The 57,671-nt window shown below is 50.2% G+C and carries 46 protein-coding genes and 1 pseudogene (2 of these 47 only partly in view); 28 read left to right on the forward strand and 19 right to left on the reverse strand.

From position 1 onward, the window contains the following. Together KDW_RS25930 and KDW_RS25935 are read left to right on the forward strand one after the other, a co-directional pair. On the forward strand, nucleotides 1-379 hold the final stretch of the coding sequence (locus KDW_RS25930) for a threonine aldolase family protein (RefSeq protein WP_151758825.1). Its footprint begins 722 nt before the window's first position; only the last 379 of its 1,101 coding nucleotides appear in the window; its start codon lies beyond the left edge, outside the window; its stop codon occupies nucleotides 377-379. 28 nt (nucleotides 380-407) lie between these two features. Further along, on the forward strand, nucleotides 408-635 hold the full coding sequence (locus KDW_RS25935) for a hypothetical protein (protein ID WP_151758826.1): 228 nt from the start codon (nucleotides 408-410) through the stop codon (nucleotides 633-635). An 82-nt stretch (nucleotides 636-717) separates the two neighbouring features. Here the strand turns inward: KDW_RS25935 and KDW_RS25940 are convergent, their stop codons facing one another. Beyond that, nucleotides 718-1,335, reverse strand: a complete 618-nt coding sequence (locus tag KDW_RS25940) for a TetR/AcrR family transcriptional regulator (RefSeq protein WP_151758827.1) — start codon at nucleotides 1,333-1,335, stop codon at nucleotides 718-720. A 155-nt stretch (nucleotides 1,336-1,490) separates the two neighbouring features. Here KDW_RS25940 and KDW_RS25945 point away from each other — a divergent pair, with 155 nt between their 5' ends. Next, nucleotides 1,491-2,384, forward strand: coding sequence for a TIGR03621 family F420-dependent LLM class oxidoreductase (locus KDW_RS25945; protein ID WP_233097913.1), 894 nt, complete (start codon nucleotides 1,491-1,493; stop codon nucleotides 2,382-2,384). 33 nt (nucleotides 2,385-2,417) lie between these two features. On the opposite strand, the gene KDW_RS25950 is transcribed toward KDW_RS25945, so the two are convergent. The 3 genes from KDW_RS25950 to KDW_RS25960 all read right to left on the reverse strand — a co-directional run bounded on the left by KDW_RS25950 (nucleotide 2,418) and on the right by KDW_RS25960 (nucleotide 5,413). Continuing rightward, nucleotides 2,418-3,665 carry a DUF790 family protein gene (locus KDW_RS25950; RefSeq protein ID WP_151758828.1) on the reverse strand — a complete coding sequence of 416 codons (1,248 nt, stop codon included), beginning with the start codon at nucleotides 3,663-3,665 and terminating at the stop codon, nucleotides 2,418-2,420. Then, nucleotides 3,665-5,029 (reverse strand): DEAD/DEAH box helicase, encoded by a 1,365-nt coding sequence (locus KDW_RS25955; protein WP_162005613.1) that lies wholly within the window; start codon nucleotides 5,027-5,029, stop codon nucleotides 3,665-3,667. Before KDW_RS25955 ends, KDW_RS25950 begins: the two co-directional genes overlap by 1 nt. Nucleotides 5,030-5,143: 114 nt before the next feature. Beyond that, complete coding sequence (locus tag KDW_RS25960) at nucleotides 5,144-5,413, reverse strand: transglycosylase (RefSeq protein WP_151758830.1); 270 nt, start codon at nucleotides 5,411-5,413, stop codon at nucleotides 5,144-5,146. A gap of 635 nt (nucleotides 5,414-6,048) precedes the next feature. Between KDW_RS25960 and KDW_RS25965 the strand changes: the two genes are divergently transcribed. The 4 genes from KDW_RS25965 (at nucleotide 6,049) to KDW_RS25980 (ending at nucleotide 16,072) form a co-directional block, all read left to right on the forward strand. Continuing rightward, nucleotides 6,049-6,741 carry a beta-ketoacyl synthase N-terminal-like domain-containing protein gene (locus KDW_RS25965; protein WP_151758831.1) on the forward strand — a complete coding sequence of 231 codons (693 nt, stop codon included), beginning with the start codon at nucleotides 6,049-6,051 and terminating at the stop codon, nucleotides 6,739-6,741. Then, complete coding sequence (locus tag KDW_RS25970) at nucleotides 6,716-12,679, forward strand: SDR family NAD(P)-dependent oxidoreductase (protein WP_162005614.1); 5,964 nt, start codon at nucleotides 6,716-6,718, stop codon at nucleotides 12,677-12,679. The genes KDW_RS25965 and KDW_RS25970 overlap by 26 nt, the downstream gene beginning before the upstream one ends. A gap of 422 nt (nucleotides 12,680-13,101) precedes the next feature. Continuing rightward, nucleotides 13,102-14,286 carry a S53 family peptidase gene (locus KDW_RS25975; RefSeq protein WP_162005615.1) on the forward strand — a complete coding sequence of 395 codons (1,185 nt, stop codon included), beginning with the start codon at nucleotides 13,102-13,104 and terminating at the stop codon, nucleotides 14,284-14,286. Nucleotides 14,287-14,647: 361 nt separating this feature from the next. After that, nucleotides 14,648-16,072, forward strand: a complete 1,425-nt coding sequence (locus KDW_RS25980; protein ID WP_151758834.1) for a spinster family MFS transporter — start codon at nucleotides 14,648-14,650, stop codon at nucleotides 16,070-16,072. A 415-nt stretch (nucleotides 16,073-16,487) separates the two neighbouring features. On the opposite strand, the gene KDW_RS25985 is transcribed toward KDW_RS25980, so the two are convergent. Together KDW_RS25985 and ilvA are read right to left on the reverse strand one after the other, a co-directional pair. Beyond that, nucleotides 16,488-17,081, reverse strand: a complete 594-nt coding sequence (locus KDW_RS25985) for a hypothetical protein (protein ID WP_151758835.1) — start codon at nucleotides 17,079-17,081, stop codon at nucleotides 16,488-16,490. Nucleotides 17,082-17,201: 120 nt separating this feature from the next. Continuing rightward, a complete protein-coding gene (ilvA, locus tag KDW_RS25990; RefSeq protein ID WP_151758836.1) occupies nucleotides 17,202-18,512 on the reverse strand; it encodes a threonine ammonia-lyase in 1,311 nt (436 codons plus the stop codon). Between the two features lie 166 nt (nucleotides 18,513-18,678). Here ilvA and KDW_RS34305 point away from each other — a divergent pair. The 5 genes and pseudogenes from KDW_RS34305 to KDW_RS26010 all read left to right on the forward strand — a co-directional run. Beyond that, nucleotides 18,679-19,329, forward strand: a pseudogene (locus tag KDW_RS34305) (thioesterase family protein); the annotation flags it as partial. A 131-nt stretch (nucleotides 19,330-19,460) separates the two neighbouring features. Next, a complete protein-coding gene (gene tnpA / locus KDW_RS26000) occupies nucleotides 19,461-19,871 on the forward strand; it encodes an IS200/IS605 family transposase (RefSeq protein ID WP_151755659.1) in 411 nt (136 codons plus the stop codon). A 26-nt stretch (nucleotides 19,872-19,897) separates the two neighbouring features. Next, nucleotides 19,898-21,412: a zinc ribbon domain-containing protein gene (locus tag KDW_RS26005; protein WP_233097914.1), complete on the forward strand. Its 1,515-nt coding sequence runs from the start codon at nucleotides 19,898-19,900 to the stop codon at nucleotides 21,410-21,412. Between the two features lie 36 nt (nucleotides 21,413-21,448). Continuing rightward, nucleotides 21,449-21,607, forward strand: a complete 159-nt coding sequence (locus tag KDW_RS32000; RefSeq protein WP_162005616.1) for a hypothetical protein — start codon at nucleotides 21,449-21,451, stop codon at nucleotides 21,605-21,607. 195 nt (nucleotides 21,608-21,802) lie between these two features. Next, nucleotides 21,803-23,473: an acetate--CoA ligase gene (locus KDW_RS26010; protein WP_151759080.1), complete on the forward strand. Its 1,671-nt coding sequence runs from the start codon at nucleotides 21,803-21,805 to the stop codon at nucleotides 23,471-23,473. A gap of 81 nt (nucleotides 23,474-23,554) precedes the next feature. On the opposite strand, the gene KDW_RS26015 is transcribed toward KDW_RS26010, so the two are convergent. The 3 genes from KDW_RS26015 to KDW_RS32005 all read right to left on the reverse strand — a co-directional run bounded on the left by KDW_RS26015 (nucleotide 23,555) and on the right by KDW_RS32005 (nucleotide 24,639). After that, nucleotides 23,555-23,920 carry a hypothetical protein gene (locus tag KDW_RS26015; protein WP_151758838.1) on the reverse strand — a complete coding sequence of 122 codons (366 nt, stop codon included), beginning with the start codon at nucleotides 23,918-23,920 and terminating at the stop codon, nucleotides 23,555-23,557. A 13-nt stretch (nucleotides 23,921-23,933) separates the two neighbouring features. Continuing rightward, entirely contained in the window at nucleotides 23,934-24,173 is a 240-nt protein-coding gene (locus KDW_RS26020; protein WP_151758839.1) for a hypothetical protein, read from the reverse strand. Between the two features lie 313 nt (nucleotides 24,174-24,486). Continuing rightward, nucleotides 24,487-24,639: a hypothetical protein gene (locus KDW_RS32005; RefSeq protein ID WP_162005617.1), complete on the reverse strand. Its 153-nt coding sequence runs from the start codon at nucleotides 24,637-24,639 to the stop codon at nucleotides 24,487-24,489. 394 nt (nucleotides 24,640-25,033) lie between these two features. Here KDW_RS32005 and KDW_RS26025 point away from each other — a divergent pair, with 394 nt between their 5' ends. The 4 genes from KDW_RS26025 (at nucleotide 25,034) to KDW_RS26040 (ending at nucleotide 31,866) form a co-directional block, all read left to right on the forward strand. Next, the gene (locus tag KDW_RS26025) at nucleotides 25,034-25,360 is read left to right on the forward strand and encodes a hypothetical protein (RefSeq protein ID WP_151758840.1); all 327 of its coding nucleotides are present in this window, start codon (nucleotides 25,034-25,036) and stop codon (nucleotides 25,358-25,360) included. Next, entirely contained in the window at nucleotides 25,357-25,737 is a 381-nt protein-coding gene (locus KDW_RS26030; protein WP_151758841.1) for a hypothetical protein, read from the forward strand. The genes KDW_RS26025 and KDW_RS26030 overlap by 4 nt, the downstream gene beginning before the upstream one ends. Before the next feature lie 51 nt (nucleotides 25,738-25,788). Continuing rightward, nucleotides 25,789-30,447: a cation-translocating P-type ATPase gene (locus KDW_RS26035; RefSeq protein ID WP_151758842.1), complete on the forward strand. Its 4,659-nt coding sequence runs from the start codon at nucleotides 25,789-25,791 to the stop codon at nucleotides 30,445-30,447. Nucleotides 30,448-30,903: 456 nt separating this feature from the next. Further along, nucleotides 30,904-31,866 (forward strand): S1C family serine protease, encoded by a 963-nt coding sequence (locus KDW_RS26040; protein ID WP_151758843.1) that lies wholly within the window; start codon nucleotides 30,904-30,906, stop codon nucleotides 31,864-31,866. Between the two features lie 60 nt (nucleotides 31,867-31,926). Here the strand turns inward: KDW_RS26040 and KDW_RS26045 are convergent, their stop codons facing one another. Continuing rightward, nucleotides 31,927-32,976 carry a quinone-dependent dihydroorotate dehydrogenase gene (locus KDW_RS26045; RefSeq protein ID WP_151758844.1) on the reverse strand — a complete coding sequence of 350 codons (1,050 nt, stop codon included), beginning with the start codon at nucleotides 32,974-32,976 and terminating at the stop codon, nucleotides 31,927-31,929. Nucleotides 32,977-33,150: 174 nt separating this feature from the next. On the opposite strand from KDW_RS26045, the gene KDW_RS26050 reads away from it, so the two are divergent. Both KDW_RS26050 and KDW_RS26055 read left to right on the forward strand, forming a co-directional pair. Next, the gene (locus tag KDW_RS26050) at nucleotides 33,151-33,366 is read left to right on the forward strand and encodes a hypothetical protein (protein ID WP_151758845.1); all 216 of its coding nucleotides are present in this window, start codon (nucleotides 33,151-33,153) and stop codon (nucleotides 33,364-33,366) included. Continuing rightward, entirely contained in the window at nucleotides 33,291-34,451 is a 1,161-nt protein-coding gene (locus tag KDW_RS26055) for a dihydroorotase (protein ID WP_162005618.1), read from the forward strand. The genes KDW_RS26050 and KDW_RS26055 overlap by 76 nt, the downstream gene beginning before the upstream one ends. A gap of 78 nt (nucleotides 34,452-34,529) precedes the next feature. Here KDW_RS26055 and KDW_RS26060 read toward each other — a convergent pair whose 3' ends face one another. Further along, complete coding sequence (locus tag KDW_RS26060; protein ID WP_151758847.1) at nucleotides 34,530-34,991, reverse strand: response regulator transcription factor; 462 nt, start codon at nucleotides 34,989-34,991, stop codon at nucleotides 34,530-34,532. After that, nucleotides 34,991-37,111: a PAS domain-containing sensor histidine kinase gene (locus KDW_RS26065; protein ID WP_151758848.1), complete on the reverse strand. Its 2,121-nt coding sequence runs from the start codon at nucleotides 37,109-37,111 to the stop codon at nucleotides 34,991-34,993. The genes KDW_RS26060 and KDW_RS26065 overlap by 1 nt, the downstream gene beginning before the upstream one ends. A gap of 494 nt (nucleotides 37,112-37,605) precedes the next feature. Here KDW_RS26065 and KDW_RS26070 point away from each other — a divergent pair, with 494 nt between their 5' ends. Both KDW_RS26070 and KDW_RS26075 read left to right on the forward strand, forming a co-directional pair. Next, on the forward strand, nucleotides 37,606-37,893 hold the full coding sequence (locus KDW_RS26070) for a hypothetical protein (protein WP_151758849.1): 288 nt from the start codon (nucleotides 37,606-37,608) through the stop codon (nucleotides 37,891-37,893). Then, complete coding sequence (locus tag KDW_RS26075; RefSeq protein WP_162005619.1) at nucleotides 37,890-38,786, forward strand: glycosyltransferase 87 family protein; 897 nt, start codon at nucleotides 37,890-37,892, stop codon at nucleotides 38,784-38,786. The genes KDW_RS26070 and KDW_RS26075 overlap by 4 nt, the downstream gene beginning before the upstream one ends. Before the next feature lie 190 nt (nucleotides 38,787-38,976). Here KDW_RS26075 and KDW_RS26080 read toward each other — a convergent pair whose 3' ends face one another. Continuing rightward, nucleotides 38,977-40,329, reverse strand: a complete 1,353-nt coding sequence (locus tag KDW_RS26080) for an MFS transporter (protein WP_198925557.1) — start codon at nucleotides 40,327-40,329, stop codon at nucleotides 38,977-38,979. 361 nt (nucleotides 40,330-40,690) lie between these two features. Here KDW_RS26080 and KDW_RS26085 point away from each other — a divergent pair, with 361 nt between their 5' ends. After that, on the forward strand, nucleotides 40,691-42,247 hold the full coding sequence (locus KDW_RS26085; protein ID WP_151758851.1) for an AMP-binding protein: 1,557 nt from the start codon (nucleotides 40,691-40,693) through the stop codon (nucleotides 42,245-42,247). Between the two features lie 70 nt (nucleotides 42,248-42,317). Here KDW_RS26085 and KDW_RS26090 read toward each other — a convergent pair whose 3' ends face one another. Together KDW_RS26090 and KDW_RS26095 are read right to left on the reverse strand one after the other, a co-directional pair. Continuing rightward, a complete protein-coding gene (locus tag KDW_RS26090) occupies nucleotides 42,318-43,112 on the reverse strand; it encodes a hypothetical protein (RefSeq protein ID WP_151758852.1) in 795 nt (264 codons plus the stop codon). A 229-nt stretch (nucleotides 43,113-43,341) separates the two neighbouring features. Continuing rightward, entirely contained in the window at nucleotides 43,342-43,683 is a 342-nt protein-coding gene (locus KDW_RS26095; RefSeq protein WP_162005620.1) for a DoxX family protein, read from the reverse strand. Between the two features lie 219 nt (nucleotides 43,684-43,902). Between KDW_RS26095 and KDW_RS26100 the strand changes: the two genes are divergently transcribed. The 5 genes from KDW_RS26100 (at nucleotide 43,903) to KDW_RS26120 (ending at nucleotide 51,206) form a co-directional block, all read left to right on the forward strand. Then, a complete protein-coding gene (locus tag KDW_RS26100; RefSeq protein WP_151758854.1) occupies nucleotides 43,903-46,071 on the forward strand; it encodes a WD40 repeat domain-containing serine/threonine protein kinase in 2,169 nt (722 codons plus the stop codon). A gap of 775 nt (nucleotides 46,072-46,846) precedes the next feature. Further along, nucleotides 46,847-48,151 carry an MFS transporter gene (locus tag KDW_RS26105; RefSeq protein WP_151758855.1) on the forward strand — a complete coding sequence of 435 codons (1,305 nt, stop codon included), beginning with the start codon at nucleotides 46,847-46,849 and terminating at the stop codon, nucleotides 48,149-48,151. Nucleotides 48,152-48,704: 553 nt separating this feature from the next. Beyond that, entirely contained in the window at nucleotides 48,705-49,460 is a 756-nt protein-coding gene (locus KDW_RS26110) for a CAP domain-containing protein (RefSeq protein WP_162005621.1), read from the forward strand. Nucleotides 49,461-49,758: 298 nt separating this feature from the next. After that, on the forward strand, nucleotides 49,759-50,754 hold the full coding sequence (gene add, locus KDW_RS26115; RefSeq protein WP_151758857.1) for an adenosine deaminase: 996 nt from the start codon (nucleotides 49,759-49,761) through the stop codon (nucleotides 50,752-50,754). A gap of 86 nt (nucleotides 50,755-50,840) precedes the next feature. Next, a complete protein-coding gene (locus KDW_RS26120) occupies nucleotides 50,841-51,206 on the forward strand; it encodes a cupin domain-containing protein (protein ID WP_198925559.1) in 366 nt (121 codons plus the stop codon). A gap of 62 nt (nucleotides 51,207-51,268) precedes the next feature. Here KDW_RS26120 and KDW_RS26125 read toward each other — a convergent pair whose 3' ends face one another. The 3 genes from KDW_RS26125 to KDW_RS26135 all read right to left on the reverse strand — a co-directional run bounded on the left by KDW_RS26125 (nucleotide 51,269) and on the right by KDW_RS26135 (nucleotide 54,290). Beyond that, on the reverse strand, nucleotides 51,269-51,568 hold the full coding sequence (locus tag KDW_RS26125; protein ID WP_151758858.1) for a GNAT family N-acetyltransferase: 300 nt from the start codon (nucleotides 51,566-51,568) through the stop codon (nucleotides 51,269-51,271). Nucleotides 51,569-51,854: 286 nt separating this feature from the next. After that, the gene (locus KDW_RS26130) at nucleotides 51,855-52,529 is read right to left on the reverse strand and encodes a metallophosphoesterase (protein ID WP_151758859.1); all 675 of its coding nucleotides are present in this window, start codon (nucleotides 52,527-52,529) and stop codon (nucleotides 51,855-51,857) included. Between the two features lie 54 nt (nucleotides 52,530-52,583). Next, the gene (locus KDW_RS26135; RefSeq protein ID WP_151758860.1) at nucleotides 52,584-54,290 is read right to left on the reverse strand and encodes a M3 family oligoendopeptidase; all 1,707 of its coding nucleotides are present in this window, start codon (nucleotides 54,288-54,290) and stop codon (nucleotides 52,584-52,586) included. A gap of 300 nt (nucleotides 54,291-54,590) precedes the next feature. Here KDW_RS26135 and KDW_RS26140 point away from each other — a divergent pair, with 300 nt between their 5' ends. Beyond that, the gene (locus tag KDW_RS26140) at nucleotides 54,591-55,046 is read left to right on the forward strand and encodes a PLD nuclease N-terminal domain-containing protein (protein ID WP_151758861.1); all 456 of its coding nucleotides are present in this window, start codon (nucleotides 54,591-54,593) and stop codon (nucleotides 55,044-55,046) included. A 13-nt stretch (nucleotides 55,047-55,059) separates the two neighbouring features. On the opposite strand, the gene KDW_RS26145 is transcribed toward KDW_RS26140, so the two are convergent. After that, on the reverse strand, nucleotides 55,060-55,353 hold the full coding sequence (locus KDW_RS26145) for a hypothetical protein (protein WP_151758862.1): 294 nt from the start codon (nucleotides 55,351-55,353) through the stop codon (nucleotides 55,060-55,062). Nucleotides 55,354-55,620: 267 nt separating this feature from the next. Between KDW_RS26145 and KDW_RS26150 the strand changes: the two genes are divergently transcribed. Beyond that, nucleotides 55,621-57,671, forward strand: the 5' portion of a protein-coding gene (locus KDW_RS26150) for an alpha-amylase family glycosyl hydrolase (RefSeq protein WP_198925561.1). Its footprint extends 19 nt past the window's final position; only the first 2,051 of its 2,070 coding nucleotides appear in the window; its start codon is at nucleotides 55,621-55,623; its stop codon lies off the right edge, out of view.

A 57,671-nucleotide genomic window follows, 5' to 3' on the forward strand; every position in this document is an offset into this window, starting at 1 on the left:
GTATCAACTGTATCCTTACGTATTAGCTGCCCGTAAAGGACTGGCCGAGCGCTTACCACGCATGCAGGCCTATCATGAAAAAGCCGTTGCCATCGCCGCTGCCTTATCTGTTTTCCCGCAGATTGAGATTCTGCCAGCCGTGCCCCAGACCCATATGATGCACGTATTTATGCGTGGCGACCGTGAGCAACTGGTCGAGTCCGCCCTCGATATTGCCGAAGAGACAGGAACCTGGTTGTTTGGCTCTCTCAGTCCTACGCAGTTGCCTGCCTATCAAAAGTTTGAGTTATCGGTTGGCGACGCCTCATTGGATATGAGCACTGACGAAATCGTCAGCCTGTTTGAAAAGGTATTTGCGCAAGTCGAAGCAGCACGCTAGAAGCGTTCCAGAGCGAAAGTGAAACATTATGTCAGACGAATCCGAGATGGAAGAACAATTTATTTCTCCTTTGCAAAAAGAAGGAGAGGATAACGAAGAGCGTATCGCGCGCCTGCTGCGTACAGGCAGTGTGCGCGACCTGATTACGGAGGCCCATTTCTGGTTGGGCTACTATCAATGGCATGAAGATGCCACTGAAGCCTTGCCCATCGCGATGTCGCTCTTAGAGTGCGCCTCCGAAAAATCGGTGGATTAACATCCAGTTATATCGATTTAGTCTTCACGAGCCATGGATATCTCAGATAGTTGCTGAGCACAATGCCAGGCATACTTTGAGTCTATCTGAGATGTTCGATGGCTGTTTGCGATAGCTGACAGATAAGCGGGGTAATCTCCTCCAGGCTACGCGTATTGCCTGCTATGCTATCAAAACTCTCGAAACTGATGAGTGTAAAGAGTATTGCGACAGCGTCCTCAATTTTTTCGGGTGCAGGACAGCCGTGCTGTGCCGCCATGCGTTCAATGAGCGTTCGTACTCCCTTGCGGCGGCGCTCATCTCGTGAGTGCAACACCTGTTCAAATTCTGGATCCAGGGCAGCCAGTGCCCGTAATCGTCGCGTCACCAGGCGATCCGCATCCCAGAAATGGCCAAAGGTGGTGATATAGGCGCTCAGCGCATCACGTGACTCTGGCTGCTGAAAGGCGCTCGCCAGTTGTTCCATTCCTCCACTGGCCGCCAGTGAATCACATAGAGCCTCCAGTAATCCTATTTTCGAGCCAAACTGATGATAGACTGTCATGCGGGCTACATCGGCCTGACGTGCGACCAGATCAATGGAAAATTGCGTAAAACCATGGCTGGTCATTAATAATTCACGGGTAGCATTGATGATACGACTTCTGGTCTGTTCCGTGTTTGCCTGTCGTTGACCGAGTCGATAGGGACGAGGACTCATGATAAAACTTGACGCCTCTCTGTATTTAATTGTATAGTCAGTATAGTTAATTTAATCGTGATTTGTATAGACTGTCTACCTAATAATAGAGCCGTCGTGCGAGCTTTGTAAAGAGCTTGCTTGTAGATGGATGGTTCAGCAAAAAGGAAAAAAGCATGATGCAACGACCATTTCGTTTTGGAGTTGTTGGTGGAAGCGCTCAGTCCCGTCAGGCCTGGGTGACATATGCTCAACGGTTGGAGGAGCTTGGTTATTCAACCCTCTTATTGCCAGATCGGATGCAGATGGGGCTGGCTCCTTTTGCCTCACTGAGTATTGCCGCGGCGGTTACGACCTCGCTACGCGTGGGTAGCTATGTTTTTTGTAATGATTATCGCCATCCCGCTATCCTGGCCAAAGAAATTGCCACGCTGGATATGCTGTCGGATGGCCGCTTTGAAATTGGTCTCGGAGCCGGTGTAGGTCCCATGGATTACACACAGATGGGCCTGCCATTTGAATCTGCTGGTATCCGTGTTGGTCGGGTGGAAGAAACGATCAGTATCATCAAGCAATTCTTTACTCTGGAACGCGTCAATTTTACTGGCAAATACTACACGATTACCGACCTGCCAGGACTTCCCCGTCCCGTTCAGCAACCCCATCCCCCCATTTTTATTGGCAGCGCGGGACGCCGTTTACTCTCTATCGCCGCGCAGCAGGCCAATAGTATTGCTCCTAACCTTAAATACGCGGCACGAGAAGTCGACCCAACCGATGCATCCATTGCCCAAAAAATCGACTGGATTCGTGAAGCTGCTGGAGAACGCTTTGATCAGCTAGAACTGTGCCAGTCAGATTTTAATCTGGTGCTTACAGATAGTTCTGTGGAGATTCCTCGCGTGCTTGCTGGTCCTCCGATGCCGATCAAAAATACGCCGATGAGCACCGAACAGGCTGTTGAGCATTTCCTGAAGCAGCGCGAAGAACTGGGCTTCTCCTATATCCAGGTCTCTGAAAGACAGATGGAAAACTTTGCTCCTGTGGTTGCTCGCCTGGCCGGGAAATAGCTTCTTTAGCTTGCCCGGGTTGATGGAAAGTATTCAGGCTGGGGCAGGACCATAGAGGCGTTGGGCCATCGCCTCAACGGTGGCCATAACATCTTTCATCACCGGTTTATTGGGAAAGAAGAGGACTTCACTGGAGACGCCCTGGAAGTCCTCTTCAGTGACATTGAGACCTTTGTAGACGAGCAAAAGGAGATGGGAGCAGTTGGCGGCATGTACTTTTTCAAGCTTGCGACGCAGGTAGTCGGGATGCCAGAAGCCAACTAATTCGATGAGGATACGCCGATGTTCGTCACGGCTATCGACCATCACAAAGTCAGGAATCATGACGGTATCGCCGAGGATGAGCAGTTCGCTTTCGCGTAGGAGCCTCCATTTGCCGCGCCGCTCGCCGATTTTGGCCGCAAATTCAGCCGCGAAATCAGCTTCCAGACGGCTATCAAACTCTCCCGAGCGCTTGAAATGGGATTGTAAGTTGCTGGTATGGTCCATTTTATAGTTCATCGCTCCGCGCCCCTGAGGTGGATAGACCGTGGCGTGCATCTTCCACTGCTCACAGAGAAAAAGCGCGGGCAGAAAGGCTGCCATCTGTCGTCCATAGCGCAAGGTTGCGCCGACAAAAGGCGAGATAGGTCCATCAAGCTCAATGCGATATCCTCCCGTAGAGAGGGAGTGCGCGATAAACATCAGTTTGAACAGTTTAATGAATTTCCAGATATCTTTATAGTTATCGGCGATCTCAATCGTAAGATGAGAGGCCCAGTAGAGTACGCCGCGTGCCAGTTCCAGATTATAGCGTGCCAGTAGCATGGCAGGCGTCCAGTCGGGTCCAGTATCTGTCAGGCGATAGGAAGCATGGCGATCCGCAAAGAGTAATGCTTCAACCTCCTCTGGCGACAACTGTAGATTCTGAGCCACTGAGGCCAGCGCGCCATCCCGTGAAACTGGATGCAGCATATCGCTGTTCGGAAAGACGGGTCCATAGGAAAACATGGTTTCGCGCACAACTGTAGGCGTTTGCGGAGCTGGTAGTGGTGTGAAGGTGGCATTATCAACTAAAACTTTAGCCAGCCCACGCACAAAAATATAATCGATCCGTGAACCAACATATGCCGTCAATGCCTGCTCCCAGGCTTCCTGCGTGCGGTCACGCTGGGATTGAAAGAGCTCAATCAGTTCGGCAGCAATCTGTCGGCGTTTAGGATCCTGTTGATCTACCATTGCAATCGAGACGCTTTTGCCGTGAAAACGTAGCTGGGGACGGATCAATTCACTTGTTAACATCAACAATCCTTTTTAGGCACGTGACGGCGTTGGACTTTACTTTCCTCAATCGTTTTGCGTGCCAGGATCTCAAATAATACTGCCTGCTTTAGTTCTTGTTTGCGCAAGATACGGCCGAGTCGCTGGATATACTCGCGTTTGCTGGAACTACCACCCAGTATGATAGCGATCTTGGCTTCAGGCAAATCCACCCCCTCATTGAGGACTTTAGCTGTCACCAGAGCGCGATAGCGGCCTGCTTGAAAGGACTCAAGGATATGTTTGCGCTCGGCCACACCGGTCTCATGGGTAATGGCAGGAATTAAATATTGCCGTGAAAGATTGTACGCCAGTGTGTTAGATTCCGTAAAGATCAAAATCCGTTCCTGCGCATACTCGCGCAAAAGCTGTTCCAGCATCGACAGCTTTTCCTGACAGCCCTCGATAATCTCCCAGATGCGCTGCCGGGCCAGCAAGGCCTGACGCGCCCGAGGATCATAGGCTGACAGGCGAAATAATTCCTGTAGCCAGTGTGGTCCATGGCTACTTCGCAAGCGCTGTTCACGGATGTAGGAAGTATAGATCGCATAGGTGGCATCATACTCTTCGCGCTCTTTTTCCGTCAGATTAATCCGAATGCGTTGTGTGCGATAGTCCGCCAGTTGCTGGCCCAGCAGCGACTCCATGCGCTTCGTATAGACAATAGGACCCAGCAGATCATCCAATCTCCAGCGCTCGCCAGTCTGTTCTGAATCCTCGGGATATGTCGCGGTCAACCCCAGTCGATAAGGTGCGGGTGTCATCAGGGCGGCTTCGCCCCAGGTTTTTGCGGGGAGGTGATGAACCTCATCACAGATCAGCAAGCGAAACTCATTGCCATGTTCCGCGATCATATCTCCGGCCGAATGATAGGTTGTTACCGTAATCGGCAAGACGCGCTTCTCCGCATGGTAGTAGACGCCGATCTCAGTCTGGAACATATTGGTCAGCACCACATACCATTGATACAGCAGGCTGACGGTTGGCACCAGCACAAGTGTCGAGGCATTGACATGCTTGATGGCATGTAAGGCAATAAACGTCTTGCCGGCTCCAGTTGGAATCACCACGCTCCCACGCTTATCTGCCTCTAACCAGGTGGCCAGCGCTTCCAATTGATAATCATGTGGTTCGCGTGGATCATGGAGTGACAACTTCAAACGTTGCCAGCGCGGCACCTGATTGCGGATCTTGTTTTCCTTGAGCCATGAAAGCAAGGCTGGATAATGATACGCCTCACAGCACCAGCGATTATGCACGAACTGAAATGGTGGAGGCGCTTCAAAGCTATCCGGAACGCCCTGTAACACCAGCGTACCGCCAAGGAAGAAGAGAGATGCTTTCATACGCATACCATAGCAGAGCGGGGACTGTTTTGTCTAGATATTATGGATAATTTATGGCAGCAAAAACCGGAGGTGATATACTTCCCCTCCGGTTTTTGTTTGCCATATGATGTCTTAACGACGATTGTATGAAAGACTACTCCAGACTATGACCAGCATAATAGCGGCAATAATCGTACTGACGATAGGCACACCTTCGATGCTTGGTTCACCTGCGATATGAAAATGAAAGAAGCCAACGATCAAGAAAATGGCGAAGAGGCCAATCATAATGCCGCCCAGGATACCAGCAGGCGCTCGGCGACCCGCAATAACTTCACCCAGGATACCGACCAGTGCGGCAATCACGATCCATACAATTAACTGTACAACTGTAACTTCCATGTTATACCTCCATGTAGGACACGAATAATTCCTGATAACTATCTTAAACACGATTCAAGGGGAATAGTAAACTCAACAATTATATTTCTGCGTAAATCAGGAGTGAAATTGGGAGTTTAATGTTGTGCATGTCAATAGAATTATTAGAGAAAAACTAAGCAACCATACATAAATATTGTTTTTTGCTTGCCTGTTTAATGAGATAAAAATCATTAAAAACCCATTAAATATTTTTTCGTGTAGTAAATATTTAATAATTGATAGCTCACATAAAATCTTATCCATTTAATACTTCTTGTATATTGTGTCGCAGTAAGGTGTAAGCAAGGATTAGCGGCTAAAACGTAGCTTGCCTGTCAGAAACTTTGTACTGCAAATGCTGTAAAAATGTTTTGCACTTAACTGTCAAAGTCATGTTAATGCATCTTTTGCATTACACATTGCATGTCTATAAACACATATCTTTGCAAAAACATGTGTTTATTTTGGGATGATACATTGTGACGCTCTGGTAATTACCTTGTATGATGGTTATAATTTTTACCATACGCATATTGTTGCAAGAAATGTAGCAAACTTGTTAAGTGTTTTACATTCTTTGCATAATTGATTCGGCCTTAAAAGGAGAAACTGACGTGTCAGTAAAAGAGCCTATCGCTATTGTAGGTATGGGATGTCGTTTTCCAGGAGCCAAAAATCTTAAAGCCTTCTGGCAACTCCTCCTTGAGGGCACTGATGCTATTAAGGAAATACCAGCTGAGCGCTTTGATGTAGATGCAGTGTATGATCCGACTCCTGGATCTGCTGGCAAACTGATTACACGGTGGGGAGGCTTTCTTGAGGATGTGGATCAGTTTGATCCTTATTTTTTTGGCATCTCTCCTCGTGAAGCAGCACGCATGGATCCGCAGCAGCGTTTGTTGTTAGAAGTAGCCTGGGAAGCGCTTGAGGATGCTGGTGTGCCCGCCGAGAAACTGATCGGGTCTAGTACAGGCGTCTTTATTGGTATGTCGACCAATGACTATGAAGATTTAGCATTTGAAGATCGCGAGAATGTTGATCTCTATATGATGACGGGCTGCTCACGCGCTGTGGCTTCAGGCCGCCTGTCTTATATCCTGGATCTCCAGGGACCAAGCATGACGATCGATACGGCCTGTTCCTCCTCACTGGTGGCTGTACACCTGGCCTGTCAGAGTATCTGGAATGGCGAGAGTTCCATGGCCGTGGCAGGAGGCACCAATCTGGTCCTGGAGCCGGAACAAGGACTCGGCTTTTCCAAGATGGGTCTGCTTTCTCCCGATGGTCACTGTAAGACCTTTGATTGATGCGCGTGCCGATGGCTTTGTGCGTAGCGACGGTGTAGGCACTGTGATCTTGAAACCTTTTTCTCAGGCGTTGGCTGATCGGGATCCTATTTATTGTGTGATTCGTGGTAGCGCGGTGAATAATGATGGACGTACCAGTGGACTGCTGGTGACGCCAGGATTGAAGTCGCAAGAGGATGTTCTGCGTAAAGCTTATCAGGATGCTGGCGTGGCTCCTGAACAGGTACAGTATATCGAAACACATGGAACTGGTACGATCGTTGGTGATCGGGTAGAGGTTACGGCGATCGGGCGCATCTGTGGGGAACAGCGTTCACCCGAGCATCCCTGTTTGATTGGTTCGGTGAAAACGAATATTGGACATAGTGAAGGGGCCGCTGGCATCGCTGGTCTGATCAAGGTTGCTCTGTCGCTCAAGCATGGTGTGATTCCACCTAACTTACATTTGCAGCAGCCACATCCTGATCTGCCGTTACAGGAACTCAACCTACGTGTTCCGCAACAGATTGAGCACTATCAGCAGCGCGATGGCCGTCCCGCCCTGGCTGGGGTGAGTAGCTTTGGCATTTCAGCGACCAATGCCCACATGGTATTGGAACAGGTGCCGCTATTAGCGCAGATGACGCAGCAGGAAAGCAGCGAAGAGCCTCAACTGTCGCAATTGTTTACGCTTTCCGCTAAGACCTCCGAGTCTCTGACTGAACTGGCGCATGCCTATCAGACAGAACTTATGGCAGCCAGCGGGACCACTCTTCCGACGCTGGCGGATATTTGTTATACCGCCAGTTGTCGTCGGAGCCATCATGATCAGCGTCTGGCCATATTCGCGCAGAGCAAAGACCATCTGGTAGAACAGTTGCAAGTCTTCAGCCAATCCGAAAATCAACAGGGCATCGTCAGTGGTGCGATTCCAGCACGCAAACCTAAAATTGTCTATGTCTTTCCCGGGCAGGGTTCACAGTGGTTAAAGATGGGACAGCGTTTGCTGGAACAGGAACCTGTTTTCCTGGAGACACTTCAGCAATGTGAGACGCTGATGCGTCCTTACGTGGATTGGTCTTTATTGGAGATCCTGACCACCAATGAAGATCCATTGATCCTGAACCGGATTGATATTGTGCAGCCTACCCTGATGGCGATCCAAATCGGACTGGCCGCTGTCTGGAAAGCCTGGGGAATTCAGCCGGATGCGGTGATTGGCCATAGTATGGGAGAACTGGCCGCAGCCGCTGTTTCGGGCGCATTGAGTATGCAAGACGCGCTTCAGATTATCTGTCAGCGCAGTCAACTCTTGAAGCGCGTATCCGGTAAAGGTTGTATGGCTGTCGTTGATCTGACCCTGGATGAAGCGCAGAAGTGGCTGGTTGGCTCTGAAAATCAGATCTCAATTGCCACCAGCAATGGACCAAAATCAACGGTCTTGTCTGGCGATGTGGCGGCGATTGAGCAGTTGATGCATAAGCTCCAGGAACAAAAAATTTATTGTAGCTTGATTAAGGTTGATGTCGCCTCTCACAGTCCGCAGATGGATCCATTGCTGACTGAATTACAGCAGTCGCTGGTGAATATACAATCACATGCAGCAGTGCTACCTTTCTACTCGACCGTCACAGGTGCTCCACTCACTGCGGACCAGTCGCTGGATGCTTTCTACTGGACCCAGAATCTGCGTCAGCCGGTGCTCTTCTTTCCGACCGTACAACGTTTACTTCAGGATGGCTATAGCATCTTCCTGGAGATCAGCCCACATCCCATTCTGATGACTGCTGTGCAAAAAGCCCTGGAAGTAGAAAAAGTGGATGGTGTTGCGCTTTGTTCCTTACGTCGTGATATGGATGAGCGCTCGATTATGCTCCAGTCGCTTGGAGAGCTCTATATTCGGGGCATTTCTGCCGACTGGTCCGCATTTTATGCTACGCGTGGTCAGTTTGTGACGCTACCCACTTATCAATGGTTGCGCGAACGCTACTGGCTGAGCGAGTATGAGACGGAGAGTGGACCGCAAAGTACATCGACACGGACCAGCCTGGCGCGGGCCAGAAAAACCAGCATGCATCTCCTTGGGGGTCCCTGCTTTACCTCAGCCGCTCGTCCAGGTGAGTATGTGTGGGAGTTTGATCTGAGCTGCGCGCTCTTCCCGTATCTGACCGACCATCGTATCCAGGGCAGAGCTGTCCTACCGGCGACAGCTTATCTTGAGTGTGTATTAGCCGCCGCCAAAGAGATTTTTGGCGAAGATTATTGTGCGCTCGAGGATATTGTCTTCAAGAAGGCGCTGTTCCTGCCCGATGATGGCAGTCAGCATGTCCAGCTTATCATCGCGCCAGCCATGCCCGGACTGGCATCTTTCCAGTTTTTTAGTCTGCAAGGTGAAAGTTCTGCTACCCATAGTCAATGGGAACTGCACGTTAAAGGTACGCTACTCCTGAGTCGACAGGCTCAAATATCGACAAATATTGATGTGGTAAGTCTGGAGCGTATCCAGAAAGAATGCTCTGATCTTTATGTCGGAGAACAACATTATCGTAGCATGGAACGTCAGGGACTTGAATATGGCCCCGGTTTCCAGGGTATCGAGCAGGTCTGGCAAGGAGAGGACGAAGCGCTCTGCCAGATCCAAATTCCGTCGGTTCTTCGCGCCAGTATTGATAAATATCAATTTCATCCCGCATTGTTTGATGCCTGTCTGCAAGCTGTCCTGGAGGCATTGCCACAGCATGTATTGAACAATGATGAGACAAGCGCTCCGATTGTGCCGATTGGCATTGAGCACCTTCAGGTCTATCAGCAGGTACGCTCGGACGTGTGGAGTCATGCTCGAGTAGAACTGGAACAGACAGATAATGCCAATCAGTTCAAGTTGTCCTGGCAAGTTCTGGATGAAGCAGGACAACTGATCCTGGAGGCGAGTGGTGTCTGTCTGCAACAGCTGACTGGTGATACCTCTACCGAAGATGCAACTGAGATCACTGATTGGTTGTATGAGATTCAATGGCAGGACACCATGGAAAAGCCGGAGGAGCAAACAAGCGAGCGTGTGGTCGCCCATGATAAAGGTAGCTGGTTGATCTTTGCTGATCGTATTGGTGTGGCACAGCAGATTGCTGAGTTTTTAGAGATGTCGGGAGATGATGTGGTGCTTGTTTATCCTGGTGAGGATTATCAGGAACTGGCGCCACTGGCACACTATCGACTCCATCCTGCACGGCCAGAAGAATTTCAACGCTTCTTTGCAGCGATACACGCGTCCGACCTGCCTCCATGTCATGGTATCCTGCACTTTTGGAGCCTGGAAGCAGTTCCATCCCTTCACACATCGTCGACACAGTTGAAAGACGCAGAAATCCTGGGCTGCGCCAGTACTTTACATATCATCCAGGCCATAGAGCCGCTTCACTGGCCACAGGTACCGCGCCTCTGGTTAATTACCAACGGTGTGCAAGCTATTGGCTCGTCAGACCAGACTATTGCCGTGGCCCAGGCACCCCTATGGGGACTTGGAAGAACCATCGTCTATGAACATCCCGAATTGCGCTGTGCCCGAGTTGATTTGAGTACAAAGATTCGTCTGACCGAGATCCAGGCCTTATTCCAGAGCATCTACTCTAACGATCCCGAGGATCAAATAGCGCTGCGTGGAAAGCAGCGTTATGTCGCCCGTCTCGGCAAAGTTGAGCCTGCCAGTCTGCATACGCGTCCATCGTCGTATGCTTTTACTGCCGATAATCCTTTGCTGTATGAGGAAAAGCCCTGTCGTATTGACGTGCCTGCTCCTGGGAGCCTGGATAATCTGCGCCTCGGCGTTGCCTCTCGACCCCAACCTGCTAAAGGAGAGATCGAGATCCAGGTCAAAGCTGCTGGACTGAACTTTAAAGATGTACTGTTTGCGCTTGGAATGCTGGATTATCAAAATGGGGCGGTCCACTTTGGTCATGAGTGTGCTGGCCGGATTACGGCTCTGGGTGAGGGAGTGGAAGGTTTCCAGATCGGCGATGAGGTAATTGCGGTCGGCGCACCGGCGTGCTTCAGTCGTTTTGTGATCAAGTCCGCTGAGTTTGTACTGCCTAAACCACGCCAACTCAACTTCGCGGAAGCCGCCACCACGCCGATTGTGTTTTTGACTGCCTACTATGCTCTTGAGCATGTGGGACGCCTGATGAAGGGCGAGCGTATCCTGATCCATGCCGCCAGTGGAGGCGTGGGCCTGGCCGCTGTGCAGATCGCCCAACGGATCGGGGCCGAAATTTTCGCTACGGCCGGTAGTCCAGAGAAGCGGCAATTTTTACGTGACCTGGGCATTGAGCATGTGCTGGATTCGCGCTCCCTTAGTTTCGCCGATGAAATTATGGCCATCACAGATGGCGCGGGCGTTGATGTTGTCCTGAACTCTCTGGCTGGAGAAGCCCTGACCAGAAGCTTTGCCTTGCTGGCCAACCATGGTCGCTTCCTGGAACTTGGTAAAAAAGATATCCAGCTCAATAATCAATTGAGTCTCTCCCCGTTTGAACGGAACCTGTCTTTCTCGGCTATCGATATCTCGTTGCTCTTGCGCGAGCGGCCTCAACGTATGTTGCCCTTGCTGCACGAGATCCTGCATAAATTTGAGACACATACTTTTGTACCATTGCCAACGCGCGAATTTCCGCTGGTCGAGACGGTGGAAGCCTTCCGCTTCCTTGCTCAGGCCAAACACATTGGAAAAATCGCCATTTCATTTGACGCAGTTCCTGCTGAAGCCTCTGACCATACGGATCTGGATACTGCTCTGTTCAACGCCTATAGCAGCTACCTGATTACTGGTGGTCTGGGTGGACTTGGCCTTACCATCGTTCAATGGATGGTGGAGCAGGGGGCACGGCACTTTGTCCTGGTTGGTCGCAGTGCTCCTTCTACGGATGCCAGACAGTTGCTGGCAGCTCTTAAGGAGCAGGATATTGATATCCTGGTAGCGCGGGCTGATATGACGCAGGCTTCCCAGGTAGCCGAGGTCCTGAGCCAGATCAAAGCCTCGATGCCACCATTGCGTGGTATCTTGCATGCGGCCGCCATCCTCAGGGATGGTATTCTCTTGCAAACTGATGTAGAGCGTTTGCAATCGGTAATGGCCCCCAAGATTCAAGGAGCCTGGAACCTGCATCAGCTAACGAGAGAACTCCCATTAGATTTCTTTGTCCTCTTCTCCTCGACTGCGTCCTTGATTGGTCTACCAGGTCAGGGGAATTACTCGGCGGCCAATGCCTTCCTGGATGCTCTGGCTCATCATCGCAAAGCCCTGGGATTGCTCGCCCTGAGTATCAACTGGGGAGCCTGGTCGGAAGTTGGCCTGGCGGCGGCGCAAGCCAATCGGGGTGGCCGTCTGGCACAGCGCGGCATCATGAGTATTCCGCCACACCAGGGTCTGGAGGCGCTGGCTTTGTTGCTGCGCAGTCAGAAAGAGCAGGTCGGCGCGATGCCCTTTGACGTTGTACAGTGGCAGCAATTTTATCCATCGGTCAGCACTTCCGCCATGTTTGCGCACCTGCTGGAAAGTGAGGCAGGCCATGCTGGAACGACTGAAACAGGACAGGAGCAGAAGAAGCTGGCGGTAGAATTGTTACTGGCAGCGACAGAGGCCGAACGAGCGGAACTACTACAGACCTATCTGAGCGAGCATACGGCGCGTATCTTACGCATCCCGGCGGCCAAACTCGATGTTCAACGTCCATTGCATACCCTGGGCATTGATTCATTGATGGCCGTGGAACTGAAAAACCAGATCGAGTCCGATACCGCGATTACTGTTCCTGTGGTGCTCTTATTGCAAGGTATCACCATTCAACAACTAACCGCATTCTTATCAGGCGAACTAACAAGCAAGACCGCCACTGACAAACCGCAGCTTGCCAGTGAGCGTGATGAGGATGCAGCAGAACCGCATGTACAGGCCATGAAGCGCTAAGCAACTCGTTGCCATAAAGGCTGAAGGATATTGGCACGTACCTGAGAGAGTTTATATTCCTCAGGTACGTGCCAATATTTACAGGTTGGCCATGTCATTTATAGCCTATTATGGCTACGTTTATTTGTGTTTCAATATGTTTCAATTGATTTCATGCTATGCTTTTCCCAACAATAAGCAAGCTTTCATAAAGAGGTGATGGGGCTGGTAGGGAATGAATGTATTATGCGCAATGTACTGTTTAGCTGAGAGTCTATACAAGCGTTTTACCTTTCATATTGATGCCAGGCAGAAGGTTGCTGCTCGATATAGCGCTGGAAACTCGCCAATACTGACAAGAGGTTGCCATGTTGATTCTACGTAAGAACAAATATAGCGATGACAGAAGCACTTCATCGACGAGGTTTAATCAACGAATATCTATGTATAAACTTAAAAAGAGCAATATTCGCATTGCGAATGTATTGTTGATTGTATTGATATTGCTACTCGTACCTGTTGCTGTTTTACGTATGATTAATCGTCCTGAACTGCCATGGTTTGGTGTTGGTAAATATAGCAGGCCACGTACCCACACGACTCTGAATCTCGCCACATTAAAGCATATGAAAATGACTGCCTCTTCTTCTTTTGGCCTGACTCCGCAAGATCTGTGGAAGCTGTATAATTTGCCCGGCAAGGATGGTGGTCAAGGCCAGTTAATTGCAGAAGTGATTGATGGCTCTATTCCAACCATGGAGACCGACCTGAATGGTTACAGCAAACGTTTTGGTCTGCCCCAATGTACAGTTGCCAGCGGCTGTCTGACAATCCAGAATCAAGGCAACAGCTATATCCCTAAGGGCGATGATCCTGCTGAAGGTATTCTGGATGTGGAAATTATGCATGCCGTTGCACCCAGAGCAAAAATTCTGTTGTATATCATGAGAACCGATAATACCTCTATTGCCAGTGGTCCAAATAATATTATTAAAAAGCCTGGATTGAGATCAATCAATATGAGTTATGGTTTTGAGGGGAATGGTAAACGCTTTGAAGCTCTGTACGATGATAATCCCAATCATGTAGCCATGTTTGCTGCTTCTGGGGATGAGGGCTATGGTAATATCACACCACCATCTGTCTATCCAGGCGTAATCGCCGTGGGTGGTACAGTTGTCAATGGTACGAATGAGACCGCCTGGGCCGGTTCTGGTGGTGGACTCAGCAAACTTTATCCAGAACCGGATTATCAGCAAAGCTATGGTATTCCTCAGGCCAAAGGCGATCGTGGCAATCCTGATGTCGCGGCTGTTGGCGGCACGCCAATGAGCATTTATGAAATGGGACGCTGGCAGGGGGAGACAGGGACCAGTGTCTCATCTCCTATCTGGACCGGCATTGCTGCTCTGGTTGATAAACCCATCACGAACGAACTGCTTTATGGTCTGGCGAAAGTTGAGCCCAATTCATTCAAAGACATTACCTCTGGCACCAATGGCAAGTGTGGTTTTTACTGTACCGCGCGTCCTGGCTACGATTATGTCACTGGTCTTGGCACCCCCAGGAACTTTGTCGCCAATGTCAACGCCATGAGCAAAGCCCGGGCAATATCCCTCAAACCATAAAAACTGTCCCCCTGTTGCATGTGTCTGCTTCTGCTTTCCATGTATCCTTTCTAGAGGGTGCGCCTGCGACGTTCAAAAATATTTATGTGTGATGAAAAATACTGCGCGAGGCGCAGTGTTTTTCATCACACATTACTAGAATAATGGGTACTTTAGTGCCCGCGTGTGACTGAAGGTACGAAAACATATAGACACAGATCATGAAAAGCAGATACTACCCTGACTGATAGCTCAGTGAAGAAGCTAAAAATTCTTAGAATGTGGATTGCATATATACAATCTATCTATAAGTATGTTATGGTAGAGGTGGTGCCCCTTGCTGATTGTATCTACTTGAAATAATCCTACCCGGAGGTAGACTATGAAGGAGCTCTCATCTACTCCAGAGCTAGCTACTAAACAGGCAACTTCACGTTCACGCTATCCCCGCTATGTATTTATCCTCTTTTGTATAATCAATTTGCTCAATTATGTGGATCGCAATATTTTTACTGGAGCCTCAAATGCTATTGCTAAAGATTTGCATTTGTCACTGGATCAGGTAGGTTATATTGCTTCGGCCTTTTTAATTGTCTATGCCGTGGCCACGATTCCATTGGGCTTATGGGCGGATCAGGCGCCGCGTAAAAATGTTGCGGCCTTCTGCGTTGCTGTGTGGAGTATTGCTACCGCCTGGACCTCACTGGCCTCAAGTTTTGTGCTGATCTTTCTATCGCGTATGATTCTTGGTATTGGTGAAGCCGGATATTATCCGGCTGGAACCGCCTTACTCAGCGATTATTTTCGTCGTGATCAGCGTGCCCGCGTGATGAGTGTCTGGGGAGTGGCGCAATACACCGGTATTTTTATTGGCTTCGCGGTAGGTGGTGTGCTGGGTGCCAGGGGACTCTGGCGGCAGGCATTTCTGGTTGCGGCCTTGCCCGGTCTGCTGGCGGCATTTCTGGTCTGGCGTATGCGTGAGCCACGGCGCAATCAGGCTGATGAAGAGGCAATGCTGCTGGCAGAACAGGGTACCTTGCCTACCCTGGAAAAAGAGATTCTCCCTTTACCGGCGCGTCCAACCGCCAGTCTATCTGCTATCCTCAAACAATGCTGGCAGTTGTTACATATCAAGACCCTGCTCGTACTGATTGTGGTGCAGACCTTTGCCTTCTTTGTACTTAGTGCCAACGTCACCTATCTGCCACTGTTTCTACAGCAAGGAGACACCTTTCACCTGAGCCAGGCATTTACTGGTATTTACTCAGGTGGTGTGATCATTCTGGCTGGTATCCTTGGCAATCTATCAGGCGGATTTTTCGCGGATCGGCTGGAACGGCATTTTGCAGGTGCACGCGTCCTGGTCAGTGGACTCAGCTTTCTGGTGGGTGCCCCAGCCTTTGTAGTGGCAGTGCTGGCACAAGACTTCACCGTCTTCACTATTTTCTTATTTCTCACTGTGTTTCTGCTGGCCATCTACGGTGGTCCCTGTACCGCCGCCACGCAAGATGTAGTTCCCTCATGGTTGCGCTCATCCTCCATCGCTGTCTCCGTACTATTCGCGCACATGCTCGGCGATGCCTTTGCGCCAGCCCTGATTGGTGTCATGGCGACCAACTTTGATCCTACCCACGGCCAGCATTTTCTGCATAACGTAGCGGGTCGCGAGTTAGGCCAGGCGCTATTGATCACCTGTACACCAGCACTTGTTATTGCTGGACTTGTAGGAATTTTTGGAGCGCGTTGGATGAAAAAAGACGTAGATGCAGCCCTGGAAGCCGAAAAAGCTGGCGAGCAACCCCTGTAGCGGCAGCCGTAAAGGCTAATACTTTTCACGTAAGCCTTTTTCTGGACGAGATTGACGAAAGCATCTAAGCCGATCAGAGGCCCAGTGACTTCAAAGGATCAAGAAAAGCGAACAGGTAGGTTTGACCCTTTGGGTCGATTCGTGCCTGCATGATATCCTTGCTTGACCATGAGCAAGCCTCTTCACGCCTTGCTTCACCGCTTTTTCACTTGCGTGATCCTGCGGAGGTGAGGGTAGCGTGGAGGCAACCGAATCGACCCAAAGGGTCGAACCTACACGTTTTACCCCTCTTGATCCTTTGAGAAGGTGTTCCTTCACCGTCATGCTATCATTTCAGCCATTCAATCCTTAAGTGAAACGTATTAGCCGTAAAGGCTGCCGGTACGACTGGTCGCAGCCTTAAAGGTTGCCGCTACTATATGTCTTCATCTCCGGTGGCCTCGCCTGCGATCAAGTTGCGAGCCAGGGCTTCAGCACTCATGGTGGGCAGTTTTCGTAGCTCGCGTGGGATAAAATAGCTGACCAGGCTGATTAAAAAGATGCTGACCAGGAGATAAATCCAGCCGTCCCAGGCACCTGGACCGAAATTGAAAAATACGAGAATGGCTCCACTAAAAAATACTAGACCAACCAGCACGATCAGCACGCGGATGATGAGATGACTCCACCAGGGCAGAGAGCGACCGTTGGCTTGCAAAAATAAGCGTTGTCGTTCTCTCCGTCGATAGCGCTGGATCTCAGTATTGTCAGGCGCTTTATAGGCACGTATAATCAGCACAATTCCAGCAATAGTCAGTGCCAGAAAAGTCAGCAAGAGCGCGTCATGGAGTAATCCTGTGGATTGCGTAGGCTGCAGTGAGCCTGGATTATCCAGGAAGCTAGAGATCAATCCCAGCAGGCCTAAGCCGCCAGTAATCAAGAGTAGGAGTCCATAAATAGGATAATACCGTTTCCGATGCAGTAGTCTGCGGCGATATTGTTCAAAATCGGGATTTGATGGTGCTGACAAGGTGTTCCTTCTCTCCTTGCTAGAAACAGGTTTTCAAGTATAGAAAGAATGCGAGCGCCCATTTCAGGGCGCAAGCATGGTTTGATAGTGGTATATATCTCATTATAGTGTGTTCGCGCTTTAGTGGATTGCCTGCGCCTCCTCAACTTTATAGCCTGCGGTGCGTAGACTGAGGAGCAGTTCGTCACACTGGGTTCGATGGCGGGTCTCTACCGTGATGACCGCCTCATGTTGCATGAATGGTATCTGGCTGGAGACACGCTGATAATGGACATCAATAATATTGACTCGCATGGCAGCAATGATATTGAGCATATTGGCCAGTTCACCAGGACGATCGGCCAGGCTGGCATGAATGGCGAAATAGCGGCTTGCGCTGACCAGACCATGTTCCGTGAAGCGTCCCAGTAGATTAATATCAATGTTCCCACCGGTAATAGGTGTCAGCACACGTCGATTCTTCAGGTCGATCGTACCATTCAGCAGCGCAGCCACGCCGGCGGCTCCCGCTCCCTCGACCAGAATCTTGTGGCGCTCCATCAAGAGCAGGGCTGCATGAATAATCTCTTCATCCTTGACCAGTACGACATCATCAACCAGTTGCTGAATAATTGGAAAGGTGATTTTACCTGGCCGTTTAATCGCGATGCCATCGGCAATCGTGGCAATTGCAGGTAAGGTTTGTAGTTTTCCTGCATTCAGGGAAGCGCGCATACTGGCCGCGCCAGCAGCCTCTACCCCGATAATTCGAATTGATGGCTTAAGTGCACGGGCCGCCAGGGCAATACCAGAGATCAAGCCCCCTCCACCAATGGGTACCACAATCGTATCCGCTTCTGGTAACTCATTGAGCATTTCCAGACCGAGGGTGGCCTGACCAGTAACGATATCAATATCGTCAAAGGCTGGAATATAGATGGCTCCCGATGCTTTTTGTAGCTCCAGGGCATGCTGCACCGCATCATCATAGGTCGCGCCAGACAGGATGACCTGTGCGCCAAAGCTTTGTGTCGCTGTTACCTTGGTCAGGGGTGCATTTTCAGGGACGACAATGGTGCAGGGTACCTGTAATTGGGATGCTGCGATTGCCACGCCCTGAGCATGGTTACCGGCAGAAGCCGTAATCACACCCGCCTTACGTTGTTCTTCGGTCAGGCGAGAAAGCTTATAGGTCGCGCCACGCACCTTAAAGGAGCCACCAAGCTGCATTTGCTCAAATTTAAGATGAATAGTAGCCTGTGTCAGATCACTGAGCACGCGTGAATGTACCAATGGGGTATGCTCAATCAACAGCCTTAAAAATTGATTGGCCTGCCAGATATCTGCGAATGCCACAGGAGGATGAACGTGCATATCCTCATGCTGGTTAGCCACCTCAGTGTGGAGATTATCTGTAGCTTTGATAGTCGTATTTGTCTTATCCTGTGCCATATAAATACAAGTCCTCTCAAATGAGTCGCGTCTTCTGTAATAAAATAGGAGGCAAGCGACAGCGCTTTAGCCAGTTTTATTTTATCAGATCGCAAGGCTCTTTGCCTGCGGCTGCTATTGTGGCTTATAATCAAAGCAATGAAAAGAAGGGACTATCAAATTTCTAATGAGACGCCAATATAATCATACTTATACTGCTCGTTATGATGAAGGCGATTGCTATGGACACCTGACGCCAACCGCCTTTCTCCGTTATACGCAAGATATTGCTGCGCTGGACGCTGAAGATATACAACTGCCTGGGGATGGCTATTGGATTATTAAGCGAACCGTCATCAATTTTGCTGCTCCTGTCCAGATGCATACACGCCTGGAAATGCAGACCTATGGGATGAGTTTTAGTCGTATTACTGCTCAACGTGGTTATGAAGCCAGAATTGCTGGTGCCGGCCAGGATGAGCCGGTGATTACCGCCCGATCACTCTGGGTCTATGTGGATAAGCGTGGCCGTCCGTCGCGCATGCCCGCAGGAACAGCCGAGATCTGGTTGCCCGATGGTCCGGTTGCGCCCCAGCCTGAGCCCGCTTTTCCAGCCTTTCCCGAAAGCGATCCTGAGATTGCTGAAGTCGTTGTGCGCTTCTCCGACGTCGATCTGATGCGGCATATGAATAATGCAGCATATGTTGAGGTATTAGATAACGCCGCCTGGGAAAGCTATACCAGAGCAGGTATTACCTCTGATAATGCTGTGCTCAATGCCTTACAATATGATATCGAATATCTCGAAAGTGCTCTCCTGGGCGAGAAGTTAACCATCAAAACCTGGTTTGACATAAGCGTAACCCGCCGCAAGCCGCTGTGGTTTGAACCCAGGCGGATAGGCGGGTTTCTCGTGGGCTTTAGCCCTCGCTTGTTGCAATATCGTCTTTTCTCCTGTATACTGCAACAATGGAAAAGACGAGTACATTGCAGTATCAGCGTGACGAGCACCGCGTCCATCTTATTGTGTATCATCTCATCTGGTGTCCTCGTCGTCGCAAAGCCATTCTTACGGGTCCCATCAAAGAACGGTGTCAACAGATACTCGAAGAGAAATGTCTGGAAAAAGGGTGGAGTATTCTCACCCTGGCGATTCAACCTGACCATATTCATCTTTTTATCCGCGTCTGGCCTTCTGAAAGTGCCGCTGATGTGGTGAAAGAACTTAAGGGCATCACGTCCTTTCATTTACGAAGGGAGTTCGCCCCTATCATGAAGAAAATGCCTTCGACCTGGACCCGTTCCTATTTTGCCAGCACGGCTGGTGCAGTGAGTGCTGAGACCATTCAACACTATATCAATGCGCAAAAAGGAATCTAGCGGGGAGGAAGGGAGGGAGTCATCGCATGGCAAAGGCAACGAAAACCATCACACAAGCAATGCAGTATCCATCCCGGTATGCTGCCTGGTTTACGACCACCCAGGCATTGTTCAACACAGTGGCTTCCTTCTACTTTGAGGTCATTACAGCTCACGAGCAGGTGCTGTTGCTTTCCTCACACAGAGCCTTGCATGCCCTTGAGACATTGACCCATGCGACGGAAGAGAACCCCGATCCGGTGATGCCGCTCGATGCCATTGCTCCTCAGGTTCCTGCCCTCTTTCGCCGTGCCGCTATTCACGCGGCTCTTGGCTCCGCCCACGCCTTTGAGACGAGCTTGCAGAAGTGGCGTGCGCGCAAAGAGAAAGCGGCCCTCAAAAAGAAGCGTTTCACCGAGCACCCACCGGTTCCCCCGCGGACCTGGAATCGGTCGCCGACGTTCTACAAGGGCCAGTGGAAAAGGCGCACTGCGTCCTCCATTCTTCTCAAGCTCTGGACAGGGGCGAGGTGGATCTGGGTCAACGTTCGGCTCTTGAGCCGTGACCTGCCCGATGGCTATGAGCCCGGGAGTCCGTCGCTGGTTCGCCATGGCTCACATTGGCGGTTGCATACCCCGGTCGAAAAGACCTTCACCAGTCCGGGGAAGGTGGCTGTGCAACTGGCTCATGCCCAGACACGCATCTGTGCCATTGATCTCAATCTCGACCATCATCTGGCGGTCTGTACCATCCAAACAGCCGACGGCTCGACCGTTGCCACCACCTTTCTCAGTGGCGGCAAACGCGTAAATGGCCGTAGGAAGTGGCTGCTTGGTCGTATCGCCCGCAACCGTCGTAAGACGGGTATCCTGGCCGAAAACGAACCCGATAATGTGGCATTATGGAAGAAAATCCGTCATGTGGACGAGCAGGTCGCGCACCTGATCAGTGCGCGCATTGTCCACTTTGCTCGTCAGCATCAGGCGAGTGTGCTGGTATTTGAACATCTGGGCAAGCTGAAGCCGCAAAAAGGCCGCTACAGTCGCCGAGGGAACAGCAAACGAGCCTTCTGGATGAAGGGGCGTATATTCACCAATGCCAAATATAAAGCGTGGAACGAGGGCATGATCACGAGTCGGGTGAACCCGCGCAACACGAGCCGCGAATGCGCCCGTTGTCATGGCCTGATTGTGCGCTACCATGCCAAGCAGGGGCCCGAGCCAGCAGGCTACACCCCTGGGGCACCATTGGCCTGGTGTCCTGCGTGTGGCATGAAGGGTCATGCCGATCGCAATGCGAGCCTGGTCATTGGTCAGCGCTTGCGTACACGTGCTCACCATCAGGAAAAGCCTCGCGCTCCTCTCCTGGGTCCAGGAGAGAGGGATGAGAAATCATCAGGTGTTGTCCGTTCCCAAGACGCCAACAGCAAAGGTGGCCCATCGCGCCGCCGAGCACGGAGGCACGGAACGGGCAAGGGGCATGGCACCGCCCATGAGGATCACGCCAGGATGGTGGCGCCCTCAGCTATTCCTCGCCCATTACCTCTGTTCAGTGAGTTGTAGCAACGCTATCTATCTCGAACAGTGGCGTACGCAGGAGTGGAAGAAGCCGCCGCCCCTTCAGGGCGTGCGGAGTGTCACTCCACTCCTGTCCCCGGAGAAACTTTTGTGCGCTATCAGCAGATTTTGCGTGGTAATGTTGTTTTAGCTCGTGCCTGGTCGCGCTGGCTCTGGCAGGCAGGTGCCCAACAAGCCTGATTTTAGCTGTGAATTTCGTGGTATGCTAGTAGAAAGCAATCGTGTACATTCGTGATGAAAAATACTGGCAGCTACGCGATGCGTTCCTTCCTATGTCCAGCCCATTGCAACGCACTTTATACATGATAGACATTTCAAACGCTGTTGTTTGTATTGTTTGAATAGGAAGCCGAGTAAGGAGCTTGTACTATGGCTATGGCGAACAATCCACATATGCTCGACTATGAAGTCGAAAGGCGTCAGTTTCAATTGAACGTGCCGGATCACTTTAATTTTGCGGTGGACGTGATTGGCAAATGGGCGCAGGATGTTGAGAAACGGGCAATGCTCTGGGTTGGACCTCTGGGAGAAGAACGATCGATTACCTTTCATGAGTTCGCGGACCGTTCCAGTCGGGCCGCGCACCTCTTTCTACAACTGGGCATTCAAAAAGGCGATCGTGTCCTGGTGATGCTTCCGCGTTTGCCTGAATGGTGGGAATGTATCCTGGGCTTAATGAAAATTGGTGCCATCGCTATCCCCTGCACGACCCTCCTGACGCCTCAGGACATTCAATATCGGGCAGACATTGCCGAGGTACACGGCATTATCACCGATAGCGAAGGTATGCAAAAAGTGGATCAGGTGCGCACACAGTGTGCTACGCTTCAGCATACTATTCTGGTTAATGATCAAAATACCGCTCCAGTCCAGTCATATTGGACCGATTATAGATCTGAGCTTACCAGTGCCACGCCCGAGTATCATGCACCTGAACTCAGCAGTGATGATCCATGCCTGATTTATTTTACCTCTGGTACCGTGGGATATCCTAAAATGGTGCTGCATACCCACACCAGTTATCCGCTTGGCCATACTATTACCGGCAAATACTGGTTGGACCTGCATGAGGACGATCTACATTGGAATGTGAGCGAGCTTGGCTGGGCCAAGGCGGCCTGGAGCAACCTATTTGGTCCCTGGCTTATGGGGGCGGCCATGTTTATTCAGGATAGCCGTGGCAAATTCAATCCGCTTGAAACGATTGATATGCTGCATACATATCCGATCTCAACCCTCTGTGCTCCTCCCACTATTTATCGGATGCTGGTATTAGACGAACCCATGCAATATTTAAAGGCACACGCACCGCAAGCATTGCGTCACTGTGTTGGTGCTGGTGAACCCTTGAATCCAGAAGTGATTCGTACCTGGGAACAGCATACCGGCCTGACCATTCGGGATGGGTATGGGCAGACGGAGACCGTGCTCCTGTGTGCGAACTTTCCTTCGTTGACGATTAAACCGGGCTCGATGGGGAAGCCATCACCTGGTTTCGAGGTCAGTGTCATTGATGACAACGCACAGGAACTGCCCGTAAATACAGAGGGCGATATCGCTGTGCGTATCAAGCCTGAGCGACCCAAATGGATGTTCAAAGAGTACTGGCGTAGTCCCGAAGCCACCGCTGCCAGTATTCGTGGCGATTGGTATATTACCGGTGATCGGGCCTACAAGGATGAGGATGGGTATCTCTGGTTTGTGGGTCGGGCCGATGATGTTATTATTTCCGCTGGCTACCGGATCGGACCTTTTGAGGTTGAGAGCGCTTTAAAAGAGCATCCTGCTGTGGCGGAATCAGCCGTGGTGGCCAGTCCAGATGAGTTGCGTGGTGAGGTTGTGAAGGCCTACGTGATCCTGGCACCAGGATATAATGCCACACCCGAACTGGCCAGCGAATTACAAGAACATGTCAAGCGTGTCACCGCCCCATACAAATATCCCCGCGAGATCGAGTTTGTGGATGCTGTACCTAAAACGATCTCCGGAAAGATTCGGCGTATCGAGTTACGGGAGCGGGAGCGCCAGAAGAAATCCCGGCAATAGCTTCTGGCTAAAGGAATAGCAGGAATGAGTCCTTGAAGCCAGCCCTGCATATCCGTTCAGCAGATAGGGCAATCCATTGCCCTATCTGCGTTTTGTATCACGTATCTGACGTGCTTCTGCCAGCATATCCTCGGTTGCTTCGCGGACCCGTGCCGCAGCGCGACGAGATTGTAGGTCGACGACAGAGGCGATAAGCGCAATCCGCTGCTGCATGGTATCAATTACGGCTTCGGCTTTTTCCAATGGCAACGTTTGTGCTTCCCCAGACGTTACCCGAGCCCCTTCCCGCGTTTTATTCATGTGCGGGCCTCCCCTGGGGCGAATATGGATATTGAGGCGTTGAACGCGCTGACCAGAGCGAGCGGCAAAAGTACCGATGCTCTCTCCCATACGATTGAGGAGATGCCCATCACTGGTCGTCTCCGATGGTCCAGGTACATAGCCCATCAGCGGTGTCCTCCTAATCAGTGGTCGTCACTGGTTCAGATATGGATTGGTTCTCAGCGGTAGCGCCAGACTGTTGGAAACCCTGGCTTACACTGCTCGTAAAAGATGTAAGTTTATCCTTTGCTATTAAAACTCCAGCTGTGCCATAGACGAGCCCTTTGCGTATGACTTTGCGGGCACGTGGTGAGAAGATGGCAGCAGCTATTGCAGCCGTCACGGCAATTTCAGGTTCTAGATAATCCTCAAATTCCATGGTATGCCTTTTCCTTTCATTGGAATGAACAATGAGTTTACTATTCCAATCGACAAACCGGTACAAATCTCCTGATTGTTTTAGCGTTGCCATATCCAAAAATGGAATTCTCTTTGGATGATCAAACTGATAATGCCCATACGAACATCTGGCAGCAAAAGATACACCGTTGAAGGCGTGATAGAGGATATTTATAGCCGCGAGCCTGGGTGACTGTTAGCACGTAGCAACTGAGGATGGCTCCGGGACCCTGAAAGCAGCCAGGGCCCCTTTTATTCAGAATAGAACCTGATGATGAGCTATCTGTAGTAGTTTAATAAGCGAGGTCGAGCTGAGAGGAGCGAATTTGCATTGAAAGCGTATTGGAAATAGCAGAGAATGCCGCCATTGCCAGTTTCACAAATACACCTACCAGCAGATCAATAAGAATATTTATAAGTATTTCTGAAATGATACTCCAAATCATTTATCAGCTCCTTTTGTATAATCAAGCGATGTGTCTAATACATTATCTATGAACGTCTTTTCCGATATACATCTCTCCGGTTACTCGCGAGTTTATCCTCCAATTGTTAAGTCAGTTTTAAGTAGATGTTATTTTGCATGCGAAAAATATTTTCAGTCATAGCTCTGGATGCACATTCTGAAGGTGCATCATAATCGCAGGTGGGATTTTTTAATGCCTTTTTCAGGGGCCGGGATATGAGATGGCGAGTGGGATGGATATTTGTAGTTACTGGTAGACTGGTTCTATAAGACACGTTACTGGCCCTTTCGAGCACTGAAACACCGGCAAGCCAGTCCGTATCCTTTAAAAAACAGCAGCGAATACCACATGATTGAAAGAAAAGAGTAATGATATGGAATTTGAAGATTTTGTAGAACCTGAAATTGCCGTGACGGCTGCGGTGACCGCCGCACTTTGCTCGCCGCGCGCCCGCAAAGTTATGCGCAAGGGGCTTGTCTATGGTGTGGCTGGCATCCTTACCGCCGGTAACGTGGCCACCGCCTTTGCTAACAGCATTCGTCAGGGGGTTAAGCAAGCCGAGGGAGCAGCTGTACATGCTGATGAAGAAACTCCTTATTCAGCGCAAAGGAAGGAAGCAGGTATGAAGCCTGAAATGGTGACTACTTCAGCGCAGAAAACCACTACAAAAACGGAGAAAGCAGGAGGGAAGCCTGCATGACACAGATCCGAGAAGGAAATCCATTAACCACCGAGCGAGCCGAGCAGATGCTGATACAGGCAGGTGGACAGCTAGGGAACTGGCTGGGTCTGGCCAGGCTGTATTGTCAGCAAACGGCCCAAACGTTTCGCCAGGAAGCTGTTCGCATGGATCTGCCAGCGTCGGTCTCGACCAGTCAGACAAAGCGCATGCCAACGGAGCGACCTGCCCTGGAAAAGGCCGAAGAAGTGGTCGAACAGTTAGAGCAGTGGGCAGTGATAGGTAGCCTGCAAATGAAGAAGACCATTGCCTGCCTGCGGGAAGATGCGGAAGATATATACGTAGAAGCTCAGGATATGAGTGCCAGGTGGAAAGCTGAACGTGAGCCAGCAGAATAGCCTGTTTGAGCAGCCTGGACTGATGGATAAGAGAAGGGTGGAGGGATTTCCATGAGTGTAGCAGGAATGGTTACTACTGAGCCGCATGTGTTGCATGCCATTACCGGGCGTATTCGCGTCCATATACCGGGATGGTTGGGGCGCGGGAAACGTTATCTAGAGACGCAACTGCATCGGCTTCAAGGCATACATCGTATCCGAGCCAATCCGGTCACAGGCAATGTGCTTGTTTTCTTTGATCCCACGGCTCTCAGCGAACAGGCTATCCTTTACGCGATACAAACGCTTGATCTGGAGCAGATCAATAGTCAGCCCGTCGAACCCAACTTGCCACCAGCGATCCGTGAGAAACAGGGTAGCACGGTACGTGCGCGTATCCCGGTGCGCGGCCTGGATCGTGATCCTCATCTGGCAAAGCTCGTAGTGGAGCATCTGGAAAAACAACCCGGTGTCAGTGCGCATGCTAATCCTTTAACCGGGCGTGTGCTGGTAGAATTCTCAGAACACGAAGCAACATTGGATGATTTAATTGCTGAGATTGCTGGCCTGGAGTTACCCGAGCTAGTGGGTGAAGATCGCCCCGCCTATCCACTGGATATCAGTCCACTGATCCAGAGCGCCACGCGTATGCTGGGAACGGCCCTGGGGTTGAGTTTTCTGGCGACACGGCGGCTCATCGGCCAGGAAGAGACTTTGCCTGGCGCTGGAACAGCCGCGTATGCCGCCGGTGCCATTGGTCTTTTCCAGGGATTTCCACCTGTGCGTACTGGATTGCGGCGCTTATTCGGACGTTCGGTTGCTGATCTCATCTTTACGATTCCAAGCATTATTTTACTGACTCTTTCCAGTAGTCCACTTGGTCTGGCCGTGGCGGGAGCGGAATCGCTACGCCTGTTTACAGAAGTGCAAACGCGGCGTACGGCCTGGCGTATGCATGAAAAGCGCGTGGAGCAGGCGCCTTTCATTCAATCAGACGCGGTGATTCATCTGGAGGGCGGCGACCGGGTACCTCTAAGCGCATACATTCGTGAAGGCGTAGGCACGGCCAGCGGCTTCGATGGCATGCCAGTACCTGCCTATCCAGGCGCATTGATCCCACCAGGTGCTTGCTTATATGGTGGTCCCTTTGTCTTACAACTAAGTGCAGGAGCCTCGTTTGAAGGCTTTACACCACAGCCGCGTTCCGTGCCCGTTGCGCCAACGCTCTATGATCACTATCAACGCATCCAGGCTCCCCTCTCATTGATCTACGCTGGACTTACTGGCCTGTTTACCAGATCATTCGGGCAAGCATTCACCGCATTATTGCTTGTTAATCCCCGCACTGCTTCAATCGGTATAGATAGCGCGGATCTGCATGCCAATGCACGTGTACTACGGGCCGGCGTGACGATTGTAGGTACTCGGATCGGCAGGAGCATCCGTCGTCCCAATCTTTTGCTCCTCGACAGCGCCCGTTTGCTTAGCGAAAAGCTTGAGCTTACCAATGCCTTACCTTTAAGTAAAGATATGGATGCAGCTGAAATACTCATGCGTGCCGCAGGCATTTCAGCTGCCGCAGGCTCACCCTGGGGCAATATCTTTGCGACCAATACGATTACTCAGGCCACCAGCGGCAATTTTGATGGCAAGACCGCCACGGCTTTCGCTGATGGCGTACGCTATACGCTTGGACCCATTGATGAGGGGGAAAGCTTGCCTGAGGCTGCGTATCTGCGCCAGCGGGGCAACTATGTTCTGGTCCTGCGGCGGGAGCGTGAGGAAAGGCCACTGGCAATTTTCGCTCTGCGCCCGCGCCTGACACCCGAGGTCTCCATCCTGGTGAATGTCTGTCAGCGTGCTGGTGTTGATCTGGCGCTGCTTCCCAATGGTGATGAACTGGTCTTACGGGGAATGGCGCACCGGGCGCATATCTCGCTGATCGAGAATAAGGCTGTGCTAGAAGTTATTGCTGCACGGCAGAAAAGAGGCGAGCTGGTCGCATTTGTGTCAGATAATGTGAGTGCGATGGCCGGTTTTGCCGCCTGTGACCTGGCAATTGGTCTGACCGATGACCGCAGCCGTTTTCCTGCCCGCGCCGACCTGCTGGCCCCTGATCTGGCCGCAGTTGCAGCGATCATTGAGGCGGGGGTAAGGCGTGATAGTGTGGTGCGTGATTCTGTTGTCCTCTCGATTGTTTCTGCACTCGCCGGTATTGGCTGGGGATTTCAGGGAATGCCAGCGGTCAGGATTGCCTCACGGATTGTCTATGTTACTTCCTTAGCGGCACTGGCGGATGGCTGGTATCGACTACGTGGTGGCAAACGTCCTCGTGCCACGATTACCCGCCTGGTTGATCCCCAGCCAGAGCGTTGGGGAAGGCAAAGCGTGGATGATGTATTCCGTCTGATGAATACGAGCTTCCAGGGTTTGACCACCAGACAGGCACAGGAACGTCAACGTAAAACCCCAACCATTGAGCGGCACAATGCTCTGCTCACAGCGGTACAGGAACAATTTCGTTCACCTCTGACGGGCATCCTCGCGGTGGGGGCAACGCTCTCACTTCTGTTTGGTTCAGTCGGGGATGTTATCATCATCGGTGCAACGATTGCTGCTAATACTATTATTGGCGTCTGGCAGGAACACAAGGGTAATCAGGTGGCCGAGACATTACGACAAATAGGTGTAGCGCAGGCGCGTGTTTTACGCGATGAGCAAGAAAAAATAGTCTCTTCTACTGAAGTTGTCCCTGGCGATATCCTGTTGCTGGCTGCCGGTGATCGCATCGTGGCGGACGCACGGATCATTGATGTGCAGGGTCTGGAGGTAGATGAAGCCATGCTTACCGGAGAATCATTACCGGTCAGTAAACAGGTGGTGGATGGCAGCGATAGCGAGCATATTGTGCTGGACGGAAGTAATGTGACCACAGGAACCGCGCGTGCCGTGGTCGTGGCGGTTGGTGTGCATACACGTATGGGTGCTACCAGGCTCGCGCTGACAGCAGAAGACGAGCAGTCTAATCCGTTGGGAATACGCCTGAGCCGTATTCTGAGCGTCTTCCTGCCAATCTCCGCGGCCGGTGGCGCGCTGGTCGTGGCGGCCGGCTTGCTCTGGAAACAGCCCTTCACAACTATTCTGTCCATTGGCGCGACTGTTGCTCTTGCAGGCGTACCAGAAGGTCTACCATTACTCTCAAGAGTAGGTGAAACTGGTGTGGCGCGTCGGCTGGCCAGGCATAATGCTATTGTGCGGCGTTTGGCCTCAGTGGAGGCCCTTGGTCGCGTAGATGTGATCTGCACAGATAAGACAGGAACAATGACGGAAGGGCACCTGCGACTGAGTATTGTGGCTGACATACAGCAGGAATCTACACTGATCAATTCATTGCCGACATCTCTGTCCAACGTGTTACTTACCGCAGCCCTGGCCAGCCCCCATCCTGAGTCCCAGGGAGCCCAGGCGCATGCTACCGATGTGGCAGTTGTCCAGGGGGCTATTGCAGCCGGTCTGGGCGAGCAAATCTTACTTACGCATCAAGCAGAACTTTCCTTTGATCCAGTGCGCTCTTTTTACGTGAGTATTGCCCGGGAGAAACTCTGCATCAAGGGTGCACCTGAAACTCTGCTTTCTCGCTGTAGCACTCTACTGCAAGATGGAGTGTCAATGCCCCTGGACGAGGCCGGGCGGGCCAGGCTCTTGACGCGTGCAAGACACCTGGCAGCCCGAGGATTACGGGTATTGATGGTGGCTGAAGGGGCGCAAGACATACCTCTTGACGATCCTCAGCATCTCACCGCTCTTGGCTTTGTAGGCATCAGTGATCCTCTGCGCCCTACCGTGGGGGAGGCGGTAAAACATTGTCAGCAGGCAGGTGTGCGCGTGGTCATGATTACTGGCGATCATCCGGTTACTGCACGTGCGATTGCGCAGGAGGCTGGCCTGCTCCAGGGAGACGCAGAAGTACTGAACGCTGCCGCTATCGCGGATTTGCAGAATGGTGATCTCGATCTACTGCTCAAAAACGCGGCCGTGATTGCGCGCGCCACGCCCCTTGATAAATTACGAATTATTGAAAGTTTGCACCGCCAGGGACATACAGTTGCGATGACCGGCGATGGTGTCAATGATGCCCCGGCCTTACGGTTGGCGGATATCGGTATCGCTATGGGCAAGAGCGGGACGGAAGTCGCGCGGCAGACAGCGGACGTGGTTCTGGCTGATGATGATTTTGCTTCTCTTGTTCAGGGATGCGTTGAAGGTCGTAGCTTCTGGCGTAACATGCGTCGTTCACTGGGACTATTATTGGGCGGCAATATGGGAGAACTGGGACTGGTCGTGGGTGCTAGCCTGCTGGGAGCGAATACGCCGTTGACAGTGGGCCAGATTCTGGCGGTGAATGCGATTACAGATATCTTCCCAGCCCTGGCCGTCATCTTACAGCGACCAGAGCATCATGAGCTGTCGCAACTGCGGCGCGAGGGTATAGCGGCGCTGGATACATCATTACGCAACGAAGTTTTGCGCCGTGGGCTGGCAACCACACTGCCATCACTGGCTGCTTATCTCCTCACGCTTGGCGCAGGCTCGCTTCCTCGGGCCCGTTCAGTTGCTTTCGCCAGCATTGTTTCCACCCAACTTGCGCAGACATTGATGGCTGGTCGCTCGGAAGGACACCTCACGCGCCCGGTGCTTGGCGCGGTCGGTGGATCGCTGGGGTATTATTAGCGGCATTTACTATTCCCTCCTTGCGCCGCATTCTCAACCTGGTTATCCTGCCACCATCGTCCTGGCTATTGATCTCAGGCGCTGCGCTGGCAGCTATTCTCCTTAATAGCGTGCTACGCAGTATGACTTACAAGATGCAGGCAGCCCCTATTGCTGTCCCCGCGATATCATAGCTGACGAGGACGGCATTTCTTGACATCTATGCAGATAATGTTTGAGAGACCATGGCCAGCTACCTTTTATGATCTCTTGAACATTGCTGCTTCTCCTGTAAAAAATGAATCCTTACATTGATTTTACATTTGTGAGGATTTTTTTTGATGATTTTGGACTATCTTATGAAGAGAGAAACAAAAAGCAAGTTATTAAAAGCATCATCCGCTGAGAGCTAGTAGAAATTTTGTATAGAAAAATCGAAATACGCAATTTGATACGATAAGGCAAAGGGGAATGATTATGTATTATCGAGATCCTGATGAATACCATTTAACGCATTCTTATCCAGTCACCCCCAGGGGATACATTGCTCCTGAGGCAGTGCTTGACCATTCTACAGCACATACCTTTATGTCAGAAGGAACACTTGTTGGTGAGAACCGTTTTCCCGCGCCTCAGACTCCCAGGAAGACGCACAGGGTGCGTACTGGTGCATTGATTGTCTTTACGCTGGCATTGCTCTCGATTTTTTCGGTTGGCCTGTATGCTGGCTGGCAGTTTGCTGGAAGTAACACATCAACTCCAACAGCGAATATAACCACGGCAACGACCGCCGCCACGAAATCGACGCTTGATTCGACCGCTGTCCAGACCCAGAGAGAAGTGGCGATCGATAAAATCAAGCCATCCGTCGTTGAGCTGCAGGTAACAACAAATCAGGGACAGGCTATCGGTTCGGGTGTGATTGTGGATAACAATGGTGATATCGTTACCAATAATCATGTGGTCAATGGTGGCCAGACCATCCAGGCGGTATTTAATGATGGGAAGGTCAGGACTGCCCAGCTGGTAGGAACCGTGGCGGCGGATGATCTGGCGATTGTGCGTGTGCAGCCATTTACGAATATGCAAGTTGCCGCGATTGGTGACTCCTCGCAGCTTAAGGTTGGTCAGGCAGTACTGGCGGTTGGTAATCCATTGGGGATCACCGAGACTGTCACCAGCGGTATTGTCAGCGCACTCAATCGAAGCGTGAGCGAATCGAATACTGTCACGATTGAAAACGCGATCCAGACCGATGCAGCTATTAATCCAGGCAATAGTGGTGGCGCATTGATCAACGAGCAAGGACAACTGGTGGGTATTCCTACACTGACCGCCATTAATACCGAGACCAATACGCCTGCTAATGGTGTTGGTTTTGCCATTCCTTCCAACGTGGTCAAAACAGCTCTGGCTCAGGCTCTGCAACAAGCTAAATAGACTGAGTACAAAGACGCGAGGCACTCTTGCTTATAGGGTAAGTGCCTCGCGTCTTTGTATTTATGCGTGGCTGAGGTGCTGGTTGATTTTTTTGATGATACCAGGACCTTCATAGATAAAGCCGCTATAGAGCTGGATCAGGCTGGCACCGGCATCTAAGGTGCACCTGGCATCATCGGGTCCAAAGATGCCGCCGACGCCGATGATAGGAATGCGACCATCCAGTTGTTTGGAGAGATAACGGATGACTTCTAATGAACGTGCATGTAATGGTCGGCCGCTGAGTCCACCGGTTTCCGCACTTTGTTGCTGGAGTCCTGTACGAGACAGGGTTGTGTTGGTGGCGATAATACCCCGCACATCGCGCTGCAGACAGACCTCGACCACATCGCTTATCTGCTCCTCCGTCAGGTCTGGCGCGATCTTAACCAGTACCGATTTTGCGCTCCTGCGTCCGGTTTGTTGCGCGAGTTGTTTGGTCTCCTGCACAATTGCATGCAGCAACTGATCCAATGGCTCTTTATCCTGTAATTTGCGCAGGCCAGGTGTATTGGGTGAGCTGACATTGACGGTAAAAAAGTCTGAATAGGCATCCAACTTCCGTAAGGAATACAGATAATCCTCAATGGCTTCTTCCTGGGGTGTTACCTTGGATTTGCCGATACTCCAGCCGATCGGGATTCCGGGTTGAGGAAGCCGGGCCAGGCGCGCCTGGATGGCATCTGCGCCATCATTAGGAAAGCCCATGCGATTGATCATGGCTTGATCAGCTGTCAGGCGAAAGATACGTGGGCGAGGATTGCCCGGTTGTGCATAGCGCGTAACCGTTCCTGCTTCAATAAAGCCAAAGCCAAGCGCTGCCAGTGCCGGCAGCGCGATACCGTTCTTATCAAAGCCACCGGCCAGTCCCACAGGATTAGGAAAATGAACGCCAAAAACATCTCGTTCCAATACAGGCGATTTATAGGCACTGGTTGCCTCGATGATTTTGAGGATGGTCTGGTGATGAGAAATACGCGCCATCTGATCCATTAAAAAGTGGTGGGCAATCTCGGGATCATTGGCGGAGGTCCGGAACATGGCGGGACGAATAATGGCTTTAAACAGCATTGACTTCCTATCTTTCAACCTTGTTAAGCAATAAAATACCGTTTCAAGTATAATGGTAATCCGTGAATTTGGGAATAGTCTCACGCGAGTATGCTGGATAATGGTGCCGTGGCTATGGTTACATCGTAAGGCACCTGTATTTCAGGCGTGACATATATAGAAGGAGTCGCAGGCATGTTGATTCGTAATGGAGTGGCGGTCCTGGCGAGTGGTCCGGCTCGGCTGGATATTCGCACGCGCGGTGAGATCCTGATCGAGCTGGCTGAACACCTGACCCTGAACCTGACGAGCAGGTTATTGAGGCAGATGGGTTATTGGTCCTGCCGGGATTTATTGATTCACATGTGCATTTTCGTGATCCAGGTGGTGCCCATAAAGAAGATTTCCTGAGTGGTACCCGGGCCGCCCTGGCCGGAGGGGTTACAACTGTACTGGATATGCCTAACACGCAACCACCTACGGATACGCGAGAGCATCTTTTAGAAAAAATGTCTCTGGTGGCAGGTAAGGCGGTGGTGGATTATGGCTTATACTTTGGGGCGACCGATAACAATATTGAAGAAGCGGCCACTCTGGCTAAAGACGTTGCTGCCATGAAGCTCTATATGGGATCCTCAACCGGCTCGCTGCTGGTGACAGAATTTTCTCCTATCTACCGGCACTTTCAAACCTTTCCTTTACATAAACCGCTGGTTGTGCATGCTGAAGACGAGCAATCCTTGAAATATTTCGGTGCGCTGGGTTCACAGGATCATAATCAGTCCCGCCCACCGGTCAGTGCCCAGATTGCTTTGAGCCGTGCGCTGGCTATTGCGGAGAAGACCGGTCGTGTCTTGCACGTTGCGCATACTACCACGCAAAGAGAAATTGAATTGATTCTGGAAGCAAGGCAGAAAGGCGTACATGTGACTTTTGAAGTCACCCCACTTCACCTTTTCTTGAATGAAGAGGATCAGCATCGACTGGGCAATTTCGGTAAGGTGAATCCACCCCTGCGCAGTGCCAGTGATCAAGCCGCTCTCTGGCGCTATTTTGATGCTATCGATACGATTGGCACCGATCATGCACCGCATACACGGGCAGAAAAAGAGCAGCCATATGACAAAGCTCCATCAGGTATTCCAGGCGTCCAGACGCTGTTGCCACTTCTGTTCAATGCTGCCAGTGCGGGAAGAGTCAAACTGGAAGATGTCATTCAGCGCTGCGTGGTTAATCCGGCGCGTATCTTTGGCTTAAAAACGAAGGGGGCCCTGGAAGTAGGCAAGGATGCAGACATAGTGTTGATCGATCCAAAGCAAGTATACGAGATTACCAATCAGCAGATGCTCTCAAAGTGTGGCTGGACTCCATTTGCAGGCACAAAAGTTACTGGCAAGATCCAGCAAGTGTATGTGCGTGGTAGCCTGGCCTATGAGCAGGATACCTGTCTGGCTCAAGGGGGTAGCGGTAAACAAGTGCAATATGCAGCCCGGTAAATTTCCGGGTAGATATATTTCCAATGTCGAAAGGGATGTAGCTACAGCATATCCCTTTCGGCCGCATCAGGCTTAAGATTATGAGGAAGGCATACTCGCTTTGCCTCTTCGTGATGAAAGCGTCTGGCGCACTGCCGTGAGGAAGGCCTCAATCTCAAACGGCTTCCCGATTCCCATGACCGCTTTGAGACGGTGTGCTTTCTCTTTGACGTGTGCATCAACTGTCATCAGCATCACCGGAATCGTCATGCCATAGCGTGCCCGTAGTTCTCTGGCCACCGTCTCTCCATCGAGCAGTGGCAAGCCTATATCCAGAACGATCATCGCAGGACGCTGGCGTGCTACCTGTTCCAGTGCCTCTTTTCCATCCAGGGCAGTTTCCACTACAAAGCCCTCTTCTTCCAGCACTACCTGGATAGCCTGGCACAAGTTGTCGTCGTCATCGACGACCAGAATATAGGTATCGATTTGAGGTACCATTTGGGGCTCGATTGCATTTTGTTGTAGCTGCATACGTACACTTTCTTCATCTGTTCTCATCAGCCCTGCTCCTCTAAAAGTAGTGGAAGGAGGATGGTGAACTGGCTCCCCTGGCCCTCCTGGCTTGTTACCATAATCGTTCCCTGATGTTGTTCAATCACCTGAGCGACACTTGCCAATCCAATGCCTGTGCCTTGAATATGGTCCGTAACATTGCTAGCCCGTTGAAAAGGGGTAAAGATATGAGAAAGATCGGCCGCAGGAATCCCGATGCCTTGATCGGCCAGGACGATCCGTGCCCATGTTTGTTCGTCGTGTTGTTCGCGTGTCACCTCAATGCTGATATCTCCACCATCGGGACTATACTTGATGGCATTACCCAATAGATTGGTTACCATGCGGTCCAGCCGTGTGGCATTGCCAGAGATAGGAAGAGACTTGCTATCTATCGTAAGCAGTAGATTATGCCGCCGGGTTGTCGCTTGCTGCTCGGTGACCACTGCCTGAAGCAATGGCACGAGATCAAGGGGCATGAAACCGTCGACTACAGGTTGAGATGCGCGCAGTTGTGAGAGCGCCAGCAGATCATCAATCATGCCTGTCATTTTGGTGAGTGCTCGTTCCATGGCCCCGAGTCGCTCAGTGATCCAATTGCTATTCTCGGATGGCTCCCGCCGCATGCGCCTTTGTACCAGTTGTAGATTGGCTTTGATCGCAGCGAGAGGTGTTTTCAGATCATGCGACACACTCGAAAGAAAGGTATTACGAACCGCGATAGTGACTTCTGCCTCGTTATGTTTTTGTTGCTCTAGCTCTAAGAGGCGCTCGCGTTCACGCTCAATCTCTTTACGCTCATTGATATCATGATAGTAAACCGAGAGACCTTCAGACGAAGGATAGGCGCGGACCTCAAACCAGCAGTTCAAGGGTGCGAAGAACTCCTCAAAACTTACACTCACCTGCTGATTCACTGCCAGATGGTATTGTTCATAAAATAGCGACCCGATGGCCTGAGGAAATTCATCCCAGATACTTTTGCCAAGCAAGTCTGACTGCTGGCGTTGTAAGAGGATCTCCGATTGTGCATTCAGATAGGTAAAATTCCAGTGCAGATCCAGAGCAAAAAATGCATCACCGATACTTTCCAGAATAGTCGTGACGCGTTGTTGCGCGTGCTCGGCTGCCTGGCGGGCTTGCTGTTCCATCTGCAACAGGTGAAGACGCGCCTGTTCTCCCTGGTGGCGATCAATGCCAACAGCAATGCTATTGGCAACGGTGGCCATTGCTTCAAGCGTAGAAGGAGAGAGAGGATGACGGGCAAATAAAGCCATTACACCAATGAGGCGATCTGCAATGAGCAATGGATAGCCAGCAAAGGCGACCATCCCTTCACGGGCTGCCCATTCTTTTTCGTGAATGTGTTCATCTTCCAGGACGTTATTTGTCAAAATAGGTTCTCGTTGTTGGGCAATGCGACCAATCTTAAAGGCGCCCATTGGTATCCTTGCATGCCCTCCATCCAGATGGGTATAAAGGCCAGAGCTGGCCTGGAGTTCCAGTATATCTTGCTCTTCATTCAGGATCCAGATGCGGGCGAAGGCGGCGTCTAGATGCTTAAACAGCGCTTGTGTACAGCCATTGAGCATAGCGTGTAAGGTTGTGCCCTGAGTCAGAGCAGTACTAATTGCCAGACTGAGCCTCCCCAGACGAGCTTGTTCTGCCAGCGCGATCTGAGAACGTTTCCGTTCGGTAATGTCGCGCGAAATCGAGAGCAGATGGCTTAACCGGTCCTGGGCATCCAGAACTGGAGTAACCGTTACCTCCCACCACTTTGGTGTGCCTTTGGCCGTGAGTGCCTCACCCTCAAAGGTGGCGGTTCCTCCGTTGCGTGCCGTGGCAAGTGCGTTGCTGGCGAGCTTGAGGTTTGCGCCGGACCAGAATGAAAGCCAGTCTGCAGAGTAGCAGGTGGAAAAATCATCAATTTCCATCACCTGCTGGCCGCCACGATTCATGTATAGCAAATGCCCATTGAGATCTAAAAGCTTGATACAGTCAGATGACTGTTCAATTATCTGTCGGCGCAGCTCAGGTTGTAATGTTCTTGGTGGAAGAGCCAGGAGCTCTTGCTCATCTGAGATGTGCTGGGCAGAAGCGCTCTTCTCGTATGGAGATAAAGACATTCAGTCTCCTAGGTGTTATGTGTCGGAATGTTGGATCTGAAATAGTTTTGATGAAACCTTTTTTGTATCTCTCACTAAAATAAGAAAAACGCAGCGTTGCCATGGTGGAAAGTGAGGTATGCAAATAAATAATCTTAGTATCAGTGTACCACAAAAAATTACTGTTTGCGTTTATCCCATCCCTGTTGAATAGAAGGGCGAAGATTTACCTCTGGGCTGGATCAATGGGGATGCTCATGGCATTACTGATCATAATCATCAATCTTCGCCAGCGCAAAAAATAAAATCCTCAGTTTTTTCTCACTATGGACGAATGGTGAAAATAACCCTTTTAACCAGAGCCTGAGACAGGTATAATCTTACCAAGAAAAACAACATGGGTTCAATGTAGGAAGATTGGTTATTGCTGCCACAAAAATATTATAGGTGCGATAAAGCCATGTAGTTAGCAAGTGATAAGAGCTGTTTTGTAAGCTGAGGAGCTATTATACGCTATGGTTGTTGTTCGTGAGCATCTGAAAAAAAACCTGCTGATGTATGTGGGAGGAGTAATATATCTCCTCTACCTGCTTTCGGTGGCGTGGACAGGTTGGTTCGATGTTTTTTTTAGCGGTGCAGCCCTGCATGTAGGAGCAAAAGGCATTGATTTTTACCAGTTGCCTGATGGAGCCTGGGCTTTCTGGCATGGCGGAAGTTTGACGGGCCAGCCTTTACCTTCGGGGGACAGTATTTCAGAAGTGTTTCTACTAATGCTAACGTATACCATCCTCTATTTACGTTGACTATCGGTTCTTTTCTATCTTTATTTGATCCAGCTTATGCGCCCTATGTGTGGCTCTGTACAAAAGTTTATTTATCGCTGGCCTTAATTATCTATTTTGTCTGGAGTTTTAGGAGCAATAAATATATTGGTTTTGCTACTTTCATACTATTGGCCAACTTCAGTAGCTATTTAGAATTGGCCGCCTGGCAGTTTCATTCTGTCTTGAATATGTTGTTGCTGCTCTTTTTAATCGCTAGTAGCAAAAAGCATTCAGCGGTCTTGATGGGATTATGGTATGGACTGAGTATGCTCATCAAGCCGATTGGCCTGCTCTTTCTGCCGCTGCTCATTTTCAAGGGACGCTGGAAAGCTGTGGGAATTGGCGTGGGACTATTTGTCCTTGCGACGCTGATTTTTCTCTATCAGGGTATTGGCACATATTATACGAATAATTTACAGACCAACCTTTCTTTATCAGGAACGCTGGGGCCTAATCAAATCATTACGCTCTCTGCCTGGTTGCACTATAATACCCACTGGCCAGATTTTGTCTATCAGGCGATCCAGTATTTTGCACTGCTGTGTATTGTTGGGTGGGGATTATTAAGCAAGGTGAGTATACCTAAAGCTGCCTTTCTGATGGTAGCTTACTATTTGTGTTTTTATGAACAGGTCTTTGAATATCAATGGAGCACCCTGGCCTATGTCCTGGCCATCTGTGTCCTTATCTGTCCCGAGTTCCAGACGAAGCGTTCGCTGTTCTGTATTCTGTTGACCTGCTTGCCGAGCTGCTTTCTCCTGCTTAACCTCTTACATATTGATGTCACGAACATGGGAGATCTAGGGATGATTCCGGGGCGACGGCGTGGGATTGGATGGTCATCAGCAAAGTGGTGCCACTTTTCCTCTTAGTCGCCAGCGTCTTGATGGTTGATATCAAGTTAATTCCTGGTCAATTGAAGGTTTTATGGCAAGCTGTGAGCAGAGTGAATGAGCGAGCTGGTGTTTTTCCTGAGAAAGTGCCACCTGCAGTGTTCCATCCTCAGCTACCTATAAGCGAGCAGACTGAGGATGGAAGCTAGCAGCCTAAGAAAATGTGGCTTTAGACGCTGGTGTTGGCAGGACTGAGCGAGCTCTCGACCTCATCTCTATCGAGCTGCGCGTCTTTACTGGCATATTCTTTGAGGGCCAGGGCGGCAAAGAATGAGATAACGGCCATAATAATAATGTAGATTGCCAGCGGCACATAGGAGTGATAGTTGGCAATTAAGAGGGTTGCGATGATCGGTGCGGGACCACCCGCGGTCAGTGAGGCTAACTGATAGCCCAGCGAGGCACCACTATAACGCAGTTTGGCGCCAAAGTGCTCGGAGATAAACGCAGCCTGTGGACCATACACCGCGGCATGGCAGATTCCGATCGCAAAGGCCATCGCAAAGACCACGGCGACAGGATTTTTCGTTTGCAGCAGTAAAAAGAACGGAAAAGCAAACAGTGCCATCAAGACTGTTCCTACCATGAACCAGCGTTTACGCCCGATGATATCAGAGGCATAACTGGCTGTGGGCATAAAGATGAAAGAGACTACTGCGGCAACAATGATGCCGGTATAGAGAAGATTAAGCGGAATCCCTAACGTGGTCACCCCATAGCCAAGCACAAAGGTCGTGAACAGATAGAATGGAGCCTGCTCCCCGGAGCGCAGCAGAGCTGTCAGGATAATTTCTTTCCAGTGATATTTGAAGGCCTCGCTGAGAGGCGCTTTGGAGAGGCGATTCTCCTCTTTGAGTCTGGTAAACGCAGGCGTATCCAGGATGCGGATGCGGATAATGAGTCCTATCACGATCAAGACGGCACTAAAGAAGAACGGAATACGCCAGCCGATACTGGTAAAATCTGCGCCAGAGTAGATTGAGCGAATGACAATGACCACGATAGCGGCCAGCGCCAATCCAAGAGGAACCCCTGTCTGCGGCCAGCTGGTCCAGAAGCCACGGCGGCGATTATCACCATATTCCAGTGATAAGAGCACCGAGCCACCCCATTCACCGCCGACACCAGCACCCTGTAAAAAGCGTAAGATTGTGATCAGCAGAGGGGCCATAAAACCAATCTGACCATAGGTGGGGACCAGGCCCATCACGCAGGTTGAGATACCCATCAAAAGTAAGGTTGTCACCAGCACCGATTTACGCCCCACGCGATCTCCGAACCAGCCAAAAAATGCTCCACCAATCGGTCGAGCGATAAAACCAATATAATAGGTGGTAAAAGATGCCAGGATGCCTGTGACTGGATCAAGCAAGGGGAAGAAGAGTTTGTTGAAAATAGTAGCTGAGAAAAAACCATACAGGAAGAAATCATACCATTCGATCGCAGTACCTATCGTACTGGCACTCAAGATTGGAAGCATTTTGCGGACTGTGACGCCCTCTGACGATACATTTGCCGCCATTGAGACCTCCTGTTACTACCCATACAAATGATGGATAATTGATGTAACACACTACAGCATTGTTTTATCTATCAAAGCCAGCATTGGCATTGATGTCAGCATCGTGTTCAGGTCTGGTAGCTAGCGAAAGGTGGGTGTATTTGTATCATTTAATGATACAGTTATAGAAAGAAGCTTTTCTTACATCACTTATTGTATCTATAAATATATCAACCCTTTTATTATACTGAGTAGTATAGATAGCGTCAAGTCGCTTGCCTGGCAGGACAGGGCCTTTTCTCGCCACATCAAAAGTTGGTGTTAGTTGCGATATACATATATGCTATGATAGAGAGGCAGTTCATGAAGAGGGATTGAAAGTATGGAATCGATCGTTGAAGCCGTATTTTATCATGCGCAACAGCAGCCGGAGCGTCCAGCGCTTTTTTTTGAGCAGCAGATAATCAGTTATGGACAACTGGCAACAGACATTACGAGTTTTGCGCATGCCTTGAAGTCCACGGGCATACAAGCCGGGGATCGTGTCGCCTTATTTTTACCGAATTCGCCGGCCTTTATTATTGCTTATTTAGGGACACAACTGGCCGGGGGCATTGTCGTGCTGGTGAATAATCAGTATCGCAAAGTGGAGCTCAGCCATATTCTCAATGATGCTGGTGTACGCCTGTGCATTACCAGTGTAGCCGGCGCTGAAGAAATACAGGTACTTACCGTCCCAACTTTGAAGACGCTTGTGCTGGTCGATGTCAGCGAGTCAGCAGTATCAACTACTGTATTTGAGCAGATTGCCTTTGAGGATTTCATCAAGCAAGGCGCTCAACCAATTGCTGCACAACAGCTGGATATACCTTTCCAGACAATGCCTCAGGCTACCGATCCAGCGGTGATAGGCTATACATCGGGCACCACCGGACGCTCAAAGGGAGCGTTACTGCTGCACCGAAATCTGCTGGCCAATAGTATCGCGGTAACCACTGCCTGGCACTGGCAGCAGCAGGATCGACTCTTGTTGACGTTACCCCTTTTTCATACCCATGGCCTGATGGTCGGTGTCCATGGGACGCTGCTGATGGGCGCCAGCTTGATCTTAAAGCAAAAATTTGAAGCCGCTGATGTTTTCTCCACCCTGCAAAGCAATGCTACCATCACGCTCTTTTTCGGTGTACCAACCATGTACTCGCGCTTACTGGCCGAAGCCGAGCGCCAGCGTGTCGCCATACGGCCCCTTCGGTTGTACGTTTCTGGCTCAGCCCCTTTGAGTCCACAACTATTTAAGGACTTTGAGCGTGTGTCTGGCCAGAGAATTCTGGAACGTTATGGTATGACCGAGACGATCATGAATCTGACCAATCCTTACGATGGAGAACGTCGTCCGGGCACCGTTGGTGGTCCGTTTCCAGGTCAGGAGGCGCGTATCGTCGCTGTGCAGTCCCGCCAGCTATTGCCACCAGACGAGATCGGTGAAATAGAGGTGCGCGGCCCCCATGTCTTTCAGGGTTACTGGCAGAGGCCAGAGGCCACAGCAGAAGTACTGGCGGCCGATGGCTGGTTTAGCACAGGAGACCTGGGTTCCTGTAGTCATGATGGCTACTACACCATTACCGGTCGTGCTCGTGAATTGATTATCAGTGGTGGTTATAATATTTATCCACGCGAAATCGAAGACGTACTCGAAAGCCATCCGGATATCGAGGAAGTAGCAGTGATTGGGATGCCAGATCCAGATATGGGTGAGCAGGTGGTGGCTATTATTGTTCCTGTGGCGGGCCGGGTGCCTGATCATGCCTCGTTGATCGCTTTTTGCCGTGAGCAACTGGCCAGCTATAAAAAGCCACGCAAAATCATCGAGGTGGATTCCCTACCACGTAATGCATTGGGGAAGGTGCAGAAACATATCCTGTCTGCACGATTTTATTAGGTGAGTAAAATGAAGGCATATGGCTGCCACTAAAAAGGCAGCCATATGCGTAGTCAGGGAGACTTGTAAATCAGGAACGCTGTAACCTCAGCGCGGACGCGATATCGCCCAGGAACGCTTGTTCAACTGGCGAGACTTGTTCTCCTCCGAAAAGCCCCAGGAACCCTCCTTCACGTGCCGCCGCCGCAACATTATAAGCCATGCTATACACAAACTGCTTATAGACACTGGCATCTTGAGGAGAGACTTTATCAAGTATACCGGCCGCTTGCTGACAGTAAGCCAGAGCAGAATTGCGTGCCATATCTGTGTGTTTGGCCATTTGCTGGATATCACCAATCGGCGTCTGACGACCAGCTCGCAGGTCCTCAATACCTTTTGTCAGTTGCTGACCCAATTGCCCAAGCATTCGGCTTGTGGTGCCTTGACTTTGCAAGGTCTGGACGCTTTTTCCGATTGCCATGGCTTCCTGAACTATACCGATGATCCCCGATGGTGATGCGGACATCATGGCAACGCTCACCTGCATTGGAGCCGCCAGTAATGTTTGCCATTCTTGTTGCGAGAATGGATAACCACTTGGGACTGTATAGCCTGTAATAGGAGCTTCAGGCATGACGTTTCCCGTGGACGCAGAACGCTGATCTGGTCGGTTTGGTATGGTCCCCTGGCGATAAGGTTCCTGACCTGGAGGGTTCATCGCGGTTTGTTGATAAGGGACTTGCTCAGGAGCGCCCTCCTGACGATACGGAACCTGACCCGGAGGATTCATTCCCGCCTGGCGATAAGGATCCTGATCTGGTTGGTTCGGATTCCACTGATTCTGGTTAGGATTGTTGTCACGACCTTGATTAGGAGTTTGCATGATTGTATCCCCTGGCCGTTCCCTGGCTGCGATTCGATCCAACTTTATCCATCAACGCTTATCCATTCACCTATGTAGGAGTTGTATAGGCTACAAGATTCTTGCTTAGACCTGGATTCTATTCTATTCTATTTGCTGTATGCAAACTCTTGAATAAAGAGGATGAGTCGAAATTCGCATAAATCTGGCCAGGATCTCTGTATTCATGCTCTGGTGTATGAAACGTCTTTTATTTTGCAGGTGGATTATTTTTACTGCCTGACCAGAGCGTTAAGAGAATCAGTAAAACTTGTATCGGCATGCGGCTATAGTGATAGTAGCGAGCTTTTGAAGGTTTACTATGCTTGAAATATACGTAGGCGTGATAGATATTGGCCGGCACAATCGCCACCAGGAGCGCAGCCAGACCCTGTGAGGCCTGACGTTGAAAACGTGGTAGCAGCATACCATAGCCACCCAGCAGTTCGAGAGCACCAGTAATATAGAGTGCTGCGCGTCGGAATGGCAGGAATGGTGGAATGATTTTTAGTTGCGTTTCTGAAGCCGTAAAATGGAACGTAGAAGCGAGCACAAAAGTTAGTCCTATCACTGTACGTAAAATAGCTTTTATGGCGTATAAAGGTTTATAATAAGAATGCATGCGGTCCTTCTTTATCGATAAGTGATCCAGCGATAACAAAAATATATTTGATCATAACGAATCTATGTTTGCTACGCAAGAGGTAGCTGAATTTATGTTGTTAGCCAGTCAGCTTGAAAAATATATTTAGTATAGAATTTGGAGAGTGCCATGCGCTATTGTCTGCATTGTGGCGCGGCTAATACGGATGAAAGCCACGAGTGTTTTGCCTGCACGTGTTCCCTGACAGGTCCTTTGGAGGCAGACGCTGATGCGGTCCTGCTGCACAATCGCTATCGTTTACTCACGCAGATTGGCAGTGGTGGGTTTGGGGCCGTCTATCGCGCGCTGGATACACAGGAGCATGACTTGCTTGTGGCAGTCAAGCAGATTCATCTGAGCGGATTGAGTCCGCAACAGGTTATTGAAGCGACTGATGGGTTTAATCGTGAACTTCAACTACTCTCAGATTCGCTGCATCCGCATATACCGAAGATCTATGATCATTTTACTGATCCAGAACATTGGTATCTGGTGATGCAGTTTATTGATGGTGAGACGCTGGAAACGTATCTGCACAACAATTGGAGTACGAATGCCAATAGCACTCGCACACTCCCCCTCGATGAGGTCCTGGATCTGGCCGCGCAACTGTGTGATGTATTGCAATATTTGCATGAGCGCCAACCAGCCATTATTTTTCGGGACTTGAAGCCCGCGAATATTATGCGTACCTCTCAGGGCAACCTGTACCTGATTGATTTTGGCATCGCCCGCCGCTACAAGCCCGGCAAGGTCAAAGATACCATCCCGTTTGGCTCTCCTGGTTATGCTGCTCCTGAACAATATGGCAAAGCGCAGACCACACCCCGTGCCGATATCTATAGCCTGGGTGCCCTGCTCCACCAACTGTTGTCTGGCACTGATCCCTCCCTTAATCCTTTCTCATTCGCGCCTTTAAGACTCTATGGTCAGGATGGTCTGACTGAACTTGAAACCTTGATTACGACGATGGTGGCACTGGATGCCAGCAAGCGACCAGCTACCATTGAGCAGATCAATAAGCAGATTCAAAGTATTATTCAGCAACGCCAGCAGGGGGTTACCATTAATGGGCTATCCCAGATTGATAATCCTCAAAGTTCCTTGTCAGGCCCACAGAGCCAGAATTACACTTCTGCATACTATGTGCCTGGCGGACAGATGCAGCAGCAACTGACAGCCCAGCGCAAAAAAAAGATCTCGCGTCGCGTTGTAATGATCGGCGGTGTTACTGCCGCGGCTCTGTTTATGAGCTCTGATCTTGTGAGTCTGGCTTCAAATATATTTAGTCCAATCACAGGACGGCGCGAAGGAATGATACAGGAAGGTCATTCCTCAGGCTTACCTCGTGTTGACACATGGTCCTATGACACAATTTTAACGGCACAACCCCAGCGACTTGTGCGCTATTCTCCCGATGGACAGCGTTTTGTTGCTGTTGATAAGCAAAACACCGTCACCATCTGGGCATCAGGCCAAATAGCTATGTATGAGCAAAGAAGTCAGTTTCATGTCGAGAGCAAAGATCCGATCCATGCTGTGGAATGGTTCAGGGATGGCACAGCACTCTTTGCTGTTACCGAACAGCAAGTTTATTTTCTGGACTTGCAGCAATTAAAAGCTATCCCGCTCAAGCTGGATTTGCATACACCGATTGCTACTCTGGTCTGGCATCCAACTGATGCTAGCTTTCTGGTGAGTGGTCAGGATGGGAGTATCTCTATTTTTACAGCGATTAATCCTGATCAACTGACAGATTGGAAACTACTACAACGCTGTGCGCTAAAAAAACCTCAAGCCCCCATGAGTCGCGGACCACTTGCTAATGCGACCTGGTCGGATCAGGGCGATCAGGTCGCTTCACTGAGTCCGGCGAATGAAATTAACATCTGGATGGCCAAAACTGGTGAGCATGTGTTAAAGATTCCGATGTCATTGGATGGTGGAAAAATTACCTACCTGAGTTGGTACAAAGGTAATAATCAAGTTTTGATAGTTGGAACCTCGGAGGGCGTCCTGCACCTTATCGACTGGTTGCGTCCAGGTGATAGTGAAAGATTGCAGTTGCCTGGCAAAGTTGCTGTGCAGGATGTTGCACAGTTTTTGCCTGGCTCTCAGCTATTCATCGCGACCAGTCATGGCCTCTATGTCTGGTATCCCATGTCTGGTTTGAAAGCATTAGAACAGCTAAAAGTTCCCGCTGTGCCAGATAATCTTTTGTCAATTACTGTGGCTGGAAATTCCCAGCCAATCGTGCTGGGGACAACCGGTACAAATGAAATTTGTACCTGGCAATAACTTAGCCTGTATGCCATACGTATACTCTATAGGCCTATCTGACTTTACAATGCCTGCTTTGAAGCCAAAAAGAGCCTTCATGACATGCTATTTTCATAGCATGTTAGCAATAAGGAGAGTCTATAATGGAAAAGAAACCACCGGTTGGGAAAACATTGGCCTGGGTCTATGGAGGAGTCATTTCTTTTGTGACTGTGTATATTGTTGGTGGAATTATTCTAGACAAAATCTGGCCTAAAAATTAACAGCCAGCCACGCGTATAACTCTTTTAGAAAGCCAGATCAAACCAAAAAAATGATCTGGCTTTTTTTGCTCCCATTTCCCCTTGCAATTCTCGCAAAATAGTTATAGAATTCTAGTATCGACGGCGGGATGGACGAAGTAGAATTCTATCTCCTATCAGGAAAAGAAGTACTAGAAATTAGACACAGTTTAGATAAAGTATTGACACTGTGTTATAATGCATTTGGTGGTAAAAATACCGATGTCGGACTAAAAGATAGTTGACATCTTCACCTCACAGTAAAACCTATCTGAAAGCATCTATACAATAACAAGTGTATGTCCGCGTGCGATATACACGCTCTCATTGGTTCCAGAGTAGATAGCGTGATCAGTTTCCCCAGATAGAAAAAGGACAATTTGATGTCCTTATTTGTGTCGCAGAAATATATAAATAATATACCACTATAAGTAGACACCGGAAGTCTACTACAACCTAAACCCATTTTTTTGACGTCCCATTTGCAACTCCATTTAAGGTTGTAGTTTATCATGTCTAACGGAACCATTCGTAATAGCCAGACCTTTCTTTTTATTGCTTGCTGTTTTACATTTATAGCCAATGGACTCCTGGGAGTACTACCGGGAGCAAGTTTAGTTATTCTGTCACAACATACGCACACGGCACCGAGTACGGCAGGACTCATTTTTACGGTGAGTGCATTCGGAACTATCGTTGCAGTTCTCTTGAGTAATACGCTGGTCAAGAAGATCGGCTCTAAAGTAGTGGTGATGGTCGGCCTGCTGGGCCTGATCATTTCAAGTGTCATCATTCCATTGGCCCAACAATTTTCTGTCTGGCTGGGTGCTGAAATGTTGCAGGGTATCAGCGCCGGATTGATCAATATTGGAATTACGATCACACTGACCCTCAATTTTGGCAATAAACTGGGTGAAAAATTGAATATGCTGCATGCCTCCGTGGGCATGGGCTCGTTGCTGGCACCGATTTTGCTCTCTTACTCATTAACACTGAGTGGGAGTCCATTGCTGGCTTTTCTCTGTACCGCCTTGCCAGGTGTCTTTTGTCTGCTGGCCTTTTATGTCCTGCGCTTTGAAACCAGGCCTGGACTTCTGGGAAGCGCTAACGCAAACGCCCTCCCACTACAAGATTCGATTATGCCAGGTGAGCCGAAAAAGGCCTTGAAGCAGACGCTGCTCTGGTTTGTGGCTTTACAGGTTTGTTTGTATGTGGGAGCTGAAGCCGGCTTCAGTAGCTGGGTTGTGACTTCGATCAGTCAGCAGGCTGCTGTCAGTATTCAGATGGCGACACCGGCGGCCACACTCTTCTGGGTGGGGATGACTTTTGGACGTATGCTGGTTGCACGTTTGATGAAGCGTGGCTACCTGACCAATGCCCAACTGCTCTACATCAGTATGTTTGGTGGTGGTGCAAGCGCGATCCTGCTGACCGCTTGTATGCAAATGCCGGTCATCTGCTTTATCGCCAGCCTGGGCACAGGCATCTTCCTGGGACCAATCTTCCCAACGTTGATGGCCATTGCCACGCGACGCTTCGCGCAATTGCCAGGCATGATCTCAAGCGTCGTCCTGATCAGTTCTGGCTTTGCTGGTATGACCATTCCAGTTTCAATTGGTATGCTGCTCCCATTACTGGGAGCGCGACAGGTTATGTTGATACCAGCGCTCATGTGTCCCTTGATCGCGGTGCCATACTACCTGGCAAACCGCAAAGAGCGGAAAATTGTCGATTATCGACAGCGTGTACAGGCCGCTGAGATACCCATCTACGACCTGCAAACCGTCAAAATGCCTCTGGTAGAACAGGTAGCATAATAACTATCCATTGTGATGCTCCAAAACAAAAAAATGTTTTGGAGCATTTTTCTCTCTATAAAACCCTTGTTTATTTTTCTTCTAACCCATAAAATCCAGTTAATGTTAACATTCAGGGCACCACTAGCGATAAAGAAGTAGAAATAAAGCACGAGGAAAAAGATGAACCAGATACAGCCTAAATCATCCTTTGACTCCTCGCCAGTTGCACTTCTTTATGATCGCTATGCGCCCATTATCCTCCATGCCGTAGGCCATCACGGTCACTGGTAAAGTACTCTGGCATGTCACCTTAAAAGATGCGTAACGCTATAGGTTATAGATGAGTAAAAGCGGTTGACGATCTGGAGTTGATGGATTTTTGCTGGTAAAGATTTAGCCATATCTTCAATCGCTATAATAGGAAAGTACCAGTTTTTCCAGTATATTGGACACAGGGTACTCCAAGTACTGTATTCTTACAATACTGTATAGAGAAATTACGCTTTTTCTATGAGCAGTGATGATGCATTCTTTTGAGGCAGAGTATTTTAAGAAGGAACGTTTTTTTGTGATGAAGAGACTACAAAGTTCGCAATGGTTACTGAGTGCTATATTTTGTATGCTACTGCTGGCAGCATGTGGTGGACAAAGCGCACCTACTGGTGCCACAGGAAATGGAGATACATCAAATGTGGTCCCTTCTCCCACCCCTCACACGACCAGTAAGACACCAACGGCTAAGAAACCAACCGCGACGCCAGTCAATATTGCGATGAAGCCAAAACCGACGACCGCTCCGATTGTAGTGCCGACCGTGGCACCGACAACTGCCCCGGGAGTTGTGCCAACTCCCGTTCCACCTACCGCGGCACCTATCGTACCAGCGCAACCACCAGTTTCAGGTGGCAATAGCGTGCAGTCAGCAGCTCAAGCTGTATTTGCCTTGATCAATCAGGAGCGCGCGAGCAAGGGACTGGCACCATATATCTGGAGCGCACAGCTGGTCCAGAGTGCTCATAAGCATAATCTTACAATGGCCGCCGCCAATCAACTTTCCCACCAGCTTCCCGGAGAAGCTTATTTTGGTGATCGTGAGCGTCAGGCCGGAGTCAACTGGGTTGCAGCCGCAGAAAATATTGGTGTTGGCTATGGCGATCCTACCAACGCCTCGGTTGGATTAAACCAGGCCATGTTTGGCGAACAGCCTCCCGATGATGGCCATCGCCGCAATATTCTCTCAACCGGCTGTACCATGGTAGGTGTTGACGTCCTGGTTGATACTGCCCATAGTCGCATCTGGCTGACCGAAGATTTCGCCGGTATCTAGTAGCGGTAGTGCTTGCCGCTGCAACCTCTTCACGTATGAGAGACCACCAACCGTAGTTGTCACCAGTTTCACGTTTGCGCGAGGTCGCGCAGACGTGAAACTGGTCGCCTGCGTCTATTTCACCGATGGCTACGGTGCGTTTCCTGATGAACCCCCTTCCCTACCTGTCTTGTGGATCCTCTCAGTTGGAGGACTGGATACCAAAAGCATTCCCTTTGGTGAAGCTGTACGGTTGATCCCTGATGTAAAATAGCAATACTTATCCTGTTCTGGTTTTTATTGATGAGAAAGAAACATTATGGACATACATGCCTATCCCAAAGTGGAACTGCACCTGCACCTGGATTGTTCACTGAGCTATGAGGTGGTACATACTATTGATCCGACGGTGACGGAAGAGATCTATCATCGTGAATTTGTGGCTCCCGCTAAATGTATCAATCTAGTGGATTTTTTAAAACGTGCCCCGATGGGTATTGCTTTGATGCAGACCCCGCAACATTTGCGCCTGGTGGTCAAGGATCTATTTGCTCAGTTGCAGCGCGATAATGTCATCTATGCTGAGATTCGTTTTGCACCCTTGTTGCATACCGAGCAAGGTTTAACTCCAGCAGAGGTGGTGAGGATTGTTGAGGCTGCAACCAGTGAAGCTAGCGCCGAGACCGGGATTGAAGCGCGGCTCCTGCTCTGCGCCTTGCGTCATTTTACCGCCGAAGAGAGCCTGCAAACGGTCCGTCTGGTCGAGCAATTTCAGGGAACGACCGTCGCTGGACTTGATCTGGCAGGTGATGAAGCGGGCTATCCACTTGACGCGCATATTCCAGCATTTCAATATGCGATTGAGCATGGATTGGCACGGACCGCGCATGCAGGCGAGGCCAGAGGAGCCGCCAGCGTCTGGGAGACCCTGGAGCATCTGCAGCCTACCCGCATCGGTCATGGCGTACGCAGCAGTGAGGATCCTAATCTGCTCGACAAACTGCGGGCCGAAGGCATCCATCTTGAGCTCTGCCCAATGTCCAATCTACAGACCAATATCTATGATATCTATGCCGATCATCCCATCGACTATTTGTATCGCCAGGGTGTTGCACTGAATGTTAATACAGACTGCCGCATGATTACACCAGTGACGCTGAAGCGCGAGTATGAACAGTTGCATGCCAATTTTCAATGGAACAAACAAGACTTTCTCACGTGTAATCTGTATGCAGTAGAAGCCGCATTCATTCCGGCAGAACTGAAGCACAGGCTTAAAGAGCGCTTGCAGGAAGCCTACGCTGCTTGTGATTAAGTTAGAGATCCTCTACCATTGTTGCTGTATGTAGTTCTGTCAATCAGGTTTATTCTTTCACATCTACATGTGAGAAAAGAGGAAATATGCAGACAGAAATGCAGACAAAAGGCTTCAACAGGCCGGATGAGGTCAGGTCATTACCCAAAACAAAGATCGAGGTAATTGATTTTGGGGAACTCTCATTGATGAAACTGACCTTTGAGCCTGGCTGGAAATGGTCTGAGCATGTGATGCCCGTGGCAGGAACTACAAGTTGTCTGGTACCACATTTCAATTATTGTCTCTCGGGCCGCCTGCATGTGCGTATGAATGACGGAAGCGAGAGCGAACTGGGACCCGGCGATGCGCAATTGCTGGCTCCAGGCCATGATGCCTGGGTCGTTGGAGATGAACCGTATGTGGGCCTGGATTTCCAGGGTGGTCATCTCTATGGGAAATCCTTCCACTAATCTAAAAAACCGCATAGAGAGTACGGGAATCCCTCTATGCGGTTTCATGTGCTCTGTAGCACTTATTGATCTTCTTTAGCGACCAATGGTTGATAATCTGGATGGTGTTCAATGTATTGCGCGACAAATGGACAGCTTGGGATGACTGTAAGATGTGCGGCACGAGCATCTTCAAGGGCGGTGTGGGCCAGCGCGGCTGCCAGGCCATGGCCCTCAAAGGCCGGTGGCACACCAGTATGTAAATAGGTAATGCGATCCCCTGTTTGTTGATACGTCAGGACTGCCAACTGACCATTGTCCAGTTGTATTTCGTATTGTTGCTTCTCTTTATTGTTCTCTATCCTGGTTGTGTTATGGCTCATGAAACTCCTCTCCTCTATAAAAGCTTCCCGTTCTGATGTTTGTGATAGCGAGACTAATGAAGATACAAACAATGTGTCCGCGTAGATTCATTCCGTCTATTAGTCCTGTATCTTCATTTTGAGACGCTAGCCCAAAGCGACTTGAGTATTTGTACACCGCCCGATCACCGTTTCATGGATCTCATCAGTGGTATGCCAGAGTGTCAGAATTTCACATAATAAAAGCAGCATGGGCGCTTTAGCGCCCGAGTGCTGCTGGCCGCACGCTTGCCATGGGGTGTGGGCATCAAACACTATCGTTTGTTTCTTCTTCGCGATGAACCTGGAAGATCTGACGGCCGGGAAGCTGGATGGCGCTAAGGTTGCCGGTGCGCCAGGCTCCGGTATCGAGGCCGATCTTATGGTGTTTGATCATGGGAGCTGGATGTTCCCAATGGCCGAAGACCACGGTTTTACCCCAATCATAGTCACGATCCGCAAAACCTCTGGCCCCCCACATTTTGGAGAAGGGAGGTGTTGACGAGAAAGGCTTCCCTGGCAGAACGCCTGCATGCACGTAATAGGCGTGAGCATCCTCATAATCAATCCGTGTTTTACTCAGCCACTCACCAACATCAGCTGGTATCTGGCCATCGCAGCTTTCCCATACTTTGCGCGCACCAGGCATCATTGGTATCTCTCTGAAGGCCGTACCATCCCATTGTTCCAGCCAGGCATCCTCATGATTGCCGCGTAGAAAAAAGCAATGTGGATGTGCCTGCTGGATCTCCTGCAACGTGCGGATCACCGCAATGGAGTCCTCGCCCCGATCTACATAATCCCCTAAAAAGATCAAATGATCCTCGGGCCGAAAAGGTAGTAGGTCGAGCAAGCGTTTTAGCAAGGTTACTTCGCCATGGATATCACCGATTGCATAGCTGTTATAGCTCACTGGCTCATCGAGCAGTTCATCATCCTGCATAAATAGTGCTCCCTTATCTCTATTTTTCACCACCTACCAATTTTTATGGTGGCTTCAGGATCCCAACGTGGTTAGCTGTTGGAGGGTCAGATCTCGTACGAGTTCCAGGATTTCAACATTGCCTGCAAACTTTGCGCCGGCGGCCTGATAGAGGTCTGGTACATTGCGGGTAGCGCCGAGCGAGAGTGCATGGCGATACTGCTGTAGCGCACGCTCAGGATCTTGCAGGTAGTTGTTCCAGACTTGATAGGCACCAATGGCGGCAAAGGCATATTCTATGTAATAAAATGGCTCATCAAAGAAATGGCTGATCCAGAGCCAGCCCATACCTGCCTCATCTTCCAGACCACTCCAATCAACAGATGGTTGATAGATTCTGGTTAATTCTATCCATTTTTGTGAGCACTGTGCTGGTTCGAGAGCCTGTTCATAGTTCTCATACGCCCACTGCTGGAAGGCATCGCCCTGGATAATCGTAGGTAGATAGTTAGTGAGCATATTTTCCAGATGTTGAATTCGCAACAGACGTTCCTCTTCGGCAGTGCAGAGGCCTGCCTGCTGAAGATACATGGAGCCGATGAATTCCATGCTGGTCGAAGCGACTTCAGCAAATTCGATTGGCACTGCACCTTCCTGACGTTGCTGAATATAGGGGAGCCCAACCGTCTCAAAGACATGGAATGCGTGGCCCGCCTCGTGGCAGACCAGGGAGATGATTTCGGCTGGCAGATCCAGATGCCCGAAGATAAAGGCCCGGCGCTTCACTTCCAAGGGGAGATTATAGCCCATGTGGGCTTTATTGGGCCGCTCTTCCAGGTCAACCAGTTTTTCTTGTAGCAGGGTCTGGAAGTAGCGTCCCAAATCTGGGTGGACCAGAGTAAACAGGCCTGCACATTGCTGCAATACTTCATCAACATTGGTTATCGCACGAGGAGCCTGTGTGGTGCGTGGATTAACGTTAAGATCCCATGGACGCAGAGTGTCAACGTTCAATAACTGGCGGCGCCGCTCCCAGATCTGGTTGGATGCTGGCACGATAACCTGCTCGACTGCTTGATGAAATGCTTTACAGTCGGCGGCCGTGTAATCGAAGCGTAAGAGTTTCTGCCAGCGATACTCGCGATAGCTCTCTAGTCCCGCGTTCTGGGCGATACGTTGTCGCAATTGCATCTTTTCAATCCACAGCGCTTCCATTTTCTGGCGATCAACAAAGCGGCGCTGCGCGGTTGTATGCCAGGCTAGCTCGCGGCGTGAGCGTTCAGGATCGCGCAGCGGAACGTGCAGAGACATGATCGAGACCTTTTTTCCCTCCCAATCAACCATCTGGGCTCCGCCAACCTGATAATACTCATCACTGAGAGCTTTTTCTTGATTGAGAAGAGCAAGATTTTCTTCACGGTAAAGCCCGGCTTCAGCTCCCATATTCCGCAACGGAATCGTAAATCCCTCTGGCTCCAGGCCGCTGGCTAATAGTTGTTCTTTCAACTGCTGCGACTGGGTTTGAGCAGGTGCATAGATCTGCTGCAAAAACTGTTGTTTACGGCGTGCCACATCTTCATCGGCGGTATTCTGAGTGCTGGATATCTCAAAGCGCACCATAGTTTCATCAATCAGTGCGCTCAGATCTGACCATTGCTTCAGCCAGGCAGATAAACTCGTTGGCGTCAGCGTTTCCTGTAAAAGTTCACGGTACCAGGGCTCAATCTGCGGCCACGCTAAAAGCTCAAATTCTTCACTGGTCTGAGGAAGGGGACTAAACATAGGTGATACCTTTCTTCATTGAGATGCTTTTATGCTACAACGAAGCTGATGTGTCTGTCCAACTTGCCAGTTACTTATCGGATAGCGATCTGACCTGACCAGTGAAAGACAGAGGGTGATTCGGATAATTGTGCTACTATAGAAGGTTCATTACGTATATACAATAGAAAAAATATGCTATTGTGGAGTACGTATGTATACTGCTTGCTTACTTGTGGCAGGTAGTGCTGGCATGCCTGAATTGTAGCCATGCGCTACGGTGAAATAACATGGTATCCCGAGGGGAAAGGATAAAGATATATGCTAAGTGGACATGCACTTTTTATCATTATTCCACTAGCTATCTGGATCATTGCACTGATCCATTGTAGCAAGAATCGAGCTTTAAGTGGAACGGCCAGGTTGTTCTGGGCGATATTTATATTTGTGACTAATTTCTTTGGCGCGATTATGTATTTTATATTTGCGCCAAAGCGGTTGCGTTCTCGTGCTCGGACCGCCTATTATCAACCTTCAAAGCAGCAGAGACAGCAGCAACAATATTATCAGCCCTCGCGTCCGCCACAGGAGCCGTATTATCGTCCGGCAGAGCGAGCAGCGGCGGAGCCAGAGCCATATCGGCCCTATGGTCAGGGATATGCTACCCAGAAGCAGGAGCAGCCGGTAGAGCGAGCGCCAATGCAAGCGCCAGCTTATAATCCATATGAATATCCGCAGGCTACTTACCCTGAGCAGACGCAGCAGCAGTCACAATAAGCTCTGTCAATTTTTATGGTGAATTTTCTGCCTGCAAAGAAAGCTCTCGCCGCAGGTCAGACTCTGTATTATTTTCTGTTGAAGTAGCCGCTCCGGAAGCCAGTGCCACAATCTCACGATTGCGGATCTGACTTTCTGGATAGAGGCGGATCTTCAGTGTTTCGCTATGAATCTCGCCGATGGCTTCCACCTTACCGACCCGGCAGATAGGCACCCAGGCATCAGGTCGGGCCGCCAATTCCTCAACCTCCCATATCGTCGTCAACTGTGGCATATAGCTGCCATCGCTCTGTCGAATCAATCGCATAGAATAAATTCCTATCCTTTTTTTATCTCTCTATTTGCAGTCTATCATAAGGACGTTAAAAAAAGGGTTAAAACTCTTTAACAATCTCATTATGGCGTTGTTTGTTCAGACGTCCACACGTTGCGGCGGCAAGCGCTACCGCTACTTTTGGGAGGATTGACACTTTTTGTGGCTGCGCTACATATTACAAAGGGAGAGGTAACTTCTGTGCTTTTTCTTATAGAGAAGCACTGTTCCTGCTGAGTTTTCTTTGAAAGGAATTCATTCATGCAAGCAGTCAATGTCCCACTACAGCCGGCGGCTGATCTGTTGGAACATAAGAAGACGCACTTTGCGCTCTGGCGTCCAGCGGTGACAGATCCAGTCCCCCGTCTGATCATTGGGACTTTTGTAGCCGGCGAGCCTGCTCAGCTGGTTGATGAACAAGCATTTCCATTGTCTCCTTCGGCAAAGGGGCCGGATCTGTGGGATATCGCAGCCAAAGACTGTCTGCTTGAGAATGGTAAGATTTATCACTACTGGTTCGAGGTTACTGATAGTAATCTTTATAAAGAGAGTCATCCACGTATCAGGTGTACCGATCCATTTGCGCTCAGCGTGGATTGGCGTTTGCTGGGACCGCGACCTGATGATCCGCAGTTTGGGGATGAAGATCGCTATCCGGCGGGCGTGGTGCTGTATAAAAATGGTGAACTTATCGCGTGTGATCCCGATGGTCAGCAACCTGATTGGCGTAATGATCCGCCGCTGGAAACCTTGCCGGTCAACACGCAACTGGTGATCTATGAGTTGCCTGCGACCTGGGCGCGTACCCGTAAAGAGGGCGGTGTAGAGGTTGCAGCGGGAACATTTCGGGATGTACTGGCCCTGGTTGATCCCGGTGCGATTCCATTTAGCTTCTTTGGCCTGGCTGTCCTGCAAGAAGGCCGCGCCCATCTGCGGGATCTGGGAGTTACGGCGCTGGAGCTGTTGCCATCAGCGGATAGTTTCGTCAAAGGTGGCTGGGGCTACGCAACTACCAATTACTTTACTGCCGATCATGATCTGGGTATCTATGGCCGTAATCGTAAACCAGCGCCAGGTACTGAGCTGGCTCGCTTGATTCGTGCCTGTCACCAGAACGGTCTGCGCTTCTTTGATGATGTTGTGATGGCCTTTGCCGCTCGCAATCCATATCGCTCAATTAACTTTCCTGATTTCTTTATTAAATTCAATGATGGTGATCCCGAAGAGTTTTCACAGGGTGAGCATCGCGACGGTTTTGGGAGTGACCTCTTTAAGTATCAATATGAGGTCGAGGGCTATGATCCATTTACAGGCCAGCAGCAGCGCTTGTTTCCGGCCCGCTCTTTTATGTTGACCTATCTTGATCACTGGATGCGCTATTATCGCATTGATGGTGTGCGTATCGATAGTATTGTGAATATCGCGAACTGGGACTTTATTCAGAGCTTCAAGGCCGCTGCGCATAGCATCTATCAGTCACGCTGGCATGAGCAGCGCAATGAGCCCGACACGGCGGGTGCGCGTTTTCTGGTAGCTGGCGAAGAACTGGCGATGCCACTGGACCTGCTGCATGAGCAGCGCATCGATAGCCTGTGGAATGAATACTTTAAGCGCTATGTGCGCTCCGCTATTGTTGGTCGCAGCCATCCTGATGAGCCACTCTTTGAAGAGATGGTCAAGAAGATGGTAGATTGTCGCCGCATTGGTTTTGGCGATGGTTCACAGGCCATCAACTATGTAACCTCTCATGATGTCGAGGGCTATGGGAACGAGCGGCTCTATGACTACCTGGAGAGCAACGGCATCTATGAGAAAGAGCAGCGGATCAAACTGGCTTTCACCTGTTTGATCACCGCGGTTGGTATTCCTATGATCTTCGCGGGCGAGGAGTTTGCTGACCAGCATGATGTACCTGCTGAAGGACCTGACAAGCAAACGGATGCGGTCAACTTCGAGCGTCGGGATGATCCCTGGCGTGCGCGTATCGTTGATCATGTGACCCGACTGGTGCGGCTCCGTACCAAAGCTGAAGAACTCTGGAGCAACGAGACGACGTTTATCCATAGCGACTTCAATGATGGTAAACGCGTCATGGCCTGGATCCGGGGTGAAATTGGTAGCCGCACGATGCTGGTTGTTGTCGCCAACTTTAGCGATTACATGACTCCTGATGCCAGCACGAAAACCGCTGAATATCGCATCAACAACTGGCCCGAACTGCCAGAAGGTATGCGCTGGCGTGAAATCACGCAGGAGCGCAACGTGTCGGTCGCATGGGCTGGCCGCGAACCCATTTTTCCCTGGGAAGCTAA

Source organism: Dictyobacter vulcani (assembly GCF_008974265.1).
In the GTDB taxonomy this organism is placed as follows: Bacteria; Chloroflexota; Ktedonobacteria; order Ktedonobacterales; family Ktedonobacteraceae; genus Dictyobacter; species Dictyobacter vulcani.

What these genes read in the sequence shown, in the direction of transcription:
- KDW_RS25935 (WP_151758826.1), top strand. Translation starts at nt 408, where the DNA reads ATGTCAGACGAATCCGAGATGGAAGAACAATTTATTTCTCCTTTGCAA.
- KDW_RS25940 (WP_151758827.1), bottom strand. Translation starts at nt 1,335, where the DNA reads ATGAGTCCTCGTCCCTATCGACTCGGTCAACGACAGGCAAACACGGAA.
- KDW_RS25945 (WP_233097913.1), top strand. Translation starts at nt 1,491, where the DNA reads ATGATGCAACGACCATTTCGTTTTGGAGTTGTTGGTGGAAGCGCTCAG.
- KDW_RS25950 (WP_151758828.1), bottom strand. Translation starts at nt 3,665, where the DNA reads ATGTTAACAAGTGAATTGATCCGTCCCCAGCTACGTTTTCACGGCAAA.
- KDW_RS25955 (WP_162005613.1), bottom strand. Translation starts at nt 5,029, where the DNA reads ATGAAAGCATCTCTCTTCTTCCTTGGCGGTACGCTGGTGTTACAGGGC.
- KDW_RS25960 (WP_151758830.1), bottom strand. Translation starts at nt 5,413, where the DNA reads ATGGAAGTTACAGTTGTACAGTTAATTGTATGGATCGTGATTGCCGCA.
- KDW_RS25970 (WP_162005614.1), top strand. Translation starts at nt 6,716, where the DNA reads ATGGTCACTGTAAGACCTTTGATTGATGCGCGTGCCGATGGCTTTGTG.
- KDW_RS25975 (WP_162005615.1), top strand. Translation starts at nt 13,102, where the DNA reads ATGTATAAACTTAAAAAGAGCAATATTCGCATTGCGAATGTATTGTTG.
- KDW_RS25980 (WP_151758834.1), top strand. Translation starts at nt 14,648, where the DNA reads ATGAAGGAGCTCTCATCTACTCCAGAGCTAGCTACTAAACAGGCAACT.
- ilvA (WP_151758836.1), bottom strand. Translation starts at nt 18,512, where the DNA reads ATGGCACAGGATAAGACAAATACGACTATCAAAGCTACAGATAATCTC.
- tnpA (WP_151755659.1), top strand. Translation starts at nt 19,461, where the DNA reads ATGGAAAAGACGAGTACATTGCAGTATCAGCGTGACGAGCACCGCGTC.
- KDW_RS26005 (WP_233097914.1), top strand. Translation starts at nt 19,898, where the DNA reads ATGGCAAAGGCAACGAAAACCATCACACAAGCAATGCAGTATCCATCC.
- KDW_RS26010 (WP_151759080.1), top strand. Translation starts at nt 21,803, where the DNA reads ATGGCGAACAATCCACATATGCTCGACTATGAAGTCGAAAGGCGTCAG.
- KDW_RS26015 (WP_151758838.1), bottom strand. Translation starts at nt 23,920, where the DNA reads ATGGGCTATGTACCTGGACCATCGGAGACGACCAGTGATGGGCATCTC.
- KDW_RS26020 (WP_151758839.1), bottom strand. Translation starts at nt 24,173, where the DNA reads ATGGAATTTGAGGATTATCTAGAACCTGAAATTGCCGTGACGGCTGCA.
- KDW_RS32005 (WP_162005617.1), bottom strand. Translation starts at nt 24,639, where the DNA reads ATGATTTGGAGTATCATTTCAGAAATACTTATAAATATTCTTATTGAT.
- KDW_RS26025 (WP_151758840.1), top strand. Translation starts at nt 25,034, where the DNA reads ATGGAATTTGAAGATTTTGTAGAACCTGAAATTGCCGTGACGGCTGCG.
- KDW_RS26030 (WP_151758841.1), top strand. Translation starts at nt 25,357, where the DNA reads ATGACACAGATCCGAGAAGGAAATCCATTAACCACCGAGCGAGCCGAG.
- KDW_RS26035 (WP_151758842.1), top strand. Translation starts at nt 25,789, where the DNA reads ATGAGTGTAGCAGGAATGGTTACTACTGAGCCGCATGTGTTGCATGCC.
- KDW_RS26040 (WP_151758843.1), top strand. Translation starts at nt 30,904, where the DNA reads ATGTATTATCGAGATCCTGATGAATACCATTTAACGCATTCTTATCCA.
- KDW_RS26045 (WP_151758844.1), bottom strand. Translation starts at nt 32,976, where the DNA reads ATGCTGTTTAAAGCCATTATTCGTCCCGCCATGTTCCGGACCTCCGCC.
- KDW_RS26050 (WP_151758845.1), top strand. Translation starts at nt 33,151, where the DNA reads ATGTTGATTCGTAATGGAGTGGCGGTCCTGGCGAGTGGTCCGGCTCGG.
- KDW_RS26060 (WP_151758847.1), bottom strand. Translation starts at nt 34,991, where the DNA reads ATGAGAACAGATGAAGAAAGTGTACGTATGCAGCTACAACAAAATGCA.
- KDW_RS26065 (WP_151758848.1), bottom strand. Translation starts at nt 37,111, where the DNA reads ATGTCTTTATCTCCATACGAGAAGAGCGCTTCTGCCCAGCACATCTCA.
- KDW_RS26070 (WP_151758849.1), top strand. Translation starts at nt 37,606, where the DNA reads ATGGTTGTTGTTCGTGAGCATCTGAAAAAAAACCTGCTGATGTATGTG.
- KDW_RS26080 (WP_198925557.1), bottom strand. Translation starts at nt 40,329, where the DNA reads ATGGCGGCAAATGTATCGTCAGAGGGCGTCACAGTCCGCAAAATGCTT.
- KDW_RS26085 (WP_151758851.1), top strand. Translation starts at nt 40,691, where the DNA reads ATGGAATCGATCGTTGAAGCCGTATTTTATCATGCGCAACAGCAGCCG.
- KDW_RS26090 (WP_151758852.1), bottom strand. Translation starts at nt 43,112, where the DNA reads ATGCAAACTCCTAATCAAGGTCGTGACAACAATCCTAACCAGAATCAG.
- KDW_RS26100 (WP_151758854.1), top strand. Translation starts at nt 43,903, where the DNA reads ATGCGCTATTGTCTGCATTGTGGCGCGGCTAATACGGATGAAAGCCAC.
- KDW_RS26105 (WP_151758855.1), top strand. Translation starts at nt 46,847, where the DNA reads ATGTCTAACGGAACCATTCGTAATAGCCAGACCTTTCTTTTTATTGCT.
- KDW_RS26110 (WP_162005621.1), top strand. Translation starts at nt 48,705, where the DNA reads ATGAAGAGACTACAAAGTTCGCAATGGTTACTGAGTGCTATATTTTGT.
- add (WP_151758857.1), top strand. Translation starts at nt 49,759, where the DNA reads ATGGACATACATGCCTATCCCAAAGTGGAACTGCACCTGCACCTGGAT.
- KDW_RS26120 (WP_198925559.1), top strand. Translation starts at nt 50,841, where the DNA reads ATGCAGACAGAAATGCAGACAAAAGGCTTCAACAGGCCGGATGAGGTC.
- KDW_RS26125 (WP_151758858.1), bottom strand. Translation starts at nt 51,568, where the DNA reads ATGAGCCATAACACAACCAGGATAGAGAACAATAAAGAGAAGCAACAA.
- KDW_RS26130 (WP_151758859.1), bottom strand. Translation starts at nt 52,529, where the DNA reads ATGCAGGATGATGAACTGCTCGATGAGCCAGTGAGCTATAACAGCTAT.
- KDW_RS26135 (WP_151758860.1), bottom strand. Translation starts at nt 54,290, where the DNA reads ATGTTTAGTCCCCTTCCTCAGACCAGTGAAGAATTTGAGCTTTTAGCG.
- KDW_RS26140 (WP_151758861.1), top strand. Translation starts at nt 54,591, where the DNA reads ATGCTAAGTGGACATGCACTTTTTATCATTATTCCACTAGCTATCTGG.
- KDW_RS26145 (WP_151758862.1), bottom strand. Translation starts at nt 55,353, where the DNA reads ATGCGATTGATTCGACAGAGCGATGGCAGCTATATGCCACAGTTGACG.